Here is a 47,951-nt window from a genome sequence, read left to right on the forward strand (position 1 = left end):
TGCCGCTTTTTAAGCGTTCTACAGTGCGTTCACGTGCTTGCTGGTTCATGTCACCGTTAAGTGGAGCAGCAGAGAAACCTTCGCGCTCTAATAACTCAGCAAGTTGTACTGTATCGTTACGTGTACGTACGAAAACAATAGCACCTTCATACTGTTCAGCTTCTAAGAAGCGAACAATCGCTTTATTCTTGTGTACGCTTGCATTCCAAAACACTTGCTCAACAGATGATACTGTAGAGTTACGTGCTGAAATATGAACCTGTTCAGGATTGTTCATATAACGGCTACTGATGTTTTGGATTTGCTTAGGCATAGTCGCAGAGAAAAGACATGTTTGCTTTTCGCGCGGTGTTTTTTCCATGATGCTTTCTACATCATCGATAAAGCCCATACGTAACATTTCATCGGCTTCATCAAGTACAAGTGCTTGTANGTAACATTTCATCGGCTTCATCAAGTACAAGTGCTTGTAAAGCATCAAACTTGATAGTGCCACGGTTAATGTGATCGATTAATCGACCTGGAGTTGCAACAATAACCTGTGCGCCACGACGAAGTGCGCTTAACTGGATGCTGTAGCTTTGGCCACCATATAGTGCCAATACTTCAACACCACGAATGTGTTTAGAAAATTGTTCGAATGCCTCAGCAACTTGGATCGCAAGCTCGCGTGTAGGTGCAAGTACAAGGATCTGCGGCTGTTTTACAGACGGGTCAATATTATTTAACAATGGCAGTGCAAATGCTGCGGTTTTACCTGTACCCGTTTGAGCTAGTCCCAGTACGTCCTTTCTTTCTAGCAATAACGGTATACATTGAGCTTGGATTTCAGATGGTGTCTTGTAACCCAACTCTTCAACTGCCTTCAAAATTGCAGGAGAAAGATTTAGAGATTCAAACGTGACTGGTTCTGACATTAATACGCCTCAACGAATTCAAAGTGGCGCGCATTATATAAGAAATATGCAGAAATAGCTTACATTATTACTTATATTTTATATGTGATTGATACTGAGTGTTATTTGTATGGGGTAAAACCTTTGCATAGTGATTAAAAGAAAGTTATTTTACATCACAAAAGAATAGTAACTCGTTAAGGGAATGTAGTGCTCTCAAAAATTTCTCCTCGACTAAACATAAAGTCATCGCTACCAAAACATTTAGAAGCTTTATTCAGTTCTTACATTTTGTGGAAAATACAAGGAAAGCCTTCAGAGCTTAATTACGGCGAAGCTACAAGTACTGAAAGCGGGGAGTTAAGTTTTACTGAGGATGAACTTGCTAAGCTTAATAGCTATTTTCAGTGCCAAAATCTTTCGAAGGAAAATACTAAACATAACGTTTTATTAAAAGCGCAAGTCGAACATTTACAAGTTGGCTGTTTAAATATTTATAAGGCATGTAATTTTAAATTCCAAGACCTATCAAAAAGTATAAGCGCGGAAAGAGATGGTGGTAAAAGGTTTCTGAAATCAATTATATTTACAAGCGTGATGGATTTGCTTGATGGTTCTATAGAAGCTTGTGATGATGATTTTAAAATTTTAGCTAAGGGATTCTTTATAAATGACAAACTTAATAAAGCATTAGTAAGCAGACAGCTAAAGGTACTGTTAACTTTTTTAATTGAGCAAAGCCGCTTTAACGATGAGAATAAAGTTACTCACGACTTAGTGACCGATATAACTGAATGCAATTCGTTTTATAAAGATGGGCCCGCAAGAATTATTAAGAGCTTTCTTAAAGATGGCTTGCATGAGCACATAAAATTTGAACAAAATACGTACCAAGCATCAGATAATAAAAGTTATGCTGATTATGTAGCTCGAGCGACGTCCTATTCTAGAATATTTTCACCTAATTACTTAGTTGAAGAAGAGTCAGTTAATTACACTCAAAATACTGAAGAGCCTAATCCACAATACGATGTTAATGAGACAAAAATATCAGTCATTCCAAAAGATATTCCACTAAACCTTTTATTAAAAGGCGTACCAGGAACAGGAAAATCATGGTCGATAGATCGAATACTGAATGAATACTTTAGTATGGAGTTACCAGTAACTAACACCGAAGGACAAATCTTATCTAGAGTAAAAAGAATTAATCTTCATTCTGGAAGTTCGAATAGTTCTTTGATGCAGGGGGTGAGTGTTTCTGCAAAAGAGAATGGTGTTGTTTATGATGAGAAAATAGGGCTAATCTTAGATTTTGTGTTAACTGCTATAAAGTACCCATCAATACCCTTTGCTCTTGTTTTAGAGGAGATACAAGAGAATAATTTAAATGAGCTCATTGGGGATCTTATTTATCTAATAGAACCAAGCAAGCGCGCTAAAAGTTACGAAGTCAATCCAGACTGTAACATTTTTGAAGAAGTCTTAAGGGTAACGAATCAAAATAGTAAGATTCACTATGTCACAATCCCTAATTTAATCAATGGGGATTTAGTTGAAAAACGTTTATTTCTACCTTCAAACTTATACTTTTTTTGTACATCTAACTATAGAGATGATAAAAAAATTATTGAAGATAACTTATTGAGACGATTTGATGTATTTGAGATATACCCAAACTATGAAGTCATCAAAGATGCAGATGTATCAGAGTTTCTAAAACAATTTAACGAGTTAATAGCTAATAAAATTCATGATATTCACAGTGATCGCTTCATTATTGGACATGCAAACTGGATGTATGTTGAAGATAAAGAGTCTTTCTCTCAGGCTTTTTTAAAGTTACTAATAGAGTTTAAAGATATAAGAGAAATTGATTTTGAAATACTGCAAGAAGTATTTGGACAAGTTAAAATCCCTTTTGACTTAGATATCATTGAGTATCAAGATTATCTAAGCTTAACAAAATACATACAGAATAACTGTGGGTATTCTTTTTTAAATGACTGATATTAAAGGGTTTGTTATTAATGAAACTTTTGTTTTTAATGAGACAGATAATTTATATATAAAATTAATAGAAAGTGGTATTGATGTCACCCCATTAAAAAAACAGCTAAAAGTAATTAGTGCTAAAATACATAATAATAAAATAGGGTATGCCAGATTAGAAAGTAACATAGGTATAATAAAAATTATAATTTGTCCTAAAATTTTTGAATATGACGAAAAGCTGTTTTTATCCTACTTACAGCAAGCTTTTACCTTAATTGAGCGCTACAAAAGTTGTAGTAAATATTTTAAAATTGATAAAACGCTTCTCAATTTAGCTATAGCAAATGAAAAAGATGATAAGAATGCTCTTAATTTTGATTCAATGCTTGAGTCAAAATTTAAGATGTCTTTAATTGAGATTAATACTTTTTTTAAAAAATATAATAAAGTAGACGTTTTTAAAAAGTCATATGCTTCGGCTACAATCGAGAATGAAGTAGATATCCAAGCTTCAATATGTGATCCAATAAAAAGCAATGTTCATCAATTTAAAAAATTGAACACTCCAGAGACAAGACTAGCTGAAATTGCACTCATGGTTATAGAGTTCTTTATTCGCAAAAATAAGCATTATTTAAGCCCGCCACTAGTTTCTTTAGCACGTAAAATTTATACTAAAGTTAAACAAAAATATAGAGTCAAAAGAGTTAAAATAACTGTATCTAAGTTCATGCATGATGGTTATGAGAAGTCGTTCAATACAGAGCAAAAAAAACGGCTTCTCAACAACTTACTTGTGTTACTTTCGCAAGAAGATTTTTTTAATTCTTCTAAAGGTGAAGGCAAATTAGATCGGTATACACACAGTTGTTCTCTTTTCTTCGAGGCTAATATTATATTTGAGTATCTAGTATATGATTTTTTACTGTGCAGCTATTCAAGTGAAGAAATAAAGATAAAACCTAGAAGTTACCAATTACTTTACTCTAAAGATAATGTTGAAATAGGAAAAATAAAGTCAGAGCCCGATTTTATTTTAGATCTAAATGATTCTATGGTCATAGTGGATGCTAAGTGGAAAATATTGAATAAATTAGACAGCAACTTTAATTACGATGTGTTAAAGCTTAAAAGAGACTCTCAGTTATTTCGTGCTGATAAAATTATGCTGGTATATCCAAAAGTTAATAGCGAAATATTAAATAAATCTCCAGTGTATTTTAACAATGAACCAGAAAGTTTAATAAATATAGTGCAAGCCGATGTTATAAAAAATTAATTATAATCTGTATGTTAGTGCTTTATTAGCCCGTCTAAATAATAGGTCATTATCCAAAGGTGTGCTGTAGGAAGTTATGTAAGCTCTTGTAATCCTCGCACTCAAAAGCTACTTTACCTTCACCAGCATAAACCTCTGGTTCCTCATTACTTCCCTCATTGATTGCTTCAACTATTACATATCTAGGCGTATTTTCTTCTCTTTGCTCTACGTCAGTATGATCTACCCACAATACATAAAACTGCTCGCCTACTCTAAAGTAAAAGCTTGGACAAAGATCATTGTGCCAGCTTTTATCTATTAAGTAAGGGTGATCATTTAAGTCAAAGCCAAGCTCAAAGTCTTGGCTAAATTCTTGTTTGTAAAGTGACATATTGCTTCCTTTTTAAAATAATTGAACCAGTGCGTATAAAACCGGTTCTTATGTCTTAACAAAAATTATGGGGTCAGTACAGTTCGTAGTTATAGAAATGATTTATAACTGGAAATGTTTTTTATAGGTATCAGTAGCTGTTTACTAGTCTAATTAACGGTAAGTAACTGCTTTCGAGATATCAATTCGATGACCTTTAGTTGGCACCCAATCACTAGTTATTATAGCTCTTTCCTTAATGAACGTGACAGTTATACCCTTATCATCGGCAAGCTTTGCGCTATCCTTAGAGTCGATAGATACCACAATAGAGTTACCGGAGTTATTTTTAGATATTATATTACGACCAATCTCACGTTTAGATAACGTAATTGAAATTGTTACTTCATCAGGTTGCACTTGGAGCTCATCAAAGCTTATTAGTACCATAGCGTTACCTGAAAACTTGTTTCGAGAGATCTTTACAGTATTTATACAACCTTTGGTACTGCCTATAAAGTTAGCTTCTTTACCTCCATCATAAGAGTCTTCTAGAGCCCAGTACTTAGGCGTTTTATTAAATAATCCAAACATGTTAATCCTTTAAGAAGCAGGTGGTTAGTGGGAGTTTCATTCATTTTTTTGGTTGGAAGTGTTTCTTATAATTGGTTATAAGTTTTTTTCCATCTTTATTAAGAGGTGATAATATCTTATTTTAATTCTAAATGTGAAGGACAACATAAGTATGGGAATTTTCAGTAAGTTTAAAGACAATTATGAAAAGAACATTGTTATTGAAATTTTAAATGATCAGTTTAAGCGGATTGAGTCACTTGGACTTTTAACCTTTAATCATAAAAAACTTTCTGTAGAGCTAGTGGAAAACTTATGGAGTGAAAGTGCTCGTTATTTAAATGGTTCAATACACAAGCGACCTGCTAGGATTGTTTTTTCAATAGCTGCATTATCAAATGGACTAGAATGCCTAGCAAAGGATGATGTACAAAATCAAAAAGCATTTCTAGTTTTACTTAGAGATCTGTTTGCTGAAGTGAATGTAAACAGGAGTCAATACGGTCTTAAGGCTGTGGATGTTGAGCTGTTAGAAATAGCTAACCGGATTTATGTAGAGTTTTCTCAAGACTTATCCAACGAAGCGAGTATGAGTGAACAAGTAAACTTAGATAGTTATCAAACATGGGATGATTGGTATGCTGCTTTTCAAGCCGAGGCTGCATTTCATTTTGAGCAATTAGGCAAGTTTAATTGCTTAGAGTATATGGATAAAAGTCCACTTCAAAGAGCCTATGAAGATAATGTAGATCCCAAGCCCCTAGCTAAAGTTTTTGCAGAAAATACAAACTTTGAAACTGTCCTTAAAAACTCAGTTTAATTTCTGGCTCTTACTTTCATATGAAGCCTGCTAGCAGGCTTTTCTAGTAAATGATTTAACTATCTAAATTTATGAAAACTAATTTTTACTTTATAGTAAACTATCATCATAACGGAAAGTACAAAAGCATAGTTTTACTTTTAGTACCCACATTAGTACCCATAGGCTGCGGCCTTTAATTAAAGGTCATATAAATCAAATGAGTAGAGCAGGAATACAGTGGTTCCCTGGGCATATGAATAAAGCCCGCAATGAAATTAAAGAAATAATGCCACAAATGGATGTGATCATTGAAGTGCTTGATGCGCGCATTCCCTACAGTAGTGAAAACCCGATGGTTGCGACCTTACGTGAAGGTAAACCGGTCATCAAAATTATGAACAAAGCTGATTTAGCTGATCCTAAAATGACTCAAATCTGGAAAGATTATTTTGAGCAAGAAAATGGTGTTAAAGCGATTTCTTTTGGTCACGATAAAGCGGCTGAAGTGCATCGTATTAACGAGCTCTGTAAAAAGTTAGTGCCGCATAAAGTAGGTGCTGATAAGCAAATTAAAGCCATGATAATGGGCATTCCTAACGTGGGTAAATCTACGTTAATTAATGTACTGGCTGGGCGTATAGTTGCAAAAACAGGTAATGAGCCTGCGGTAACGAAAGCACAACAACGCATTAAGCTTGAAGACGGTATTATGCTTTACGATACGCCAGGTATGCTTTGGCCAAAAGTAGAGAATGAAAACTCAGGTTATCGCTTAGGCGCTACCGGTGCCATTCGTGATACGGCGCTTGAGTATGAAGAAGTAGCTAGCTATACCGCTGAATATTTATTACGTGCATACCCAGATCTTTTAAAAGTACGTTATAAGATTGCCGAACTTCCTGAAAGTGATTGGGAGTTTGTTGAAATGGCGGGTAAAAAACGTGGTTGTATTCGTGGTGGCAACCAAATAGACACGTACAAAATGTCTGAAATACTAATCAACGAATTACGCGACGGTATTATTGGCCGTATTACGATGGAAACCCCGCAAATGCGCGAGGAAGAAGAAGTAATGGTTGCTGGTTTACGTGCTGCAGCAGAAGCTAAAAAACAAGCTAAAGAAGAAGAAAAACTGCAACGCCGAGCGCGAGCTCGCAAAAACCGTCGTTAATATTTAACCTGAGCTCAGGTTATTTAATTAAAGTGATTTAGTTTTACTAAATTACAGACATAAAAAAAGCCCGTAAGGGCTTTTTTAGTTTCATATCTACCGTCACCGATATGAGCAATGTAGCAAGTAAAATAGGGCGGTTACTTATTATCAACATCAAGGGGCGTTGCGGTTCATAACAAGTAACCATAGCTGTTTACGTGCGCCACACGTTGTTTCAGGGTCGAGAAACAAATCAATTCATTCCTTAACAAGTGGTATGCAATCCGTCTTGTTGATATTGATTATCAGTTAGATCTAACTGTCTGTCAACACCTAAATGCAAATAATTCTTATTATTGTGATACTTGTTTTTTATTCATATATAAATCGGCTAGTTAGCACTGCCATTTCATAAAAATGCTTACCTTGGTTGAACAATTAAGAATAAAAAATAGATACTTAATACTTATTAAATAATTTGATATGGATTTTTATTATAAAAGCATCGCTTGTAAAATCTTAGCCCCTAAAGATAAACAGCCTTTAATTTGTGGCTAAAAATATTCGTACTTAATTGGATATTTTAAGCCATTAACGCACTTTATTTGCTGTTATACGTAAATTAATCTGCTCCACTAGTACTTTATCCTGCTTGTTTAGGCGCCCTACAATGAGCAAGAAATCACTACCGTCAGTTTTTATTACTTTAATACTTGTGTTATCAAGCTTGGTTTTACCGTAGGTGGTTTCTATTTTTTCTATGTCTTTAAAGTGACTAAGATCCGATTCAAGCTTACCGTCATCGTTTTTGTAGTAACTAAAAATATAGTTCTCGGTTATTCCGTTACCGTCTTCTCGATAATCAAATACTGCATCGCTATAAAAATAGAGTATTTCTTCATTTTCAGGTGTTAGGCGATTACGTTTTAAAAAGTGTACTTGGTAAGGCCATAAACTATCGCCTTTGATAATTGCAGCATTGGGTAAAAGATTTACTTCTTGAAGTACGCCCAAAAATAATAGAGGTGCAAACGCAAGCGAGATTAAATACTGTCTAATTCGCCAGTACGAGTTGTAATGTAGGGCTTCTTTGCTGGTATCGGTTTGTTCAATGTAACTAACTAGAGGCAACCATAAAAATGGCATTATACAAATCACTATGGTTGCGTATTCGTCCATTCGATAAGTGAAGGCGCTGGCAAGTACCATTAGCCAGAGTGTTAAGGCAGTCCAGTTAGGCATTACTCTATTTTTGTTTAACTGTTGTTGGCTGTGCTCTGCAAGTGCGAGATACAAAGGGTAATACCATAAAAACGCAAATATACCTCGGGCAATAGGCATTATGCTTGAGTTGTCGCGTTCTTTAATGGCTTTAAAGTTACGATAACTCCAATAATTAACAAATATGCCTAAACTTAAAATACTGTAAATAATAAACTTACTTACAGATACTGCATAAAATGGACTATCTTCAAATTTCACTTTTTTTGCTGACTCTAATCGCCAATCGGCGAAAAAGAATATGAGTACTAAAATATAGCCAGCCAACACATACTTAAGCCAGCTATAACCAAAGCTATCTAGCACATCAGCTGTTGTTTGAGGCGTTTCGGTCGTTTCCGTGTATTTTAGAATAGGGTAATGGGTTGCTGATATTAACTTTTTACGCTGTGCTAAATAATCATCTATTTGAGCGGCTTTAATATGATCTTGTTTTGCGTAATAGTCATAACTCAGTGTTAAAACATTATCATTAAATTCAGTAGTTGTTTTTAGGTTGAAGTAGTCGTTATCAATTTCTTGTCGATCGCTATCAAATCCCCAACCTTTTTCTGCAAAATGTAGTTTTATTGTGGTGTTAATTATATTGGGGTAGCCAAAGTAGAGTGGGTCGGTGCGATTTACCTGCTTTGGTTCGTAAACGCTATTTTGTATTTCATTGGCATAAAAATTAGCTTCATAGCCTTCGTCTGTTTTTTCCCAAAATTCACTAATTAAATACGATTCTTTTGTTATTAGCCTACCGGTTTGTTCTTGTTCACTAATCTGCATGGTTTCATTTATTGATAAACCATTTAAAAATCCTTGATAGTACTCAAAGTAAGATGTAGCAACACTGTTTAAACCATTACTCGCAATATTACTTCTTCGGTTAATAGCTTCAAATTCAGCATAAGTGTACTGAGTTTCGAAACGTGAGGGCTCAGATACATTTTCAGCAATAAAAAAGTTATCTTCTACAGATACATTTGTATGTACGGGTTTTTGCACCATTGAAGTTAAAGTGGTTTCACCTTTATCAATAATTAGGGCATAGCCATAATCAGGCTGTGCTAAATATTCGAGAGTACCTCGTTGGTAGCTAACCGTAGGATCGAGCCAGTAGCGTTTTCCGTTTTGTTTAAGCGTAACAATTACGTGATTAAATACACTTGCAGAAGGTGGAAGTTCTTTTAAGCGTTTGGTTTCTTCAGTATCGACCAGCGCAGGGAAGGCTTCTATATCCATCGCTTTTAATAAAGAAATAAGTAGTACTGTTTTATCTTTGCAATCACCGTATCGCAGCGATAGCGTTTGTGAGGCGGACGTTGGCTGATGTGAATTAGTGCCCATTTCAAGCCCTAAATAACGAACTTCGTCTTGGCTAAAGCGCAGCGCAGCGGTAATTCTATCGGGTTTTTTGAGGTGCTTTGTTTTTATGTTGTCGGCTACAGCCGTAATGCTGTTTGGGGTTTCTATGGCTGATTGATAAAGTGGATATGCCCAGTTAACTACCTGCCGCCAATCGTCAAACTCAGAAAAATAAATTTGTGTATATGGGTCGTACCAAATGGGCGTTTGGGAGTTTTGTTCTAATAAAGGTTCTTCAAACAAAGCAATAGAATAGTCGGTACCGTATTTATTTTGTGTTTTTTGAACATCCGCTTTACCGTTTACTGTATTTATATTAAGTGCAGTTTGTTTACCCCAAAGTACGCGCATATTTTGCTGCACCACTGGTACCGACCAGTTAAGGGTGCGCCTTGTACTAAATTTATTAGCATATATAGGGTTGCTACCTGTCACTGTGTAGCTGTAATCGAGTATGTCGCCGCTGCGCATATCATCAATAATAATATTAAGTGACAAACTCCCATTATAAATACGATCCGCTAATTCAGATTCACCTTGTATAACCGTCATTCTCGCGCTACTAAGCTTATTAATGCGCTTATCATTTCTGATAATAGTTAAGCTGTTTAGTGTTAGCGATTCATAGCTTGGATCAAAATCTAGATTAAGCTGGCTTATATAGTCAACGCCACTTTGATTTTGCGCCTGCATGACTAAACGCGTATAGCGTTGTTGTTTTTGGTTATTAGGTACGTAGGATTGGTTGTCGAGTAGTAAGTACAGCGTGCCGTCGCGTACTTTTGTCATGTCTGTTTGTTCAGGCTGTTTTATTTCATGGGATTTTACCCAATCAGCGGGTGATGTTATTTCATATTGCTGGGCAATAACATTACCGCATAAAATTAATAGATTAAAAGTAAGCAGCCAATAAGTAATACGAGATAAATTCCGTTTCATTGTAAGTTCTTATAATTGTTGTTTTATGCATATGCACTGAGGATAAAATGTACCAAATTTAGGCATTTCCAACAATGAAATGTTAATAGTTGTTTACATTAAAATGCATAATATATTGATTTTCGTGGATACAGCTCGTGTTGTGCCAATTTTTTTTAACGTTAAATGCGTACATAAAAAATATACGATACTGTTATGAAATGCGTTACTACGACATTCGCCGTCCACAAAGCCCGCAATTTAGTTGCTGTTAATCAACCTATAATGCGCCGATACCTAGCGTATTTACTTGAGTTAGACAAGTTAACTGTTGATCAAAGTTATGGTTGTATTACTCGCACTGAGCGCGGTTACAAAATAATGAAGTAACTTTATATCTATTAAGTTAAGTGCTAAAAATTATTAATTTCAGGGCTTTACGTGATATTTATCATCTTAAATGCCCTGTAGATTCTGACGATAAAAAAAATATGTTGAATTGATTGCATTTTAAGCGGCTTGCATGGTGATGTTCGCTTTAAGTGATGTTATACTCCTGCGGAATAATTTATCGACTTTATTAAGAGCAAAATTAATGGCAGATTTATCGAAGTACAGAAACATTGGTATTTTCGCGCACGTTGATGCGGGTAAGACCACGACTACTGAGCGTATCCTAAAGCTTACTGGTCAAATCCATAAAACTGGTGAGGTTCATGATGGTGAATCTACTACTGACTTCATGGAACAAGAAGCTGAGCGCGGTATTACTATTCAGTCTGCGGCTGTAAGCTGTTTCTGGAAAGATCACCGTTTTAACGTTATCGATACTCCTGGACACGTTGACTTCACAGTTGAAGTTTACCGTTCACTTAAAGTACTAGATGGCGGCATCGGTGTGTTCTGTGGTTCTGGTGGTGTTGAACCACAATCAGAAACTAACTGGCGTTATGCTAATGATTCAGAAGTTGCACGTATTATCTTCGTAAATAAATTAGACCGTATGGGTGCTGATTTTTACCGTGTAACTGAGCAAGTACGTAAAGTACTTGGCGCAACTCCACTAATCATGACTTTACCAATTGGTATTGAAGATGAGTTTGTTGGTGTTGTAGATGTATTAACTAAAAAAGCATACGTTTGGGATGACACTGGTCTTCCTGAAAACTACGAAATCACAGATGTTCCTGCAGACATGGTAGATAAAACTGACGAGTATTATGAAATGCTTGTTGAAACTGCCCTAGAGCAAGACGATGCACTACTTGAAGCTTACATGGAAGGTGAAGCACCTTCTTTAGAAGACATCAAGCGTTGTATCCGTAAAGGTACTCGTGACCTTGCTTTCTTCCCTACATACTGTGGTTCTGCGTTTAAGAACAAAGGTATGCAGCTTATTCTTGACGCTGTTGTTGATTACTTACCATCTCCTACAGAAGTTGATCCTCAACCTCTTATGGATGAAGAAGGTAACGAAAATGGCGAGTTCGCAGTAGTATCTACTGACGAACCTTTCAAAGCGCTTGCATTCAAAATAATGGATGACCGTTTTGGTGCATTAACATTCGTACGTATTTATTCAGGTAAACTAAACAAGGGTGACACTATCCTTAACTCGTTTACTGGTAAAACTGAGCGTGTTGGCCGTATGGTTGAGATGCAAGCAGATGACCGTAACGAATTAACTAGCGCACAAGCTGGTGACATCATTGCTATCGTAGGCATGAAAAACGTGCAAACTGGTCACACATTATGTGATCCTAAGCACCCAGTAACACTTGAGCCAATGGTATTCCCAACTCCAGTAATCTCGATTGCTGTACAGCCTAAAGATAAAGGCGGTAATGAGAAAATGGGTGTTGCTATCGGTAAAATGGTTGCAGAAGATCCATCTTTCCAAGTTGAAACTGATGAAGATTCAGGCGAAACTATCCTTAAAGGTATGGGTGAGCTTCACTTAGATATCAAAGTAGATATCCTTAAGCGTACTTACGGCGTAGACCTTATTGTTGGTCAACCACAAGTTGCTTACCGTGAAACTATCACTAAAGAAATTGAAGATAGCTACACGCATAAGAAACAATCTGGTGGTTCTGGTCAGTTCGGTAAAATAGACTACCGCATCAAACCAGGCGAAGTTGCTTCAGGCTTCACGTTTAAATCATCAGTTGTTGGTGGTAACGTACCTAAAGAATTCTGGCCTGCAGTTGAGAAAGGCTTTAAGTCAATGATGGGTACTGGTGTTCTAGCTGGTTTCCCTGTACTTGACGTTGAAGTTGAACTTTTCGACGGTGGTTTCCATGCCGTGGATTCATCTGCAATTGCATTCGAAATCGCTGCTAAAGGCGCTTTCCGTCAATCGATCCCTAAAGCGGGCGCACAACTTCTTGAGCCAATCATGAATGTTGACGTGTTCACTCCAGAAGATCACGTTGGTGATGTTATCGGTGACCTTAACCGTCGTCGTGGCATGATGAAAGACCAAGAAGCTGGTTTAACAGGCAGCCGTATTAAAGCTGACGTACCGTTATCAGAAATGTTCGGTTACATCGGTACACTACGTACAATGACATCTGGTCGTGGTCAGTTCTCTATGGAGTTCTCACACTACGCTGCATGTCCGCAAAACGTTGCTGATACAGTAATTGCTGCAGAAAAAGAGAAAAAAGCTGCTAAGTAATTAGCTCTTTAACTCTTTAAAAAACCCGCACATGTTGCGGGTTTTTTATTGCCTATAATTTGGTTTTATTTTTTATAGTTATAAATAACTACTTTTTATTATTAAGTGGTCCTATATTGCTAGTTAATAAAAAGGTATTAGAGGGGGGATTTATTTACGCTAATTACTTAATTGTTTGGTTTATAAAAGATTTATTGTAAATAACATGTAACTTATTGAAAGTTAAGAGCTTATGTTGATGATTTTAGGTGCGTAATGTAAAATACCAGCACTTTTAGACTAGAGCTCTAAAGTCAGATAAGGAAGTCTCCGCAGCAGAGACGTTTGCATATTAATTTTATATAAGACGTAACAATTATGAAACCTATTAAATTGGCACCAAACTGGTGGCTACAATTCACAAAATGTATTTTAGCATTCAGCTTAATATTCTTAATTCATATTATATTTGCAGTGAACTTAAAAGTTGTTTTTCTCACTGTCATGCCAGCTTTACTTATTATTATTACTTTTAATATTCTTCATCTTCGTTTTTTACATTGTTATAAAGCAGGTATTTGTTATACGCGTCTATGTACTGAGCGTTATATCAATAGCGAGGAAATAAGTTGCGTATCATTTAGTTCGTTTTTTCTTTTTACCATTTTTAAGGTTGAGTTAGATAATGGTAAAGCGTTCCATTTTTATAACTGGCAACTTGATGACGAAACGCAATCAGCTATTTCTAAAATGTACTGTAATAAGTTAGCTAACAAAATGGATAATATTAGCGATAAATGCAACGCTTGATTTTAAATTTAGATAGCAAAAAGGAGCGATTAATCGCTCCTTTTTTGTTTTTGTATTTTATAACGCGCTAATTAAACTTTTTTGTTACCTTAGCTTTTAGCGCTTTCATCTTTAGCCTGCGTGGCTTTTTAAAAGACTGGATAGGCATTATTACCAATTGCTCTTGTGGTAGTGCCGGTATTGTTTGTGGGTAAATACCTTCCTTTGGTACCGAAATCTCTTTTAGATGTATTTTAAGCGCTTCTAGTGTTGAATCGTTATCAACTTCGCTAGGGCAAATAAATATACCTAACTTTCTTAGCTGTACACCGAGTTTAATGCTACTGGTATAACGGATAATCGGAGCGCCTAGCACTAAGCCTAATAATATAGGCGATAACCACCAAAAGAACACCGGTGTGAAGTAGTAAGCTGTACTTCCCCATGCAATAGCCACAATAGTTGAAAATAACGTATAACCAAACGCTTCCTTCCAAGGAACCATACGACCTTCACGAGGTTGTGCATCCCACTTTACTTTTTTACCTAAAAATACACACAGTACAAAGTAAGCATGAAATACCATCATTAATGGAGCAACGATAATAGCAAATACAGTTTCGATAATTGAGCCTAGTATTAGCTTAATTGAGCCACCAAAACGTTTGTTTCTATGTATTAGAGTGACAATTATGCCCATTAGCTTAGGCATTAATAAAATAACGATAGTTAAGTACAGCAGTGAGTCAATAAGATCCGTTTTAGCTATTTGCCATGTAGGGAATAACTGATAAACACGGTTAAAGTATACATCACTATTTAATGCGCGAGTTACTGCATCAATCGTACTTAGCGCTAACATTGAGAGCCAAATTAGCGATGAAATATAGGCTGTGGCACCTAGTAAAAAATGAAGCTTACTCATTAGTTTTAATTTTGGCGACGACAATAAGCCTAAGTGCTGAATATTACCTTGCACCCAACGTCTATCGCGTACAGCGTAATCTAGAATGTTACTTGGTACTTCTTCATAGCTACCCTCAATATCTGATAGCAACAATACATCCCAACCAGCACTATGAAGTAGCGAAGCCTCTACAAAATCATGGCTTAAAATTTCACCGCCAAAAGGTGCATTACCTTTAAGTGTTGGTAAGCCACAGCAGGCTATAAATGCTTCAACTCTAATGATTGCATTATGACCCCAGTAGTTTGCTTTATCAGTTTGCCAAAAAGCGGAGCCAGTCGCGAGCATTGGGCTGTATAGCACTGATGCAAACTGTAAAAAACGGCCAAAAAAGGTATCTTGACGAACAGGGATCGGAATTGTTTGAATAAGACCGGCTTGTGGGTTGTTAAGCATACTTGTAGTGAGCTCAAGCATACATTTACCCGTCATTACGCTGTCTGCATCAAGCACAATCATATGGTCGTACTGGCTGCCCCAGCGTTCACAAAAGTCGGTTAGGTTACCAACTTTACGATGTTTGTTATCTTCTCGGCGACGATAAAAAACGTTTTTTGCTGTATCACCTAAACGTTCACACAATGCATGCCATGCACTTAGCTCATTTTTAGCTATTTCTGGGTCTTGCGTGTCACTTAATAAGTAAAAATCAAAGTTTGCAAGTTGACCTGTTTCTTTTAACGATTGCAGACTTACTTCAAAGCCCACGATAACACGGTGAGTGTCTTCGTTATAAATAGGCATTACAACGGCGGTTTTTTGGGCGTTAATTGCCTCGTTATTAAACTCAATGGGTTTAATACGCTTTAGCGTAAGTGGGTCAATTCGCAATAGCTGTAATACAAAGCCGATTGTTCCACTACAAAAAGCCGTTACAATCCACGCAAAGGTGATTGAGAATAATATAAGTAAAGCATACTCAAGCAATGTCATACCGTTTGAGTTTAAAATTTCAAACATGATAGATATGCCGTAACCTGATGTGCCAAGTGCCGCAATAGCAAATAGCCATACTCTTAGTGTTTTGAATGGCATTGGAGTGCCCTTACCTTTATTACTTGATGTCATTTGGGTACCAAACATAACTCCATACCTCGCTAATTTCTTTATCACGTAGTTTTAACGATAAACGCATATCAACGGGTTGATCGTCCTGTGGTGCAATTTTAAAGGCGACACGCCATCCACGTGAATCAGGTAGTTTTTGTACGTTTACATCAGTTACTTCGCCCGTCGTAAGTTGAATGTCGGCATCGAGTTTTAATTGATCAGAAAGTTGATTTATTTCTGGACCTGTAAAATCAACAGTAAATTGGCGATGGCTTTTTGGTGGCGGGTTGTCCTCACCAGGTAAAGCAGCACTACCGATTCTAGTGCGCAGTACTCTCGCTTTTTCGTGCTGAGTTAAAACTGCATTAAAGGTCGTCATTTTGTAGCTTAGCTTTAATGAATCTCCAGCTTTCATTGGCTTTTCTGGTACCCAGTAACTTACGATATTGTCGTTAGTTTCTGTATCAGTAGGTATTTCTACAAGCTCTACACGGCCATTTCCCCATTCACCTTGTGGTTCAATCCATAGGCTAGGGCGGTTGTGATAATGTGCTTCGGTATCTAGATAATTATTAAAATCTCGGTCGCGCTGTGCTAAACCAAAACCTTTAGGGTTATTGTATGAAAATGATGTAACACTCAGTTGTGAAGGATTGTTAAGCGGACGCCATACCCATTTATCATCGGCAGATTGCGTTAGTAAGCCATCTGAGTCATGAACTTCAGGGCGGTAATCGTCAAAAAATTTGGTGCTGTTTTCGCCGTGATAAAACATACTTGTTAGTGGCGCTACGCCGAGCTTTTTAATATCTTTACGCGCAAAAATTTGCATATCTACATCAACAAGCATGTTTGTTGTTGGATCAACATTAAACTTATAGGCACCAGATATAGATGGGCTATCAAGTAATGCAAAAATAGTAATACTTGTTTGCTCAGCTTTTGGCTTAACTAACCAAAATTCTTTAAACACTGGGAACTCTTCACCTGAATTTTCAGCGGTATCTATTGCTAAACCACGGGCAGACAAACCATAAACTTGATTAGGACCGACTACTCTAAAGTACGATGCCCCCTGAAATACCATTACTTCATCTTTATATTCATTAGTATTTAACGGGTAATGTAAACGAAATCCTGCATGGCCTAATTGAGTGCCCGCTACACTTTTAGCTATTTCTTCTTGAAGTGGCGCTGCAGTTCCATCGTATTGATAAAAATCGGTGCTAAAAGGCAAGCGACTACGTTTTGAATCGCTATCAACTGTATTTATAGTGACAGGTGTTTTGTATAAAAACCCCGGATGGAATAATTGCAGTTCGTAAAGACCTTCATCTTTCCAAACCGCTTTGTCCTTTTTAAAGCGAATTGAACGGTAATCTTGATAATCAATATTATTTAATGCTTCAAGCTCGATGTTTTTAGGCGCCACGTATTCTTCACTTGCTAACTTTTTAGCGCGAGCGCTAATTACGTCAAATAAGCTACTTTGTGGGATTGCTACATCAACTGTTGCAGCAATCGCTTGGTTGCTATTGCCCCAAGTCGAAAAAATAATAAGTAGACCCAGTAGTGGTGCTGACTTTTTTTGCCATTTAGGCAGGTTTTGGGTTAATTGTTTCATTCTCATTCCTTTATAAAAACACGACTTATTTTTACGTTCAGGGTAAATATTAATTTCTTTGTAAGTATCTTCTAGATTACTAAAAGCAAGAAGTGGACCCTTTAAAAGTTTATATTTTTCAGTAGGTAAACTTATCACATGTAGCTCATTGAGGTTTTTTGTGTAAAATTCACTCAAATGTATGTAGTTGTTACTGATTAATTACTAGAAGATTTACAGATCGTATGAACATAGTACGTGGGGTTTAATGAAGCTTGTCTGAATTACATTTGTATAAAATAAAAAAGCCGCATGCGCGGCTTTTTAAATGTTGAGATTAAAGTTGGTTATTTCTTTTTGAATCTACGCACTATTGATAGTGGTGCTAAAAGAAGTGATAACCATAATAATGATCCTGCATCATTATCGTCATCTGAGCGTAAGTTATTTACTTTCACGGCTACTTTTTCAACATTAGATAAGTTACCTGCGCTATCTTGAGCTTGCACTGTTAAAGTAATACGATTTTCAAATTCGTAATCAATCTCTCCAGCAACAATTAACTGTCCCTGATTGTTAATAGAAACGCTATCATTATCAGATGTAATAAATTTAACAACAGGTGATTCATCTGCATTTGGATCACTAAAATCGATCGTGCCGATAATTGTGCCAATTGCGCTATTTTCATCAACTGCAAAAACTTGGTCAGCAGCAATTATTGGTGTTTGTTCTTCAGGCGTTAAAGTAATTTCAGATTTAATATCAATAATTACAGGGTCATGATCCGATGCGCGGTATGCACTTTCAGAATACAAGCTAGATTGTTGACCTTCGCTTTTAAATTCTACATTGTAATCAAGTGAAATAGGTTCATCTGAGTTGATATGCCAATCTGTTGCGGCGACAATTTTGTTTAGTAGTGATTGGGTCGCTACTGCATGATCTAAACTACCTGCACGACCAGAGAAACTATAAGAGTAACCAAGTGTATTGCCATCAAGCTCTGCAACTACATTCTTATATCCTTTATTTGCAAATGCACGTATTGGATCTTCCATTGCGTAAGCATTCATATCGCCGACTAAAATAGTATCTTCATCGTCAACACCGGTTGGTTTGCTATCAAGCCAATTTGCGAATGCATTAGCACCTTCTGTACGTATTTCATTCCAACAGCCTTGTCCATCACCTGAATCTGCATTGTTTCCAGAAGCACTGCCACAGCCTTTAGATTTAAGATGTGAGACAGCAACAGTAAATACTTCATCAGTTTCTAATGATTTAAAGCTTTGTGCAATTGGAGTGCGGTTACTAAAATCAAATGGAGCCTCAGTCGTGATAGCAGCAGTACCTACTTCTTCTACCTTGCTAGCACGATAGATAAGTGCGGTAGTAATTGCATCGGTACCAATTTGATCTACGTTAAAGTCAACAAATGCATATTGGTTAGCTGAATCAGCTTCGTTTAATGCATTTACTAAGCTTGCAATTGCACTAAATTCGCCAAAGCCATCATTTTCGATTTCCATTAAACCAACAACATCGGCCTGGATAGCGCTAATTGCACTTACAATTTTAGCTTCTTGTCGAATAAATTCAGCTTCAGAGTCTGCACCTCGCGCGGTAGGAAACCCTTCACCTTGGCCATCACCATTAAAGTAATTAAGCACGTTAAAGCTAGCTACACGCAAATCTGCCTCAGCATTAAGCTCTGGCGCATCTTCACGTGCATTTGTCGCAATGAATTGAGGTGCTAAAGTTGGGTGAATTCGGTAAAGGCCAAAGCTATAAGCAAGTGCCCCTGTAACAGTATTTACTGTATCGCCAGTGCGTAATGTATTTTCTGCAGATAGGCCTGGAGTTGGGTAAGCTGTCGGGTCTAAGTTTTGTACTGTAGAGCCATCATCTAGTAAAATCTTTTTAAGTAGATTTTCTGTTTCAACTGCATTAGCTGCATCTCCAGGTAATGCAATTTGAGTCCCTTGATATAAGCGCTCTGTAGCTAATTCAACTTCACCATATCTACCAAGACCAAAGTTATTAGTAACCACTAATGGTTGCTCTAATGTAACTAGCATACCTTCAAAAGCTTCTAAATCAGTTGCATCAGCTAAAGGTAAAGTGATTTTTGTAGCTGCTACAGCTAAACCTGTATTACAAACTGCTACTTGGCTTACGCTGCCAATTTGTGTTGCATCAAAATACTCTTCAACAGTACCTTGTACGCGCACATGGTCACCAACATTTACATCAGTATCTGCAAAATAAACAAATACACCTTCAGAGGTTAGTGGGTTGGCATCTATATCGGCAGCAAGTGAGCTAACAAAAAAGCCTTTTAGTTGATCATCACCTTGAAGGTCTGCGGTTACAACACCTTCAAGTTCTACTAATGTATCAACAAGTGGGCTTGCAGAGCCATCACCTTGAATAGCGTTAATTAAAACTTTCTCTGCACCACAAACAAGTGGAACAAGTGGTTCTGGCTCAGGCTCTGGTTCAGGTGTTGTTCCACCATTACCTGCGTGCGCACCTAATCCATCAAAATCATCTTTTTCAAACTGCACCCATTCTTCACTTGGATTAAATGCTGCATCTGGTGTTGTTCTGCCTACAGTAATGCTGTCTTTACGACGAAGTGTTTTATCTTGTGTTTGTACTGCGCCTTCAGACCAAAAAGAACCGGGATCTACACCGCGTTGTCCAAAGCTATCTACTACAGAACTACCTTGCATTAGGACTAATGCATCATCACCATTAAAATTAGCAACACCATGTTCTAAATTGGCTTTTTCTTTTAGTGCATCATTTGAACTTGAATTAACAATAACAAAGGTGCTGTTAGCTGCTAAAGTACCAGACAAATCAAGAGTTGATTGAATTGTAGTTTTGCCATTTACATATAAATTTAATGAGTATTGATCAAGGGTTAGCTCAGATGAGGAGTTATTATAAAGCTCAATCGCTTTATTATTGCTGCTTCCTTCAATATATTCAGAAATGATTAGATCAGCGGATGCTGGTGCACTAAGACTTGCGATTACAAGCGCGAGTGGTGTTATTTTTGTTTTAAACATTTTTATTATTCCCGTGTATTAAATCCCAAAATGGGACACCAGTTTAGAGAATAAATATGACGGAAATAATACAAAAATGTAAACGAGTGTAAATAAAAAGCGGTTTAACCGCCTTTTTATAAAAACCTTACTTTTTAGCTAGGTATTGTGCGGCTTGCTTAGTAAAGTAGGTTAAAATTCCATCAGCACCAGCGCGTTTAAATGCAAGCAAAGACTCCATTATTGTCGCTTCTTCGGCCAGCCAACCATTATCAATTGCCGCCTTGTGCATTGCATACTCACCGCTTACCTGATATGCAAAAGTAGGTACACCAAATTCGTCTTTTACACGGCGTACAATATCTAGATAAGGCATGCCAGGTTTCACCATGACCATATCAGCACCCTCTTGTAAGTCTAATGCGACTTCACGTATTGCCTCATCAGAGTTAGCGGGATCCATTTGATAGGTTTTTTTATCGGCGCCTTTTAAGTTTCCAGCAGAGCCTACCGCATCTCTAAATGGGCCGTAGTAGCTAGACGCATATTTAGCAGAGTAGGCCATAATACGAGTATGAATAAAGCCATCTGCTTCAAGTGCTTCACGAATTGCAGCAATACGACCATCCATCATATCAGAAGGGGCAACAACGTCGGCACCTGCCTGTGCATGAGAGAGTGCTTGTTTAACTAAAATCTCTGTAGTGACATCGTTAATAACATAGCCTGAATCATCAATGATGCCGTCTTGCCCATGCGTCGTAAATGGGTCGAGTGCTACGTCTGTAATTACACCTAACTCAGGAAAGGCTTCTTTTAAAGCTCTTACGGTACGTTGCGCTAAACCATCATCGTTATATGCTTCTTCGGCAAATAATGATTTTTTATCCGCAGGCGTTACCGGGAAAATAGCTATTGCCGGTACTCCAAGTTCGACCAACTCTTTAGCTTCAATGAGTAGCAAATCTATTGATAAGCGTTCAATACCTGGCATTGATTCAATTGCTTCGCGACGATCTTTACCATCAAGTACAAATACAGGGTAAATTAAATCGTTTACGCTAAGTTGGTTTTCGGCCATTAAGCGGCGAGAAAAATCGCTGCGACGCATTCTGCGCATGCGAGTATACGGGAAAAGGTCTAATCCTGATTGGGCCATATTAATATGCTCCTACTGTGGTAATGGAAAAGTGATTACTTGATTACGGCCATGCTGCTTTGCGTAATAAAGCGCTTTGTCGGCGCACTCAGTGAATATTTGAGGATTGCTAACGTCATCAGCAATACTGGTGTATATACCTGCGCTAATTGTAAATTGAATATCGTTATTGGCAACCGTTACAGTGCTTGCTGAGATAGCAGATCGTATTTTTTCTGCTATATCTTGTGCACCTTCATTGGGGGTATTAGGTAATAACACCACAAACTCTTCGCCGCCGTAACGGGCAACTTCATCTAGTGGGCGCTTTAAATGATCTTTTATAAGGTCAGATACAGCTCTAATAACTTGGTCGCCAATAATATGTCCGTATGTATCGTTGATGGCTTTAAATCGGTCTATATCAAGCATAATAATGCTAAGCGGTGTTTGTTCTCGACGAGAGCGGCGAAGCTCCATTACGAGTTTTTTATCAAAAAAGCGTCTGTTTTTTATTCCGGTTAAAGCATCTTCGGTATTAAGTAGCTCAAGGGCCCGGTTTTTTTCTTCAAGCTCTCTGAGCGTAACTTGCAATTCAAAGGTGCGTTCGTCCACTTGTGATTCTAGTTCTTGACGTGTTTTTTCTTGTAACTTTAAACGCTCTTTGAGTAGAGTATCTTGGGCTACATTTTCAGCAATCAAGGTTTGTTGAGCAATTACTTCTTCATCACGCTGTAAAATAAATAATTTCATAACGCTGTAACATAAACAAAAAGTGCAACTAAAAAAGCATGTAAACACAAATGCTAGCGTACTCCTGCTAAATGCGTATAGCCCCATTACAGCAATAGTAAAATAAAGCATCACAACCAAGAAAAAAACCAATACGAGCAATAGTGCTTTATTCGGTTTAGAAGGCGTTATACGTATGCACATAAATGTAGTTGTTATATATAAGACTAAAGCGATTGGGATCGCGATTAAACAAAATAGTGTAACTATGTGGCTTGGGAGTAACCAAATAAATAATAATGAAATAGCTAAAGTGTTAACTACTGCTTTTTGAACGGTTAGTAAAAATGATGGCTGTGGATGGCAAATTTGCTTTTGCAAAGGCAAAAACATTAAAGTAATAAGCATGAGTAATATAGGGAGCATAACTTGCTGTAACGCGGGTGAATTAGGATGTATATACCTAAGGCCAAAACCACAAAGATAGGCTAATGCACTGCCTAATGTGAGAGTTATAACACCAGCATACACAAAATAATGTTTACGTGAAAAACCATATAAAACTAAGCAGCTCATACCTAAGGAAAATATAAAGCCAATTAATAAGCCATAGAGTAAATTAAGTTTACCTTTATGTGCTAAATAAGCTTCTGGTTGCCATAGTGTTAAAGGGACTCGCAAGCCTGAGCTATTCGCCACTTTCATTATAATAACCGTTTCGCTATTTGCAGGGCTGATCAGTTTAACTAATAAAGATTCACTCTTTATCGTACGTTTATCAAGGGTATAGGCATCACCAATTTGGGTGTAAGAAAGTAATAGCGAGTTATGTAACTGATATACTTGAACGTCGTTTAGCAAAGGGTTGTTTAGCGATAATAATTGCTCTGTATTATAACTAAGGGGGTTTTTTATTTTAAATTTTATCCATACAGGACGCTGCTCAAGACCTAAATTAAGAGGTTTTCCTATATTTTTTTGCCACTTTATATCGCTACTTTGTTGCGCATTTAATAGCGACGTTGGTTTAAATGAGTAGTACAGATTATTGATGTTTTGATAATTGAAATCGTGTTTTATTACGACGGGGTTTGCAAAAGAGCAAAAAGTGCAAAGGAATATTAGTAGGCTTAATAATGCCTTTGCATAGGCCATTAACGATCTAATAAACCAAAAACACGATAAAAGTTTTCTGTAGTTTTGCGAGCTATTACTTCTTCATTTGTTTGATAAAGTTGTGCGACTGTTTGGCAAATATAAGGGAGTAGGGCTGGTTCATTTTTACGTGATTTAGGCTTTGGTTTAACTGTTCGTGGGATTAAAAATGGCGCATCAGTTTCTATTAATAATCGATCTATAGGAATACTAGGTACTAGCTGCTGTAGCTCTTTACCACGACGTTCATCACATACCCAACCTGTTATACCAATATAAAGACCTAAATCTAAATATTGCTTCAGAGCTGCTGAATTACCGGTAAAGCAGTGAAGTACACCGCGAATATCAAATTCTTTGAGAATGCTTAGCATGTCGTCACTTGCATCTCGTTCATGTAAGTAAACAGGTAAGTCTAACTTTTGAGCAAGTACTAACTGGCGTCTAAAAACATCACGTTGTACATCGCGAGGTGAGAAGTCACGGTTATAATCAAGGCCGCACTCACCAATGGCAATAACTTGCTTATTATTTGCAAGGGCGGTTAGTTGTGCTTCGAGTCCACTAGTCGCTGATTTTGCATCATGCGGGTGCACACCCGCCGTAGAATATTGAAGGTGCTTTATCGCAAGTTCAAGTGATTGCTGACTGCTTTCAATATCGCAGCCTATAATAAGCATGTTTGTAACACCCGCTTCGCTTGCGCGGGTAATTACATCAAGATGCTGGTCATCAAATTGATGATTAGTTAAGTTAACTCCAGCATCAACTAACGTATATGACATTATTTAGTGCGTTTAACGCGAATAGAGCGGTTTTTACCGTCTTGTTTCAGTAAAAAGGAGTTGAATGCACCGCGGCTAATTACAATTGTATCGTCTTCTTTTAAACGCATTCTGTCAGAGCCAATTTGACGCCATTGTTGACCGTTATCTAGCGAAATAATTAATTCACCATAAGCAGCCTCATCAACTGATGTAACCATCGCTTTGATTTCAGTTTCTTTTTCTACTTGTTCTTCTTTTTTATGTTCTAAACCAAAATCGTCAGCTTTTTCAGTTGCTTGCACTGGTGCTGTAACTGCTGCTTGAGGTACATTGTTAGTCGTTGGTGGTGTGAGCATTTTTGTTACTGATGGCTTAACCAGTGATTTACCTGCAATGGTATTGTCGTAACAAAGTAAGCGATTAAAATCGTTTTCAATAAAGCTGCATGCTTGTAACGCTTGAGTATTAAATTGTGTTTGCGCAGCAAAAGCGGGCGCGCTTAATAAAACCAATAGTGAGAGTAGTTGTTTTTTCATTTTATTCCTCAAATTCTTTTTGTGGTTTAGCGGTATAAAATTTTGCTAAAATTAGACCTAGTTCAAACAGAAGAAGCATTGGAAATGCTAACAATGTTTGTGATAACACATCGGGCGGTGTCAAAAACATCGCCACTACAAAAACGCCTACGACAATATAAGGGCGCTTTTCTTTTAAGCTTTTTGTTGTTGTTGCGCCACTCCAGCATAGCAGCATTATTGCCACTGGAATTTCGAAAGCGACACCAAATGCAAAAAACAGCTTTAATACAAATCCTAAATAGCTACTTATGTCGGGCGCAAGAGTCATCATCTCGGGACCAGCACTTGTAAAAAAGCCTAAAATAATTGGCAAAACTACAAAATAACAAAAAGCTATACCGCCATAAAATAATATAATACTAGAGGCAAGAATAGGCATGAGCATTTTCTTTTCGTGCTGATATAACCCCGGTGCTATAAAGCCCCAAATTTGATGCAATATCCACGGAATCGACGCAAATAAAGCGACAAATAAAGTAAGTTTGAAAGGTGCAAAAAAGGGTGCAGTTACATCGGTTGCAATCATAGTCGCAGTACTTGGCAAATGCGAAACTAACGGCTGTGCAACAAAAGTGTAAATGTCATTCGCAAAATATACAATGGCAATAAAAATAACAAAAATACTCAATAGTGCTTTTATTAGCCGATCACGTAACTCAATTAAATGCGCTACAAACCCCGATTTTACTTCCTCAGCCATTATTTTTTATACCATGTAGTAAGTTGACCACAAAGTGAGAGATAAACTTCACTTTTTTTCATCAAGTTGTTGGTTATTTGGTGTATCAGGTTGTTTCTTCTTGTAGCTGTGGGTAACTGACTCAGCCGCTTTTTGTAGCTCTGTTAATGAGCTTTGTAACTCAGGGCTTAAATCTTTTAGTTCTTGTTGCTCTGCTTTTTTAAGGTTTTCGTGAAGCTCATGAATGCGAAGTTCTTCACTTACCTCAGCTTTTACCGAGTTGGCAACCGACTTAGCTGTTTTAATCCATTTACTCACTGTCCTAATAGCAACAGGCAAGCGCTCAGGGCCGAGCACTACTAAGCCAACAATAAAAATAACAACAAGTTCCCACATGCCCATACCAATTAAACCTTATCTTTGTTCTTTTCAGTATTGAGTGATTCGTCAGCAGTGCTTTTTTCTGATTGTTGAATTTGCTCTGATTTTTCTTGCTCGTTAGCTTGGTCATCCGACATTGCTTTTTTGAAGCCTTTAACAGCGCCGCCAATGTCTCCACCCATACCGCGTAGCTTTTTTGTGCCGAAAAGCAAAACTATGATTGCCAAAACAATTAATAATTGCCAAATACTAATACCACCAAAACCCATGGTTTTCTCCAATATATAAAATGGTTAAATGTCTATTTTAAATACTAATTATACGCCAAATAGCGTAAATAGCACTCAGTTTATGCGCTGCGCCATGCTGCTATAAAGCTAATAACAGATAAGCCTATTGCAATACTTGCAGCTACTAAATCGTACTGTAAATAACAAAGTGTTGCCATGATCATTGTAGCACTACCAAATAAACCTAAAATTAAAGGTTTATGAGATACCTTTTGTTCTTGAGGTTGATGAGCGTGTGGTGCACGCTTTAAATTTTGGTAAATTAGATCGGGTAGCTCGGGCATTTTTTCAGCCCAAAATGGTAAGTTAGCATACATTTGTTTCAATATAGATAACGGGCCGACTTGTTGCTTTACCCAATCTTCTAAAAAGGGTTTGGCTGTTTTCCATAAGTCGAGTTGCGGGTACAGCTGACGCCCTAATCCCTCAACGTATAATAAGGTTTTTTGTAGTAGGACTAACTGTGGTTGTACCTGCATGTTAAAACGACGTGCGGTATTAAATAAATTTACGAGCACGTGACCAAATGAAATTTCAGCAAGGGGCTTATTAAATATAGGCTCGCATACAGTGCGAATCGCAAATTCAAACTCTTCAATACTGGTATCGTGTGGTACCCAGCCAGAATCAACATGCAACTGTGCTACTTGGCGGTAATCGCGATTAAAAAAGGCAATGAAGTTTTCGGCTAAGTAGCGTTTGTCTTCTTTACTTAAAGTACCAACAATACCGCAATCAATACCGATATACATTGGATTTTCAGGATGCTCGCGAGAAACAAATATATTGCCAGGGTGCATATCGGCATGAAAAAAGCTGTCCCTAAACACCTGCGTAAAAAATACCTCTACGCCACGCTCAGCCAATAACTTCATATTGGTGTTTTGCGCCATAAGCGCATCTTTATCAGATACGGGTATACCGTAAATACGCTCCATTACAAGTACATTACTGCGGCTGTAATCACTATACACTGCAGGTATATACAATGACTCAGAACCTTCAAAGTTACGCTTTAGCTGTATGCCATTGGCACCTTCTCGCATTAAATCGAGTTCATCAAGAAGCGTTTTTTTATACTCCTTAACAACTTCGACAGGACGAAGACGTTTTGATTCGTTGTGTACCTTAGCGAGGACTTTGGCAAGTTTTTCCATTAACGCCAAGTCTGCATTAATTTGCTCGTGAATATTTGGTCGAATGACTTTAATTACGACATCTTGCTCAATGCTGTGTTCATCAATCAGCTTTGCTGTATGTACTTGTGCTATTGATGCTGACGCTAATGGTGTTTGTGAAAACTCACTAAACAATTCGCTTATGTCGTTAACTTCGAGTGCTTTTTCAATTATTTTTTGGGCTAGCTCACCTTCAAAAGGTTCCACTTGGTCTTGTAAAAATGCCAGCTCTAAAGCGATATCATGTGGGAGTAAATCACGACGGGTTGAGAGCATTTGACCAAATTTAATCCAAACAGGGCCAAGCTCTTGCAGTGCTAAACGTAAGCGTAAACCATGAGATTTTTCTTTGTGTTGATTACGTAGCCAAAATAAACTGCCGCGAGCTACTTTACCAAACCAAGGGATCTTATGTTTTGGAATTAGTTCGTCTAGCCCATAGCTAAGTAACGTTTTGGTGATGTTATATAAACGTGCAGTCGACACAAAAAATCCTTAGAGAGGCTTCGGAGATGAAAAAGAGTTTAATAAAGCATTTATGCGCTGCTCAACGGCAGCCACTTGCCCTTTGAGCTCTCTATTTGTTTGTTTAAACTGCTCAAGTTCTAATGGATGAATAGTAATTGCGAGCTCATCTTGGCATAAACTTGTAAGCATTGTACTTATTTTAGTATTGGTTTTGCTGCCGTTTTGTTTTAGTTTTTTTAAGTGCAGGTATAACTGCTGAGCGGGGGTATCGCCAATATATTTAGAAAACTGCTCAGGCCAATCAATATCAATGCCTGAAAACGCATTACTATAAGTTTGCGCAATATTTAAGTCGCCTTGCAAGTCGAGCTTATCTTGGCGAATTAATTGGGTAAGCATTGCTGGGTTTTTGAGCGCTAAAAGCGTACCTATGTCGGCGCTGATCATACAATCTGCGTTTTCATTGCTTTGGGCACTATATAAGTGTAATTGCTCAGCGCTATAAACAAGTTGGATGCTTTGTTGCCAGTCTCTTACTTCAACCACTAAGCGCTGATGTTTAACGGCGCTTAGCTTTTGAGATAATTGTGGGTCAAGGCTAAGTGCTTGATTTAGTACACGCTCAATAAGCGAAAGTACAAAATTAGGTAACATAAAAAATTCAGATGGCATTGCATCATTATTATTTTTTGTTATTTTCTCAAGCGCCATAACTGCTAGCCTTAATATTTAAAACCACGGTGCAGCGCAACAATTCCGCCTGTGAGGTTTTGGTATGTTGTTTGCTCAAAGCCTGCATCTTCCATCATCGCTTTTAGCGTGTCTTGATCTGGATGCATACGAATAGATTCAGCTAAATACTTATACGATTCACTGTCGTTAGCAACTAGCTTACCCATTGTAGGCAATAAATTAAATGAGTAAAAATCGTAAGCTTTACTAAGTACGTCATGCTCTGGTTTTGAAAACTCTAAAACAAGTAAACGACCACCTGGCTTTAAAATACGGTACATAGAGCGTAATGCTTTGTCTTTATCGGTAACGTTACGTAAGCCAAAGGCAATAGTGATCACATCAAAGCTATTATCTGGGAACGGTAGCATTTCTGCATTCATTTGTACGTAGTCGATATTGCCCACTAATCCAAGATTATGAAGTTTTTCACGACCAACTTTGAGCATAGATGAGTTTATATCACCCAAAACAACTTGACCCGTTTCGCCCACTAATTGGCTAAACTTTGCCGTTAAGTCGCCAGTGCCGCCGGCTAAATCGAGTACATGATGGCCTTTACGAACACCTGAGCTTGCAATAGTTTGACGTTTCCATAAACGATGCACCCCAAAAGACATTAAATCATTCATTACATCGTATTTTGCAGCTACTGAGTGAAATACATCAGCAACCATAGAAGCTTTATCGTTCTCGGCTACTGTTTTATAACCAAAATGCGTGGTCTTTTGTTCGGTTTCGTTCATGATTAATCTCTATCGTGACAATAGAGGTTAGTGTACTTTATTGTACACAGTAGGCGCAATTTGAATATGATTTATCAGGTAATTTATTGCCCTGCAGTGTAACTACTTTGACCTAATGAACGTGCTTTAAAAGCCGCATGAGAGGCTTTTTTTGCCAATTGATTAAAATCATCTTCTTGTTGATGCTGAGCAATTCCTAGTGATAAGCCAATACTTGGTAGCTTGATACCTGTTTTTGAACTAACAAAGCGTAGCTTTTCGACCCCATTTCGTACTTTTTCGGCAATAACATTAGCTGTATCTGGGTCTATGTCGGCGAGGAGAACAGTAAATTGATCTTTTGCTGTGCGACCAGGTAAGCCACTTTGAAAAACATATTTTTGCACTTGCTTAGCGACTTTACTCAAAATGACTTCACCAATAATATCACCATAATTTTTAGTAAAGTGATCAAGGTTGTCTATTTGAATCGCTATTGCGCAAATAGATTTTTGTTGATTAGTCCACACTTGGGTTTGTTGCGTTAAATAATGGCGCTTATAAAGCCCTGTTTGGCTATCAATAATATGCTGTTTACGAAGTTGAGTTAGCTGCTTTTGTGTTTTTTCGTGTAGTTGTTTGGCTTTGCTTAGCTCTTGCTTAAATTGCTTATGTTGGTTGAGTAATTCGGCGGTTTGATTATGAAGAACTTCAAGCGCTTGACGGCTTTGTTCTATGTTGTTCTCATCTAGCGAATGTACGCATTCGCTCACTTGACCCGCAAAGCGAATTATTTGCTTTTCAGTAGCTTGAGAATTTTGAGAAAGTGAGTTTATAACACCATCAACATTTTGAATCATGTTGACTTGCGCTTTGTGGCCAGTATTTAAAAACTCAGAATGTAGTTGTTCAATTAAAACGCTATCTATATTGTCTTCAACAGCGATAGCACGGTCTAAAGCTTTATTTAGCTTGAGATTAGTTTGACTGGTATAAGCATAAATAACTTGATAATTCAGCGGCGTAGGTGGGAGCGTATAGCGCTCTAAAAAAACACACACTTTGGTCATTTTTTCTTGTGCAATAGCCATGGAATCATGGAACATCATTTTAAATACCAACTAAGTACGCATAAGTGCAAATTTTAAAATATCTCATTCCATGAGGCGGTTATGCGTCCGAGCTTTTTATTATTTTTTTATACAGTAATCATTATCCGAGCTATTTAAAAGCAAAAACGATAGTTAGGGAACTTAAATTTTGCTTTAGCAGCTTAATCGCTGTTTTTCTCATCAATTAGATTGGTTTTTAGCTCTGTTAACGTAAGTAATACTTAAATTGCACTTACTCATTGTAAGGTTTTTAGCGCGTCAGTCTGTCTCATTTACTTGCTATTTATTTACCCTACGATAGTTTTATGAAATCTATTGCATCATCAAGTTACATAATAATGAATTATTCTTTACCAAAAACGCTTCGCCAATCTCTTCTTGGTATAACAATTTTATGCTCACTAAGTGCATGCCAAATAACAACGCCTAATGCGAATGAACAGTTTACTCAAGTCGCTCAATCTATTGTTCAATATAGAGAAAGTATAAATCCTTATAGCAGTTCAAAGGGCGTTGACGGTTATCTACTAGCAAACTTGTCGCCAGAATCTTTAGCAGATCAATATAAAAATAAAACGCAATTACTCGCTGATTTAGATGCTGTAGACGCAGCCAAACTGAGTGACGAAAATCAAATTAACTTAAGTATTATTCGCGCTCAGGTACAAAATAGCGTGGACGAATATGTGTTTAACGCACATTACATGCCGCTTACATCAGAGTACGGTTTTCACTCTGGGTTGTCGTACATCATTAATAGCTCTCAATACAAAGAAGAGCAAGATTTAGAAACATATCTTGCACGTTTGGCGCAAATACCGCGATTTTTTCAACAAAATATATATTGGATGAAAAAAGGACTCGAAACCGGTCTCACCCAACCAAAAGCTGTATTAGAAGGGTACGAAGACTCTATAAATACATATATTGTTGATGATGTAACCCAATCAGAATTTTATAAACCGTTTTTAACTAACACTGCTAGCTTAAGCGAGAGTGATTTTTATGCACTTCAACAGCAAGCTAAAACAGTTTTAAAAAATAAAGTAATACCAGCATATAAAGGCTACTTAACATTTTTCACTGAGCAGTATCGGCCAGGTGCTCGCACAAGTATTGGTATTTCAGAAACTCCTAACGGTAAAGCTTTTTATAAAAACCGTACTAAGTATTACACCACTACCGACATGACACCAAAAGAGATTCACGAGTTAGGCTTAAAAGAAGTTGCTCGTATTCGCGGTGAAATGGAAGATGTAATTAAAGAGGTGGGATTTAAAGGCACATTTTCCGAATTTATCTACTTTTTACGTACTGATCCGCAGTTTTACGCAACAACACCTGAACAACTTTTAAAAGAAGCCTCTTACATAGCCAAAAAAATGGATGCACAACTGCCTAAGTTATTTCATACCTTACCGCGAAAACCTTATGGCGTAGCACCTGTACCAGCAAGTATTGCCCCTAAATACACAACCGGTCGGTATTCTGGTTCTAATCGAGATGATGAAGCTGGATACTACTGGGTTAATACCTATGCGCTTGATAAACGTCCACTTTATGTTTTAGAAGCGCTGACTCTGCACGAAGCTGTGCCGGGACATCATTTGCAAATATCACTCAATGCTGAGCTTGAAAATCTGCCGAGCTATCGTCGTGATGCCTATTTGTCGGCATTTGGTGAAGGCTGGGGGCTTTACTCTGAGTATTTAGGTTTAGAAGCGGGCTTTTATCAAGATCCATATAGTCGTTTTGGTCGCTTAACTTATGAAATGTGGCGAGCAGCACGTTTAGTTGTTGATACGGGTATGCATATGTATGGCTGGAGTCGCGAGCGTGCAATGAACTTTATGAGCGAGAACACAGCGCTTTCGCTGCATAATGTTAAAACAGAAACAGATCGTTATATATCGTGGCCAGCACAGGCACTATCATACAAAATTGGTGAATTAACTATTAAGCGTTTGCGTGTTGAAGCCGAGCAAGCACTTGGGAAAAATTTCGATATTCGCGAATTTCATCATCAGGTTCTGCGCCACGGTTCAGTACCCTTGTCGGTATTAGAAACACAAGTACGTTTATACATAAAAAATGAGCTTACTAAGCTGCAAAATTAGCTTTGTAGGGCTTATAAACCTTGAACAAACAAAGGTGTTGTGTCATTTTGACAGCAACACCTTTTTTATACCAAGAGACTTAGTAATAGAGCTTATTTTAACGACTCTAATCGTCAAAATATCCACAGACTAGGCAAATCGGTATTGTTTAAAAATATAGCCATCAAGGGGCCTTAGATGAGCAGTTTTATAATGTTTAGTATTGACGTATTTGCGAGTATTTTTATTATCGCACTTGGGTTAATTGTTCTTACTATTATTGTTTTTTACTTTCGTGATATTACGCAAACAAAACATGCTATTAGGCGTAACTATCCAGTAATTGGCCGTTTCCGGTATTTTTTTGAACGCCAAGGTGAATTTTTCAGACAATACTTTTTTGCTCTCGATAGAGAAGAAATGCCGTTTAATCGTGCTGAACGTAATTGGGTTTACCGCGCAGCAAAAGATGTTGATCGCACAGCTTCATTTGGTTCAACACAAAGCTTAGAAGTAACGGGCACGGTAATGTTCATGAATTGTGCGTTTCCTACTCTAGATGAAGAGGCACTCGATCCAAGTAATGTAACGTTGGGTCCATATTGTAAAAAACCTTACACAACGAATTCGTTATTTAATGTGTCAGGCATGAGCTTTGGTGCGCTTTCAAAACCAGCTGTACGTGCTTTATCAAAAGGGGCAAAACTAGCGGGTTGCTGGATGAACACCGGAGAAGGGGGGTTAAGCCCTTACCATTTAGAAGGTGGCGCCGACCTAGTATTTCAAATTGGTACTGCTAAATACGGTGCTCGTGATGAACATGGAAATTTAAGTACCGAAAAACTGAAAGAAATTGCAGCTCACGAACAGGTTAAAATGTTCGAACTAAAAATGAGCCAAGGTGCAAAACCTGGTAAAGGCGGAATGCTTCCAGGACGTAAAGTTAATGCCGAGATAGCTAAAATCAGAGGTATTCCAGAAGGGCAGGATTCGATTAGTCCTAATGGGCATCCTGAAATTAAAAAGCCAAGTGATATTCTCGATATGATTGCCACTGTGCGTAATGCCACCGGTAAGCCAACGGGCTTTAAAGCGGTTATAGGTGACTACACGTGGTTAGAAACTTTATTTGCAGAAATAAATCACCGTGGTGTTGAATCAGCCCCTGATTTTATAACAATTGATAGTGCAGACGGTGGTACCGGTGCTGCACCGCAACCGCTTATGGATTCAGTGGGTTTACCTCTTCGCGAAAGCTTGCCGCTTGTCGTTAATATGCTTGAAAAGCATGGCCTTAGAGAGCGCGTAAAAATTATTGCTTCGGGTAAATTAATCGTTCCATCAAAGGTTGCATGGGCATTAGCGCTCGGTGCTGATTTTGTTGTATCAGCTCGTGGTCATATGTTTGCACTAGGGTGTATTCAAGCTATGCAATGCAATAAAGATACCTGCCCTACAGGGATTACTACGCACAATACACATTTACAAAAAGGTCTCAATGTAGCTGATAAGGCGCAGCGCGTAGCTAACTATAATAAGTACATTCATTACGGAGCCGGTTTAATTGCTCACTCATGTGGTGTAACTAGTGCGCGTGAGTTAGGCCGTAAACATGTTCGAATAGTCCAAGAAAGTGGGCTTTCAGAGCCGCTGGATAAAATTTACGAAAATTATCAGTAAGTTTTAACTAACCTTAACTCCGCTTAAGATAGATTTACTATCCAAAGCTTAGATTAAATAAAAAGGCGCTAATAGCGCCTTTTTCAGTTTAATTAGCTTATTAATAAACTAAAAAGTGCTTCTTTGTTGCCGCATATAATAACTGGCTCGTTGTGGCATTGTTTTGCATAACTCCTCACTAATGAGCGTAAAGCTAATTACCTTTTGGCGGCTACACTTTTATTTAAAGCAGTGATAGCATCGCTTTAAGCGCAAAACCATCATTAAGGGCATCACGTGTTTGAAAGTAAATTACCAAATTTAGGCGTTAGTATATTTAGCCAAATGAGTGGGTTGGCTAATGAGTTTTCGGCAATTAATCTCTCTCAAGGTTTTCCTGAGTTCGATGCTCCTGAACTTTTAAAAACGCAGCTAAATTATTATGTGCAGCAAGGCGTTAATCAATATTCACCTTCTAGTGGCGTACCTCGATTACAGCAACAAATTGCTGATTTAGCAAAGCGCAAATATGCAGCTGATATAAACGCCTCGGAGCAGGTTACAGTTACCTCAGGCGCAACAGAGGCATTGTTTGTGGCTATTCAAACAATTGTACGGCCCAATGATGAAGTGATTGTATTTGACCCTGCATATGACTCTTACCAACCTGCAATTGAACTTGCTGGGGGTAAGGCAATACACATTGCTTTAAGTGCACCAAATTACACAATTGATTGGCAGATAGTGAGCCAAGCAATGACTAAAAACACCCGTGCAATTATTATTAATACACCGCATAACCCGAGCGGTAAAATATTGCAGGCGCAAGATTTAAAAGAGCTTAAAGAGTTAGTTGGTACTCACAAAATATATGTAATAAGCGACGAGGTATATGAGCATATTACGTTTGATGATCAGCCGCATTTAAGTGTATTACGCGATGATGAATTATTTGCCAAAAGCTTTGTTATATCGAGTTTTGGCAAAACGTTTCACAGCACGGGCTGGAAAATGGGTTATTGCATTGCACCTGCTGATTTAGCAGTCGAATTTAGAAAAATTCATCAGTATGTTACGTTTTCGAGTTTTACGCCTGCCCAACATGCGCTTGCCGATATGCTCGAGCAGCAAGGCGAGCATATAGATGAGCTAAGTGGGTTTTATCAGCAAAAACGCGACTTATTAGCGAGTCATTTAAGTAACAGCCGTTTTAAGATTTTACCTAGCCAAGGCACTTACTTTTTATTGTTAGATTACAGCGATGTATCGGATTTAAACGATGTTGAATTTTGCCATTGGTTAGTTGAGCAAGCCGGTGTTGCGGCTATTCCGCTAAGTGTTTTTTATCAAAATCCACCAACCGACAAAGTAATTCGTTTATGCTTTGCTAAAAACGACAACACTCTCATAGAGGCTGCGCAAATATTATGTCAACTTTAACCATTACAGCATTGCAAAGCTCGCTTTATTGGCTTGATAAAGATGCTAATTTAGCCATGTTTAATAAGCAGCTTGAAGCAATTACGCATCAGCCCGATCTTATTTTACTGCCCGAAACATTTTCGACTGGCTTTGCTATTAATTTAGATTGTGCAGAGCCCGAAAACGGTAAAGTACTTACTTGGTTAAAGGCGCAGGCTCATAAACATAATGCGGTTATTGCGGGTTCAGTACTTGTTGCACAAGGTGATAAAAAAGCCAATCGGTTTTATTGGGTAAAGCCCGATGGAGAGGTGAGTTATTACGATAAGCGCCATTTATTTCGTCTAGGCAGTGAGGGTGACTACGTTGTAGCAGGGCAAGCGCGCAAAATTTTTGAAATCAACGGCTTTAAATTGTTACCACAGGTATGTTACGACCTGCGTTTTCCGGTATTTCAACGCAATAATAACGACTACGATGTAATGATAAACGTAGCAAATTGGCCTGCTGTACGCCGCCATATTTGGGATACGTTACTTATGGCGCGTGCAATGGAAAACCTATGCTACGTAGTAGGCGTTAATCGCGTGGGGGAAGACGGTAATGGTGCCTCGCACAATGGCGGTACAGCGGTATACGACTTTAAAGGCGATGCCTTAACTAAAGCGCAAGATAACACTGAGCAGCTAGTTACTATAACACTTGAAAAAGCACCACTGGATGAGTTTAAAGCAGCGTTTCCTGCTTACTTAGACGCTGACTCTTTTACATTAATATAAATACGTTAATTTAGTGCAGAGCCAATAAAGTGTTAAAATAGTCGCTGATATTTTTTGTTGGCGGCTAATGTACATTATGAACACTTTGATCACTCCTGTAATTTTAGCCGGTGGCATAGGCTCTCGCTTGTGGCCGCTTTCTCGCCAAGCAATGCCTAAACAATTTTTACCACTACTTAGTGAAAACACGTCATTACTGCAAAGTACATTAGCGCGAGTTTCTAATAACTTGTTCGATAACGCTATTTTAGTGTGTAATGAGCAGCACCGATTTATTGCCGCAGAGCAAGCCGCAAGCTCAACTCCTACTGCATTATTACTCGAACCCAAAGGTAAAAATACCGCGCCAGCCATCGCATTAGCCGCCCACTATGCACTGCAAAATGGGATTACCGGACCGTTATTAGTGATGCCTGCCGATCACCATATTGAAAACTTTGATGTATTAACTACTAAGCTCCCTGAAGCTGTAAAACTTGCCGAGCAAGGAAAGCTTGTTACGTTTTCGATTACGCCTACAGAGCCACATACTGGCTATGGCTATATAAAACAAGGCGCGGCTATTGCCGGTACGGGTTGTTACGATGTTGCTCAATTTAAAGAAAAGCCTAACCTAGATACAGCGAAACGTTATTTAACCCAAGGTGGTTATAGCTGGAATAGCGGCATGTTTTTATTTACCCCAGCGGCATACTTAAAAGAGCTCGAACGGTTTGCCCCAAAAATAGCAAAGAGCGTAGCTGCAGCGGCACAGTTTACTAAAGATTTAGGGTTTACCCGCCCAAGCAACAGTGCACTTGAGCATTGCCCAAGTGATTCAATTGACTACGCTATTTTAGAGCGCAGCAATAACGTAATCGTCATGCCGGTTGACTTACAATGGAGTGACGTAGGTAGTTTTTCATCTCTTGATGCACTTACAAAAAAAGATGAACACGGTAATAGTTTAAATGCTAATTATATGGCTCAAAAAAGCACTAACAACTTAGTAATAAACGAAGCGGAGCACACAATTGCCACGCTTGGAGTAAGTGATTTAGCGATTATTCATACTCATGATGCCACGTTAATAGCAAATCAAAATGAGCTAGATTTACTGCCTTTGTTGCTTAAGCAAGTTGCGACAACACAGGCTGATAAACTTAGCCACCATCAAGTCGTTTTTCGCCCATGGGGAAATTACCGTACTTTAGTTGAAGGCGCTGGCTTTAAAGTTAAAAAAATCACTGTTAACAGCGGTGCTAAGCTTTCGACGCAGCGCCATCAGCACCGAGCCGAACATTGGGTTGTGGTTTCGGGTATTGCAAATGTATGTATTAACGAGCAAGCGCATACGCTAACGCATGACCAATCGTGTTATATCGCCGCAAAACAAATTCATAGCTTGGCTAATAATCAAAAAGAGCCGTTAATTGTCATTGAAGTGCAAACCGGTGCTGTACTTGATGAAAGCGATATAGAGCGATTTGATGATAAATATGGAAGAGGCTAATAATTAGCTATTACTCTAACTGCCCACGCACAAACTTTAAATATTGCTCTAAGCTTCGTTGCCACAGATCTAACGCTTCATCAAGCATGTTATTGTGTGGTTTTTTATCGAGTAAACGGCGCTCTATTTTTTTAAGCTCTATACCATAGCGATTAAAACCCAACTGCAGCGCGGTACTTGCTTGGCGATGTAAAAGTTTAATGCATTGCTCGGGATGTTGATCAATGAGCTTTTGACAGCGAATTAGCTTGTTACGCGCCGAAAGCACAAATTCATTATAAATTGAAGATACTTCATCTTCACTAAACGAGCTGGTGAGTGTTTCGGCTGCTGTTTTGTCATACAAGGTATCAATTAATTCTACGGCTATGTTAGCGGTTTGATTGGATTGAGAGTCGCTAAGTGCTTGGCGAAGCTTCTCGTGCTTAATAGGCTTGCCTACAATGTCTTTTATTCCTAATTCTAAATATTCTTTTACCTCGTCAGGGCTAAGGCTTGCAGTAAATGCGAGTACTGGAGTTCGTTGATTTTTATGATCAATGCGTTTTAGACGTTTAAGTACTTCTTGGCCTGTTAAATCAGGTAGGTTCATATCAAGTAAAACAACATCAAAGTGATGAGCTTGCATGAGTTCTATTGCGCTTTTCCCATCTTTTGCGAGCTTAATTTTGTGCTCATCGTCGGCCATAAATTCTATAGCAATTTTTTGATTTAAATCTAAATCTTCAACCAGTAATACATCAAGACCTGTTAAGTAATCTTTAGTTTGATGACGCTGCTCTACAAGACTTAATTCGCCTAAAGCAAACGTGATGGTAAAGCTAAATACACTGCCTGTACCAAGCTGGCTGGCTATTTCGAGTCGGCTACTCAGCTTTTCAAGTAAGCGGCTGGTAATAGCTAAGCCAAGGCCGGTACCGCCTTTCTCTTTCCCTGCACTACTTTGCACATAAGGTTCTGTTAAGTAGGCTATCTCATCGTTCTCAATTCCTGGTCCTGAATCTTTTACGCTAATTTTTATGGTATGTTCAAGTTGCTTTTCTAAGACTAAATCAACCTGAATTTTAACGGTTCCGTGGTCTGTAAACTTAATTGCATTACCCACTAAATTAATAATTATTTGCCTAAGCTTTTGTTGGTCACAGTAATAACAGGCTTGCTCTGGGATATTACATATTAGCTCAAACTTGAGCTGTTTTTGCTCGGCGAGTGGGCTTAGTAATAAGCATAAATTATTAAGCCATGTTTTAAACTCTACATCTTCTTCGTAAAGCGCTTCATCACTTTGATCAAGGCTCGCGTAATCAAGGACTTTATCTACCAATAAGTTAAGTGATTCGGCAGAATTTATAATTGCCTCGCAGTAAGCTTTATTGCGTGTATCACTTGTTTGGTTCATAACAAGTTGAGCGCTGCCTAAAATACCGTTAAGTGGGGTACGAATTTCGTGGCTTATCGTTGATAAAAAGAGTCCGCGTATCTCTAAATCTTTTTGTGCTTTATCGGCTAATTTATTAAGGTGCTGCTCTCTGCGCTCATTACATAATAGCGCCATACCCGAAGCGTAAAACATCGGTGCAATCACGCCATTCAAAAATAATAAAGCGCTAAACCAGCCGTTTGTTAAAAGGTTTTTTTGTTCAATGTTATCCATGAATAACAAGCGGCCAATAAAGCTAAAAGTAACAAGCGTTAAAATGGTTATGTATACAATGCTGCCGTTAGGATAAGGCTTGCGGGCATATTTAATAAATATAAAGAGTAAAAACCCAGCTTCTGCTATGTGCTGTAAATCGGATGCAATAATTCTTTCGCGCAAAGATGGGTCAAAAAAGGTGTAATAACCAAGCGTTATAGCGCTAAAAGCGGTAACGGAGCAAAGTAATTTAAAACCTATACCGTGATAGTTTAAAAACTGACTGAGTGAAAGGCAATGAACTACTGATGCGGCAAACATCATGCTACTCGCTACGCTAATAATAACTAAATTATGTGCCTCACCAACAAGAGTAAAGCCAATAACAGAACCTAATAGTAATAGAGGATAAAAAATGTATAGCAGTGTGCCTGGGATTTGTTTGTTTGTTCGCCATGTTAAAAAGTTAAGTAAGGTCATTACAACCATAATGGCTATGCTGGCAAAGTAAAGAGTGAAAGAATCGAGCATTAATATTCCAGCAAAGTAATTTTTAAACCAAGATTATCAAAAGTATACAGTTATACCAATCCTCAAAGTAGTTAACTTAGTAAGCGAATTGGTATTAAATAAATATGTAACACATACAAAAACAGACACTTAAGTGTCTGTTTTTGTATATTTAGTCAAAATATGTATTTAGCGAATTTCGTCAGGTATATTTTGTTGTGCCCAAGACAGTAGCTCAATACGGTTACGACATTTAGTTTTTCTAAATGCACTGTATAAATGTGTTTTTACAGTATGTGGGCTAATGCTAAGTTCTTCAGCGATTTCTTTATTTTTAGAGCCATTACTCATTAATGAGATAATTGCTTTTTCTCGCTTAGTAAGTTTAACTGGCTCTATATCACCTTCAGTCAGTTTGTGCAGTGCGTCTTTGTTAAACTGCAACATACGATTTAATGCATTACACATAATATCGCGACGATACCAAAGTTGATCTTCCATTAGTAGGCGTATACCTTTCATTAATACATCCGCGTTATCGGTTGTATAAAATACGCCGCGAATACCGCTTAAAAGCGCGCGATTAGCAAGCTCTGGGTTTTCGTCTAGGTTGAATAATATGATATCGCATTTAATACGCAGGTTTACTAGTTGTTCTTTTAGTTTACCCCATGCATCTTTACTTGATGTTTCAATAAACAAAAGTCGAGTCCCTTCAGGTATATCTAAAATGTTCGTACCTGTGGTTACGTCAAGGCCTTGCGTTTTTAACAAAGGTTCTAAAACGTTTATGCCAATAGTGTTAATTGGCTCTTTATCTAATAACAAAAAGGCTGAACTGCTCATGTTTTTTATACTCTTTTATAAAGCTGACTGGTTGAGTTTATCACGACTTCCACACCTTTAGTATTAGAAAGTCGCTGGTGTACTCAATAACAAATACGATTTTACAATTATTTAAACATAAAATGTTGCAAATAAGTAACTATTTCTCACTTTATGCTCATGAAAAATCATAATATTTGTAACTAATTACTTGAGCAGAATAAAGTAACAAAAAAATTTTAATTAATTTACTTTTTTTGTACTTTGATAAGGTGGCCATCCCATTTCTTTACCGCCAAGCATATGTAAATGTATGTGATAAACAGTTTGCCCTCCATGCTCGTTACAGTTCATAACCACGCGGTATCCGTCATCAGAAAAATTATGCTGTTTAGCTAATTTAGCCGCAACAACGTATAAGTTGCCTACTAAGTGTGAGTTTTCAGGGTTTATATCATTTATAGTGGCAATTGCTTTTTTTGGGATAATTAACACGTGAAAAGGCGCTTGTGGGTTTATATCTTTAAATGCGAGAGTGTCTTCATCTTCATAAACGATATCGGCTGGAATTTCACGATTAATTATTTTGGTAAAAATAGTTTCTTGGCTCATAGTGTGTTCCTAATTAAGTGTTATGAAATTTAAGCTCACTAATGACAAACTTTCAAAGCAGTGTCAAACTGAAATCAAATAAAGGAGTTAATATGCTTAAACCAATTTTAATAAGTAGTGTCGTTGCATTACTAGTTAGTTTTTCGGCTAATGCTGAAAATATTCACTTTCCAGAAGAGTTTGTACCACTGCAAGTGGGTGACCGCATGCTAGAAAGCTCTTTGTTTAGCCGTATTGATGATGTAGAGCTTGCACCAGGCACTTATCAGCTTAGGCTAAAGTACACCGATTTATATGAAGATGATTATGACACGCATGAAGTTGTGGAGTCTGAGCCATTTTGGGTTGATGTAACTATTGAAGCGGGTAAAGATTATACCTTAGTGTTTAATCGAGCGGAAAATGCAGTATCTGCAAAAGTATTTGCAGAAGCCCCTCAAGTGAGCTTAAAAGCCAAAAATAGCGCCATTGCTAAACCATTAAGTGTTATTCCTGATACGCAGTTAGCAAGTAATAAACCGGTAATGAAAAATACAGTGCCAGCAGGGCCTTCACGTCCAAGCCGACCAATAAAGCCAATAGCACCAGTTACAGGTAAGGGTATGCCAAGTGCGCCACAAATGCTTGATTTTTGGTGGCAGCAAGCCACAACGGCAGAGCGTAAAGCTTTTTTAGAAAAAGTGAAAAATTAAAGTACAGACAAACAAAAGGGCCAAACTTGGCCCTTTTTAGTTTCTAATTAACGCTATTTATTCAAACAATGCGTCAATAGTACCTTGTGCAAGTGGGTGATACCCTGGGCGCGCTTTTAAGTACACGCTTTGTGCCCACTCTTTTTTACCGTTAGTGATAAGTGATTTATATAACGGCACAATTAATTTACGACGGCCAATACCTGATAAGTGCTTATTAAGCGCAGGATAAATTGGTTGATAACCATTGCCTACAGCTAGCATAAACCAAGCAAATGCACGTTCAGCATTAGTTGACTGCGTTAAGTTAAACTCTGAGTCTAGCTCAACCATGTGCTCTTGGCTTAAATCACGTGGTAAGTTATTTAAAAAGTGTAGCCACTCATGTACAGACCAATCAGCCGTTGGTAGTTGAGCTGCTGTTGTGTCGCCTTTCAACCATGCTGCTGTTGCAGTATCTACTTTATCAAATGCATCAGAAGTAGGGTTTGGTGCATCACTTGGTAAGCCAGGCTCAAAAATCCATTCGTTTACTTTATCCATACTTACAACACCAGGGTACTTCTCAATTAAGTTAGCTTTTAAGTAAGTAACAAATTGTGCAGTAGTCAGTGATTTAAACGAAAACTCTTTAAAGTACGCTTTTACAAATGGGTCAAACTTATCGCGACCATATTTGTTTTCTAGATAGATTAAAAATAACTGACCTTTAGTGTAAGGCACTGAGCTAAACGCATCGTCTGGGTCGCGGCCATTAAGTTTTAAATTAAGGCGTGTATCTGGTGCATCAATTGTTTTAATTTGCGCACGCAGTGATGCAGAATCAAGTGCTTGTTCCATAACCGCACGGTCACGACCAAATACTTCTTCCATAATGCGGTTTTCAACGTACGAGGTAAAACCTTCGTTTAACCATAAATCTTCCCACGTTGCGTTAGTTACTAAGTTACCTGACCAAGAATGAGCAAGCTCATGGGCAATAAGGTTAACTAAGCTTTTATCACCAGCAACAACCGTTGGAGTTATAAACGATAAGCGTGGATTTTCCATGCCACCAAACGGGAAGCTAGGCGGCAGCATTAGTAAGTCGTAACGGCCCCACGCATATTCGCCGTACATAGCGTTTGTTTTGTCGATCATAGCTTGGGTGTCGTCAAATTCAGCAACTGAGGCATCTAAAATAGTTGGCTCAGCAAATATACCCGTTTGACGCGACATTGCTTTAAATTCTAAATTACCTGCGCCAATCGCAATTAGGTAAGGTGAAATTGCTTGTGGCATATCAAAAATGTAGTCGCCATCTTTATAAAGCGCATCTTTGTTATCGGCACTCATTACAGCACGTATATCTTTTGGTGTATGAATTCGCGCAGAGTAAGTTACACGCATTGCAGGTGTATCTTGCACTGGGATCCAACTACGCGCATGAATTGCTTGCGATTGGCTGTACATAAACGGATGCGTTTTACTTGCCGTTTGCTCTGGTGTTAACCATTGCAGGCCAGATGCTTCTGGACGACTGTTGTAATAAATGCGCACTACTTCAGCTTGGTTTTTAAACTTAATAGTAAGCTTTGAACCTTTAACGTCATCACGCTTAGCTAAATCAAAAGTTGCTTTTTTCCAGTTACCGCTTTGATCTTTGTACATTACTTTATCAATGTCTAAGTCGCGGGTATCAAGTACAAGCGTTCTACTTTTGCTGTTGTTCCAATGAAGAGTATGCTCAACAAAACCTTCTAACTGCTTGTCGGCAAAGTCGACATCTAAATCAAGGTTTAAGTGAGTAGTAACAACATCATCAAGGTTAGCATACGAGTTTTGGTCAATCGCATTAGCCATTGCTTGCGAACACATACCCGCCATAGCGAGGCTTAAAAAAAGAGGTTTAATTTTCATCATTACTCTGAACACAAATAAAAAAGTGATGGTTTTATATCACGATTGGCACGGTGGGTTGAGTGATTTTTACAATCTAGTGCCACATTTGCGACGATGAGGTAAACTATTGCGATTAGTTACCGGTATTTTTAGAGAGCTTTGTGGCGCATTCATTACACTCCTTACATACATTCGCATTAAACAGCCAATGCCAAAATTTTGTTGAAATTACTCAGCTTGAGCAGCTTAAAACGCAAAGCTTTAACACGTCATTTTGCTTATTAGGTGAGGGCAGTAATACTATATTTTTAGACGATTACGTTGGTAGCGTTATTAAAATGGCAACCAAAGGTATTCAAATTACCGAGCGTGAAAGTGATGTGTTAGTAAGTGTTGCCGCAGGCGAAAACTGGCATAAGTTAGTAAGTTACTTACTTGATAAAAATATTCCCGGGCTTGAAAATCTAGCACTTATACCGGGCACAGTGGGTGCATCGCCGGTACAAAATATTGGTGCTTATGGCGTTGAGATAGCTAAATTTATTGAGTTGGTAGAATACTTTGATATAACCACTAAAACTATGCACTCGCTAAATAATACACAATGTGAATTTGCCTACAGAGACTCAATATTTAAACATGACCTTAAAAATAAAGCGGTGATCACGCAAGTGCATTTAGCGCTTCCAAAAAAGTGGCAACCAGTTTTAAGTTATGGGCCTTTGCAGCAGCTAGATGTTATTACACCGCAAGCAGTGTTTGAGCAGGTTATAAAAACGCGTAATAGTAAATTACCAAACCCATATACATTGCCAAATGCGGGCAGTTTTTTTAAAAACCCAATAATAACTAACCCCCAGTTAGCTGAGCTATTAAAACAATTTGCAGATTTACCCCATTACGAATATGGGCACAGCCATCACAAAGTAGCGGCTGGTTGGTTAATCGATCAAAGTGGTTTAAAAGGATACCGCGAGGCCGGTATAGAAGTGCATCAACAACAAGCGCTAGTGCTTGTTAATCACGGAAATAGTGAAGGCAGTGACCTAATAAAAATGATTAAACATATTCAGCAAGTTGTTTATACACGCTACAACATTATGCTTGAGCACGAAGTACGTTTAATTAATCAAACTAGCGAATGCCATATTAGTGTGGAGCCAATACAATGAAAGCACCTGATGGAAACAAACTCGCTATTTTAAATGCACTCAACCAAGGGGGCTTTGTATCTGGCCAAGCCTTGGGTGAAAAGCTAGGAATTAGCCGATCTGCGGTTAGTAAACATATTAAAACGTTACAAGAAATGGGCTTGGATATTTTTAAAGTAACCGGCAAAGGCTATTGCTTGAATAGCCAAGTGGGCCTTTTAAATAAAATACAAATTGATCAGCACTACAAAGCGTTAGGTGATCATACGGCCAATGTAGAAGTACACCCTATTATAGATTCGACCAACAGCGAGCTTATGCGCCGCATACAGGCTAAAACAGCGCTTGAGTCTGGTACTGTTATTGTTGCCGAAATGCAGCAAGCAGGGCGCGGCCGACGTGGCCGTGTTTGGCAATCCCCATTTGGCGCTAATTTGTATTACAGTTATTTTTGGCGTTTAGATGACGGGCTTCAAGCTGCAATGGGTGTATCAATTGCGGTAGGCCTTGCTGTTTATGATGCAATTAAAGCGTTATACCAAATTGACGTAGAGCTTAAATGGCCTAACGATATTTATATAAATAAACAAAAACTTGCAGGTGTATTGGTTGAACTCGACGGACAGCCGCAAGGACCTTGTCAGTTAGTGATTGGTATAGGTATTAATTTACAAATGCCTGAGAGTTTTAGCCAACATATAGACCAAGCGTGGACCGACTTAAATCAACATACTCAAAAGCTTGATAAAAACCAGCTGGTGGCGTCGCTTACTCACCACTTAGAGCAGCGTTTAGCAAAGTATCGTCAAACTGGTTTGCAAAATATGTATGAGCAATGGAATTCACTCAATGCGTTTGCTGGCGAATACGTTGAGCTAAATACTGGGCACAGAAGCTGGCGTGGAATATGTGAAGGCATTGACCCACAAGGTGGAATACGAATTCGCCAAGATGGTGAAGTAAAAAGTTATTACGGTGGGGAAGTCTCTCTTCGAAAGGCGCAAGTATGAGATTACTGATCGACGTAGGAAATACATCACTAAAAGCTGTGCTGTGGCATAACGAGCAAGCACAACCAGTAGATATAAATAACCTACCTTGGTTGCAAATAACCGAAGTGATTTATGCGTGCGTAGGGCGCAGTGATTTACTGAGCGATATTTTCGCGCAAGCGGCTAGCAATAATATCATTTGCTTTGAAGCTAAGGTAACCAAAACGCTTGGAGGATTAATCTGCGCTTACGAGCATGTGGGTAACTTAGGCATAGACAGGTGGCTTGCGCTTATTGCAGGCTTTAAGTTATACCCACATAAAGCATGTATTGTTGTTGATGCAGGCACCGCGACCACAATTGACGTGCTTAATGGCGAAGGACAACATTTGGGTGGCTGGATTTTACCCGGGCTTGATTTAATGACCTCATCGCTTACACAAAACACCCAACGTGTTTTTGATGACGGTAAAACACCGTTTACTAATGAACTGGGTAAAAACACGCCAAATGGTTTAAAAAACGGTGCCTTAGTGGCAACCATCGGGGCAATTGAGCAAGCTAAGCTGAATTTAACGGCTCAAAAAACAGAACAAGCAACACAAATTATTTTTGCTGGTGGCTATGGCTCGCTATTACAACAACAATTTGCAGGCAGTATTTTTGATTCATTGCTCGTAATGAAGGGATTAAATTATTGGCATCAACTCAGTAAAATACGATAAAAAAGTGCAAAAAACGCGTTTTCGCGTGAATATTGAGCATTTAAACTAAAAATTTACACTTTTTTTAATTTTATTGTTGCATCCCAATAAACCTTACTCTAATATCTCGCCCCGTACTAAAGCAGTGCCGACTTAGCTCAGCTGGTAGAGCAACTGACTTGTAATCAGTAGGTCAACCGTTCGACTCGGTTAGTCGGCACCACTTTCCTTTTACCGGAAGTGAATTAGTAGAGAATTATCGTGGAGGGGTTCCCGAGCGGCCAAAGGGATCAGACTGTAAATCTGACGGCTCAGCCTTCGCTGGTTCGAATCCAGCTCCCTCCACCACTTTATTCTTGACGGTTAGAGGTAGTTTAAGAACAGATTTTTATGCGGGCATCGTATAATGGCTATTACCTCAGCCTTCCAAGCTGATGATGCGGGTTCGATTCCCGCTGCCCGCTCCAGTTCTTGTGTTGCTGATATAGCTCAGTTGGTAGAGCGCACCCTTGGTAAGGGTGAGGTCGGCAGTTCGACTCTGCCTATCAGCACCAGTCCTAAGAATCTCCTTGATTACTTCCTTTATCTGTCAGAAAATACTATTTGAAAAAATTAACTTAATCTACCTCTGGTGGATTATTTTCATATGTAATTTAGATACACAAAACTGATAGGTTCCGTCATGGCAAAAGAAAAGTTTGAACGCGTAAAACCGCACGTAAACGTTGGTACAATCGGCCACGTTGACCACGGTAAAACTACACTAACTGCAGCAATCACTAACGTACTTGCAAAAGTATACGGCGGTGTTGCTAAAGATTTCGCATCAATCGACAACG

At 38.2% G+C, this 47,951-nt stretch carries 36 protein-coding genes, 4 tRNA genes and 1 pseudogene; 19 read left to right on the forward strand and 22 right to left on the reverse strand.

All coding sequences use genetic code 11. The features are described 5' to 3' along the window. Positions 1-917 (reverse strand): annotated as a pseudogene (locus I6F49_RS15395) (DEAD/DEAH box helicase); the annotation flags it as partial. Positions 918-1,106: 189 nt separating this feature from the next. Between I6F49_RS15395 and I6F49_RS15400 the strand changes: the two are divergent. Together I6F49_RS15400 and I6F49_RS15405 are read left to right on the forward strand one after the other, a co-directional pair. Beyond that, entirely contained in the window at positions 1,107-2,906 is a 1,800-nt protein-coding gene (locus I6F49_RS15400; protein WP_197181235.1) for a hypothetical protein, read from the forward strand. Beyond that, positions 2,899-4,170, forward strand: coding sequence for a 5-methylcytosine restriction system specificity protein McrC (locus I6F49_RS15405; RefSeq protein WP_197181236.1), 1,272 nt, complete (start codon positions 2,899-2,901; stop codon positions 4,168-4,170). The genes I6F49_RS15400 and I6F49_RS15405 overlap by 8 nt, the downstream gene beginning before the upstream one ends. A 49-nt stretch (positions 4,171-4,219) precedes the next feature. Here the strand turns inward: I6F49_RS15405 and I6F49_RS15410 are convergent, their stop codons facing one another. Together I6F49_RS15410 and I6F49_RS15415 are read right to left on the reverse strand one after the other, a co-directional pair. Further along, positions 4,220-4,543, reverse strand: coding sequence for a hypothetical protein (locus I6F49_RS15410; protein WP_197181237.1), 324 nt, complete (start codon positions 4,541-4,543; stop codon positions 4,220-4,222). Positions 4,544-4,696: 153 nt separating this feature from the next. Beyond that, positions 4,697-5,116 (reverse strand): hypothetical protein, encoded by a 420-nt coding sequence (locus I6F49_RS15415; protein WP_197181238.1) that lies wholly within the window; start codon positions 5,114-5,116, stop codon positions 4,697-4,699. A gap of 151 nt (positions 5,117-5,267) precedes the next feature. Here I6F49_RS15415 and I6F49_RS15420 point away from each other — a divergent pair, with 151 nt between their 5' ends. Continuing rightward, complete coding sequence (locus I6F49_RS15420) at positions 5,268-5,915, forward strand: hypothetical protein (protein WP_197181239.1); 648 nt, start codon at positions 5,268-5,270, stop codon at positions 5,913-5,915. Between the two features lie 199 nt (positions 5,916-6,114). Continuing rightward, on the forward strand, positions 6,115-7,068 hold the full coding sequence (ylqF, locus tag I6F49_RS15425; protein WP_197181240.1) for a ribosome biogenesis GTPase YlqF: 954 nt from the start codon (positions 6,115-6,117) through the stop codon (positions 7,066-7,068). A gap of 573 nt (positions 7,069-7,641) precedes the next feature. On the opposite strand, the gene I6F49_RS15430 is transcribed toward ylqF, so the two are convergent. Continuing rightward, the gene (locus tag I6F49_RS15430) at positions 7,642-10,620 is read right to left on the reverse strand and encodes a DUF3857 domain-containing transglutaminase family protein (protein ID WP_197181241.1); all 2,979 of its coding nucleotides are present in this window, start codon (positions 10,618-10,620) and stop codon (positions 7,642-7,644) included. A 574-nt stretch (positions 10,621-11,194) separates the two neighbouring features. Here I6F49_RS15430 and fusA point away from each other — a divergent pair. Next, a complete protein-coding gene (gene fusA / locus I6F49_RS15435) occupies positions 11,195-13,279 on the forward strand; it encodes an elongation factor G (protein WP_197181242.1) in 2,085 nt (694 codons plus the stop codon). 856 nt (positions 13,280-14,135) lie between these two features. Here fusA and mdoH read toward each other — a convergent pair. From mdoH to I6F49_RS15505, 14 genes are all read right to left on the reverse strand, one after another. Further along, on the reverse strand, positions 14,136-16,097 hold the full coding sequence (mdoH, locus tag I6F49_RS15440) for a glucans biosynthesis glucosyltransferase MdoH (RefSeq protein WP_197181243.1): 1,962 nt from the start codon (positions 16,095-16,097) through the stop codon (positions 14,136-14,138). Further along, the gene (locus I6F49_RS15445; RefSeq protein WP_197119989.1) at positions 16,069-17,688 is read right to left on the reverse strand and encodes a glucan biosynthesis protein; all 1,620 of its coding nucleotides are present in this window, start codon (positions 17,686-17,688) and stop codon (positions 16,069-16,071) included. The genes mdoH and I6F49_RS15445 overlap by 29 nt, the downstream gene beginning before the upstream one ends. A 326-nt stretch (positions 17,689-18,014) precedes the next feature. After that, positions 18,015-20,747: an ExeM/NucH family extracellular endonuclease gene (locus I6F49_RS15450; RefSeq protein WP_197181244.1), complete on the reverse strand. Its 2,733-nt coding sequence runs from the start codon at positions 20,745-20,747 to the stop codon at positions 18,015-18,017. 127 nt (positions 20,748-20,874) lie between these two features. Beyond that, positions 20,875-21,885 (reverse strand): porphobilinogen synthase, encoded by a 1,011-nt coding sequence (gene hemB / locus I6F49_RS15455; RefSeq protein ID WP_197181245.1) that lies wholly within the window; start codon positions 21,883-21,885, stop codon positions 20,875-20,877. 12 nt (positions 21,886-21,897) lie between these two features. Next, entirely contained in the window at positions 21,898-23,751 is a 1,854-nt protein-coding gene (locus tag I6F49_RS15460) for a sensor domain-containing diguanylate cyclase (RefSeq protein ID WP_197181246.1), read from the reverse strand. After that, complete coding sequence (locus I6F49_RS15465; protein WP_197181247.1) at positions 23,751-24,536, reverse strand: TatD family hydrolase; 786 nt, start codon at positions 24,534-24,536, stop codon at positions 23,751-23,753. The genes I6F49_RS15460 and I6F49_RS15465 overlap by 1 nt, the downstream gene beginning before the upstream one ends. Beyond that, positions 24,536-25,054: a hypothetical protein gene (locus I6F49_RS15470; RefSeq protein ID WP_197181248.1), complete on the reverse strand. Its 519-nt coding sequence runs from the start codon at positions 25,052-25,054 to the stop codon at positions 24,536-24,538. The genes I6F49_RS15465 and I6F49_RS15470 overlap by 1 nt, the downstream gene beginning before the upstream one ends. A gap of 1 nt (position 25,055) precedes the next feature. Beyond that, a complete protein-coding gene (gene tatC, locus I6F49_RS15475; RefSeq protein ID WP_197181249.1) occupies positions 25,056-25,796 on the reverse strand; it encodes a twin-arginine translocase subunit TatC in 741 nt (246 codons plus the stop codon). A 48-nt stretch (positions 25,797-25,844) separates the two neighbouring features. Then, positions 25,845-26,177, reverse strand: coding sequence for a Sec-independent protein translocase protein TatB (tatB, locus tag I6F49_RS15480; RefSeq protein WP_197181250.1), 333 nt, complete (start codon positions 26,175-26,177; stop codon positions 25,845-25,847). A 5-nt stretch (positions 26,178-26,182) separates the two neighbouring features. After that, positions 26,183-26,425, reverse strand: a complete 243-nt coding sequence (gene tatA / locus I6F49_RS15485; RefSeq protein ID WP_197181251.1) for a Sec-independent protein translocase subunit TatA — start codon at positions 26,423-26,425, stop codon at positions 26,183-26,185. 80 nt (positions 26,426-26,505) lie between these two features. After that, positions 26,506-28,110: a ubiquinone biosynthesis regulatory protein kinase UbiB gene (gene ubiB, locus I6F49_RS15490; RefSeq protein WP_197181252.1), complete on the reverse strand. Its 1,605-nt coding sequence runs from the start codon at positions 28,108-28,110 to the stop codon at positions 26,506-26,508. A gap of 9 nt (positions 28,111-28,119) precedes the next feature. Then, complete coding sequence (locus tag I6F49_RS15495) at positions 28,120-28,803, reverse strand: ubiquinone biosynthesis accessory factor UbiJ (protein ID WP_165729101.1); 684 nt, start codon at positions 28,801-28,803, stop codon at positions 28,120-28,122. An 11-nt stretch (positions 28,804-28,814) separates the two neighbouring features. Continuing rightward, positions 28,815-29,570 (reverse strand): bifunctional demethylmenaquinone methyltransferase/2-methoxy-6-polyprenyl-1,4-benzoquinol methylase UbiE, encoded by a 756-nt coding sequence (gene ubiE / locus I6F49_RS15500; RefSeq protein WP_024589468.1) that lies wholly within the window; start codon positions 29,568-29,570, stop codon positions 28,815-28,817. Between the two features lie 83 nt (positions 29,571-29,653). Then, complete coding sequence (locus I6F49_RS15505) at positions 29,654-30,640, reverse strand: GGDEF domain-containing protein (protein WP_007579862.1); 987 nt, start codon at positions 30,638-30,640, stop codon at positions 29,654-29,656. 359 nt (positions 30,641-30,999) lie between these two features. On the opposite strand from I6F49_RS15505, the gene I6F49_RS15510 reads away from it, so the two are divergent. The 5 genes from I6F49_RS15510 (at position 31,000) to I6F49_RS15530 (ending at position 38,109) form a co-directional block, all read left to right on the forward strand. Continuing rightward, positions 31,000-32,778: a DUF885 domain-containing protein gene (locus tag I6F49_RS15510; protein WP_197181261.1), complete on the forward strand. Its 1,779-nt coding sequence runs from the start codon at positions 31,000-31,002 to the stop codon at positions 32,776-32,778. Between the two features lie 177 nt (positions 32,779-32,955). Beyond that, entirely contained in the window at positions 32,956-34,437 is a 1,482-nt protein-coding gene (locus I6F49_RS15515) for an FMN-binding glutamate synthase family protein (protein WP_166421469.1), read from the forward strand. Between the two features lie 276 nt (positions 34,438-34,713). Next, entirely contained in the window at positions 34,714-35,856 is a 1,143-nt protein-coding gene (locus tag I6F49_RS15520) for a methionine aminotransferase (protein ID WP_197181253.1), read from the forward strand. Further along, positions 35,844-36,617: an amidohydrolase gene (locus tag I6F49_RS15525; protein ID WP_197181254.1), complete on the forward strand. Its 774-nt coding sequence runs from the start codon at positions 35,844-35,846 to the stop codon at positions 36,615-36,617. The genes I6F49_RS15520 and I6F49_RS15525 overlap by 13 nt, the downstream gene beginning before the upstream one ends. A gap of 76 nt (positions 36,618-36,693) precedes the next feature. Next, on the forward strand, positions 36,694-38,109 hold the full coding sequence (locus I6F49_RS15530; RefSeq protein WP_197181255.1) for a mannose-1-phosphate guanylyltransferase/mannose-6-phosphate isomerase: 1,416 nt from the start codon (positions 36,694-36,696) through the stop codon (positions 38,107-38,109). 10 nt (positions 38,110-38,119) lie between these two features. On the opposite strand, the gene I6F49_RS15535 is transcribed toward I6F49_RS15530, so the two are convergent. From I6F49_RS15535 to I6F49_RS15545, 3 genes are all read right to left on the reverse strand, one after another. Next, entirely contained in the window at positions 38,120-40,276 is a 2,157-nt protein-coding gene (locus I6F49_RS15535) for a response regulator (RefSeq protein ID WP_197181256.1), read from the reverse strand. Between the two features lie 168 nt (positions 40,277-40,444). After that, entirely contained in the window at positions 40,445-41,101 is a 657-nt protein-coding gene (locus I6F49_RS15540; RefSeq protein WP_077536419.1) for a helix-turn-helix transcriptional regulator, read from the reverse strand. A 222-nt stretch (positions 41,102-41,323) separates the two neighbouring features. Then, positions 41,324-41,692, reverse strand: coding sequence for a histidine triad nucleotide-binding protein (locus I6F49_RS15545; RefSeq protein ID WP_166421751.1), 369 nt, complete (start codon positions 41,690-41,692; stop codon positions 41,324-41,326). A 92-nt stretch (positions 41,693-41,784) separates the two neighbouring features. Here I6F49_RS15545 and I6F49_RS15550 point away from each other — a divergent pair, with 92 nt between their 5' ends. Continuing rightward, positions 41,785-42,384, forward strand: coding sequence for a DUF2057 domain-containing protein (locus I6F49_RS15550; RefSeq protein ID WP_197181257.1), 600 nt, complete (start codon positions 41,785-41,787; stop codon positions 42,382-42,384). A gap of 57 nt (positions 42,385-42,441) precedes the next feature. On the opposite strand, the gene I6F49_RS15555 is transcribed toward I6F49_RS15550, so the two are convergent. Further along, the gene (locus tag I6F49_RS15555) at positions 42,442-44,283 is read right to left on the reverse strand and encodes a M1 family metallopeptidase (RefSeq protein ID WP_197181262.1); all 1,842 of its coding nucleotides are present in this window, start codon (positions 44,281-44,283) and stop codon (positions 42,442-42,444) included. Between the two features lie 143 nt (positions 44,284-44,426). Here I6F49_RS15555 and murB point away from each other — a divergent pair, with 143 nt between their 5' ends. From murB to I6F49_RS15595, 8 genes are all read left to right on the forward strand, one after another. Then, entirely contained in the window at positions 44,427-45,437 is a 1,011-nt protein-coding gene (murB, locus tag I6F49_RS15560; RefSeq protein WP_197181258.1) for a UDP-N-acetylmuramate dehydrogenase, read from the forward strand. Beyond that, positions 45,434-46,426: a bifunctional biotin--[acetyl-CoA-carboxylase] ligase/biotin operon repressor BirA gene (birA, locus tag I6F49_RS15565; protein WP_197181259.1), complete on the forward strand. Its 993-nt coding sequence runs from the start codon at positions 45,434-45,436 to the stop codon at positions 46,424-46,426. The genes murB and birA overlap by 4 nt, the downstream gene beginning before the upstream one ends. Further along, on the forward strand, positions 46,423-47,133 hold the full coding sequence (locus tag I6F49_RS15570) for a type III pantothenate kinase (protein WP_197181260.1): 711 nt from the start codon (positions 46,423-46,425) through the stop codon (positions 47,131-47,133). Before birA ends, I6F49_RS15570 begins: the two co-directional genes overlap by 4 nt. A 126-nt stretch (positions 47,134-47,259) precedes the next feature. Beyond that, positions 47,260-47,335 (forward strand) — tRNA-Thr (locus I6F49_RS15575). A 40-nt stretch (positions 47,336-47,375) separates the two neighbouring features. Beyond that, a tRNA-Tyr gene (locus I6F49_RS15580) sits at positions 47,376-47,460 on the forward strand. Positions 47,461-47,504: 44 nt separating this feature from the next. Next, a tRNA-Gly gene (locus tag I6F49_RS15585) sits at positions 47,505-47,579 on the forward strand. Between the two features lie 11 nt (positions 47,580-47,590). Further along, positions 47,591-47,666, forward strand: a tRNA-Thr gene (locus I6F49_RS15590). 128 nt (positions 47,667-47,794) lie between these two features. Continuing rightward, positions 47,795-47,951 (forward strand): GTP-binding protein (locus tag I6F49_RS15595; protein ID WP_231609672.1); only part of this gene is annotated, 157 nt, incomplete at its 3' end.

It is taken from the genome of Pseudoalteromonas sp. SWN166, assembly GCF_015864485.1.
Lineage (GTDB): Bacteria > Pseudomonadota > Gammaproteobacteria > Enterobacterales > Alteromonadaceae > Pseudoalteromonas.

Excerpts from the sequence above, each read along its gene's own strand:
- I6F49_RS15420 (WP_197181239.1), top strand. The coding sequence starts at position 5,268 with ATGGGAATTTTCAGTAAGTTTAAAGACAATTATGAAAAGAACATTGTT.
- I6F49_RS15550 (WP_197181257.1), top strand. The coding sequence starts at position 41,785 with ATGCTTAAACCAATTTTAATAAGTAGTGTCGTTGCATTACTAGTTAGT.
- I6F49_RS15540 (WP_077536419.1), bottom strand. The coding sequence starts at position 41,101 with ATGAGCAGTTCAGCCTTTTTGTTATTAGATAAAGAGCCAATTAACACT.
- I6F49_RS15410 (WP_197181237.1), bottom strand. The coding sequence starts at position 4,543 with ATGTCACTTTACAAACAAGAATTTAGCCAAGACTTTGAGCTTGGCTTT.
- I6F49_RS15495 (WP_165729101.1), bottom strand. The coding sequence starts at position 28,803 with ATGGCGCTTGAGAAAATAACAAAAAATAATAATGATGCAATGCCATCT.
- I6F49_RS15445 (WP_197119989.1), bottom strand. The coding sequence starts at position 17,688 with ATGAAACAATTAACCCAAAACCTGCCTAAATGGCAAAAAAAGTCAGCA.
- fusA (WP_197181242.1), top strand. The coding sequence starts at position 11,195 with ATGGCAGATTTATCGAAGTACAGAAACATTGGTATTTTCGCGCACGTT.
- I6F49_RS15555 (WP_197181262.1), bottom strand. The coding sequence starts at position 44,283 with ATGAAAATTAAACCTCTTTTTTTAAGCCTCGCTATGGCGGGTATGTGT.
- I6F49_RS15415 (WP_197181238.1), bottom strand. The coding sequence starts at position 5,116 with ATGTTTGGATTATTTAATAAAACGCCTAAGTACTGGGCTCTAGAAGAC.
- tatA (WP_197181251.1), bottom strand. The coding sequence starts at position 26,425 with ATGGGTTTTGGTGGTATTAGTATTTGGCAATTATTAATTGTTTTGGCA.
- I6F49_RS15450 (WP_197181244.1), bottom strand. The coding sequence starts at position 20,747 with ATGTTTAAAACAAAAATAACACCACTCGCGCTTGTAATCGCAAGTCTT.
- tatC (WP_197181249.1), bottom strand. The coding sequence starts at position 25,796 with ATGGCTGAGGAAGTAAAATCGGGGTTTGTAGCGCATTTAATTGAGTTA.
- I6F49_RS15525 (WP_197181254.1), top strand. The coding sequence starts at position 35,844 with ATGTCAACTTTAACCATTACAGCATTGCAAAGCTCGCTTTATTGGCTT.
- I6F49_RS15470 (WP_197181248.1), bottom strand. The coding sequence starts at position 25,054 with ATGAAAAAACAACTACTCTCACTATTGGTTTTATTAAGCGCGCCCGCT.
- I6F49_RS15545 (WP_166421751.1), bottom strand. The coding sequence starts at position 41,692 with ATGAGCCAAGAAACTATTTTTACCAAAATAATTAATCGTGAAATTCCA.
- ubiE (WP_024589468.1), bottom strand. The coding sequence starts at position 29,570 with ATGAACGAAACCGAACAAAAGACCACGCATTTTGGTTATAAAACAGTA.
- I6F49_RS15515 (WP_166421469.1), top strand. The coding sequence starts at position 32,956 with ATGAGCAGTTTTATAATGTTTAGTATTGACGTATTTGCGAGTATTTTT.
- tatB (WP_197181250.1), bottom strand. The coding sequence starts at position 26,177 with ATGGGCATGTGGGAACTTGTTGTTATTTTTATTGTTGGCTTAGTAGTG.
- I6F49_RS15465 (WP_197181247.1), bottom strand. The coding sequence starts at position 24,536 with ATGTCATATACGTTAGTTGATGCTGGAGTTAACTTAACTAATCATCAA.
- I6F49_RS15460 (WP_197181246.1), bottom strand. The coding sequence starts at position 23,751 with ATGGCCTATGCAAAGGCATTATTAAGCCTACTAATATTCCTTTGCACT.
- I6F49_RS15430 (WP_197181241.1), bottom strand. The coding sequence starts at position 10,620 with ATGAAACGGAATTTATCTCGTATTACTTATTGGCTGCTTACTTTTAAT.
- hemB (WP_197181245.1), bottom strand. The coding sequence starts at position 21,885 with ATGGCCCAATCAGGATTAGACCTTTTCCCGTATACTCGCATGCGCAGA.
- I6F49_RS15510 (WP_197181261.1), top strand. The coding sequence starts at position 31,000 with ATGAATTATTCTTTACCAAAAACGCTTCGCCAATCTCTTCTTGGTATA.
- I6F49_RS15530 (WP_197181255.1), top strand. The coding sequence starts at position 36,694 with ATGAACACTTTGATCACTCCTGTAATTTTAGCCGGTGGCATAGGCTCT.
- I6F49_RS15570 (WP_197181260.1), top strand. The coding sequence starts at position 46,423 with ATGAGATTACTGATCGACGTAGGAAATACATCACTAAAAGCTGTGCTG.
- mdoH (WP_197181243.1), bottom strand. The coding sequence starts at position 16,097 with ATGTTTGGTACCCAAATGACATCAAGTAATAAAGGTAAGGGCACTCCA.
- I6F49_RS15505 (WP_007579862.1), bottom strand. The coding sequence starts at position 30,640 with ATGGCTATTGCACAAGAAAAAATGACCAAAGTGTGTGTTTTTTTAGAG.
- I6F49_RS15535 (WP_197181256.1), bottom strand. The coding sequence starts at position 40,276 with ATGCTCGATTCTTTCACTCTTTACTTTGCCAGCATAGCCATTATGGTT.
- ylqF (WP_197181240.1), top strand. The coding sequence starts at position 6,115 with ATGAGTAGAGCAGGAATACAGTGGTTCCCTGGGCATATGAATAAAGCC.
- I6F49_RS15405 (WP_197181236.1), top strand. The coding sequence starts at position 2,899 with ATGACTGATATTAAAGGGTTTGTTATTAATGAAACTTTTGTTTTTAAT.
- birA (WP_197181259.1), top strand. The coding sequence starts at position 45,434 with ATGAAAGCACCTGATGGAAACAAACTCGCTATTTTAAATGCACTCAAC.